The following is a 57,671-nucleotide window of genomic DNA, read 5'->3' as shown; positions in this document are numbered from 1 at the left end:
GACCATTGATCAATTAAAATAACAATAATTGCGATAAAATAATAAATCACCAATGCTCCTCCGATCTTCCTATGCCAAAAATTTATTTCTGTAAAATTGTAGCATAGTCGCTGGCAAATTAACAATATAGAGGCTGTTCAACTAGATATGGAAATTGTGTCATTGCCTCTGCTTCACGAAGTGTTCTAACTGTTGGAACAACCTTTAACAGTTCTGTTGGTATCCTTTCACCGGTTTCCTCGCAAACCCCATATAGTCCTAGATCCATTTTGAGCAATGTTCGTTTCACATCCTGTAGTTCGGCTTGAATATGGTGATCTACTTGGTTTAACTTTTCCCGATTATAATACGAAGTTCGATTTAATCCTTCTTCCAGTTCCGTTCTAGTTAATTCAAGCTCTGCTTTAACTTGTGCATAAAGATCGTTCATAATCAAGCTGCCTCCTTGGAAACTTTGAGTTATGTGATTAAATTGTAAGCTTATTGTTGCCAGAACGAATATATTTAGACAGGCAACATTTACAAGCCGAAAAGCGATAGCACCCATTTAGCGAAATCTACTAGTCGCAGGGTGCTGGAGCTAGACATTGAAAAGGCGCACTGCAAATGTGCGCCTTCCGCTTTTCTATTTATTTCACATAATGCTCTTGAACGGTTGTTCCACAGTCTTTACATAATGTTGGATGTTCAGCTACTGCTCCTACTGTTGGTGTAACAACCCAGCAGCGTTCACAAGTCTCGCCCTCAGCCGGTTTAACGACGATTGACAAAGTATCAAAGCTTTGTGCCTCACTTGGAGCATTGCCTTGATCTCCAGCCATTTCTAAATGTGAGACAATGAATAGTTTTTGTAAATCTTCAATATTTTGTAGAAGCTCCTTATATTTAGCATTTGGATATAATGTGATGCTTGCTGTTAATGACTTGCCGATTACTTTTTCATTACGAGCATTTTCTAGAGCTTTTAAAACATCATCACGAATTTCCATAAAGGTATCCCATTTTTCTTCAATAGCTGCTGCGTTCGCAATTTCTGTCACTTGAGGCATATCTACAAGCTGAACGCTTTCTTCTGTAACACCTGGAATGTACTCCCATACTTCTTCTGCAGTATGCGGCAGGATTGGGGTTACTAATTTAGTTAAAGCAAGCAATGTTTCGTAAAGAACTGTCTGGATTGAACGACGGTTTTTACTATTTGCAGCCTCGATGTAAATAACATCCTTTGCCACATCCAAGTAAAAAGAGCTCAATTCAATCGTACAGAAATTATTTACGGCATGATAAATTCCGGCAAAATCATAGTTTTCATATGATGTCAGAACTTTATCAATGACCTTGTTCAGTTTCACTAAAATATAAACATCAACTTCGCGCAGGTCATTTAGGGAAACCTTATCAACAGCAGGATCAAAATCACTTAAGTTTCCAAGTAAGAATCTGAACGTATTTCTAATTTTCCGATATACTTCAGCCACCTGCTTTAAGATCGCGTCGGATACGCGAACATCAGCCTGATAATCAACAGAGGCAACCCATAGGCGTAAAATATCGGCACCTAATTGATCCATGACTTTATTAGGAATGATAGTATTTCCTAGAGATTTACTCATTTTCCGACCTTCACCATCTAATGCAAAGCCATGGCTTAAAATGCCTTTATATGGAGCTTTTCCAGTTACAGCAACACCAGTTGATAAAGATGAATTAAACCAGCCGCGATATTGGTCAGAACCTTCTAAATACAAGTCGGCCGGACGCTGCAATTCTTCCCGTTCTACTAACACCGCTTGGTGGGAAGAACCGGAATCAAACCAAACATCCATAATATCCGTTTCTTTAGTAAACTTGCCATTTGGACTATGTGGTGATGTGAACCCTTCCGGTAATAAATCCTTTGCTTCTCTTTCAAACCATACGTTTGAACCATGTTCTCTGAATAAATTAGAGACATGTGCAATTGTTTCATCCGTAATGATCGGTTCACCATCTTCACCGTAAAATACTGGGATCGGAACACCCCAGGCACGTTGACGGGAAATACACCAATCTTCACGGTCTTTAATCATATTGAATAATCTAGTTTCACCCCAAGCAGGAACCCATTTCACTTCTTTAATAGCCTGCAGCAATTGTTCTCTGAAATCCTTAATCGATGCAAACCATTGTGCTGTCGCCCGGAAAATAACCGGTTTCTTCGTTCTCCAGTCATGCGGATAGGAGTGTGTAATAAAAGTAAGCTTTAATAATGCGCCAACTTCCTGTAATTTCTCTGATACAACCTTATTCGCATCATCATAGAATAAGCCTTCAAAGCCAGGTGCTTGACTTGTAAAATATCCTTTATCATCAACAGGATTTAATACATCTAATCCATACTTTTTACCAACTAAGAAGTCATCTTCACCATGTCCAGGAGCAGTGTGTACACAACCTGTACCTGCATCTGTCGTGACATGCTCTCCAAGCATGACTAATGAATCACGCTCATAGAACGGATGACGGGCTACTACATTTTCAAGCTCTGCACCTTTTACAGTTTTAACAACCTTTACATTTTCCCATTCAATTGTTTTTGAAACTGATTCCAACAATGCAGATGCTAGAACATATTTTTCGCCATCCACTTCAACTACGCTGTATTCCAACTCAGGATGTACACAAATACCGAGGTTCGCCGGAATAGTCCAAGGTGTTGTTGTCCAGATGATGATTTTTTCATCCCCTGCTAGGACACCATTGCCATCTTTTACTTGAAAAGCAACATAAATCGAAGCAGAACGCTTATCTTGATATTCGATTTCTGCTTCAGCTAAAGCTGATTCGGATGATGGTGACCAATAAACTGGCTTTAACCCTTTATAAATATAACCCTTTTTTGCCATTTCCCCGAAAACTTTAATTTGTTGCGCTTCATAACCCTTTGTTAAAGTGATATAAGGATTTTCCCAATCCCCTCTAACACCAAGTCGTTTAAATTGTTCGCGTTGGCAGTCGACCTGCTCATAAGCATATTCTTCACAAAGTTTCCTGAATTCAGCGACACTCATTTTTTTGCGATCTACTTTTTTGTTTTTAGTCAACGCTGTTTCGATCGGCAAACCATGTGTATCCCAGCCTGGTACATACGGAGCATGATAGCCGCTCATTGATTTAAAGCGAACGATCATATCCTTAAGAATTTTATTAAGGGCATGACCCATATGAATATCACCATTTGCATAGGGAGGTCCATCGTGCAGGACAAACAATGGGCGTCCTTCCGTTCTTTTTTGGACCATTTTATAGATATTTTGTTCTTCCCATTTTGCTTGGATTTCAGGTTCGCGTTTTGGCAAATTGCCTCTCATCGGAAACTCTGTTTTCGGCATAAGCAATGTATCTTTATATTCCATTATAAAATCCTCCTATTTTTAATGCATAAGCTATTTTTTTACAATAAAAAAACCTTCTCAATCCCAAGAAAGGGACGAGAAGGTATTCCCGCGGTACCACCCAAATTAGCAAATAAAAGTATAATATTCCATATACTTGTATAATTAAGCTCGCTTTACTATTCGTAACGTGAATAAAACGCCCAAGCTTACTGGCTAACCTCATTTCAGCTTAAGAACTCAAGGGTGATCTTCTTCTTTACTTCTTCCATCGAGCTTGCACTATCCTCGATTCGCTGGCGGTGATCTGTAAAGACTACTGTCCCTGTCATCGTTTAAAAAATAGAATATACAAATTATATTCAAACATTTTGCTTCCGTCAAGTTTTCTTTAAGATTCCGTTAATTCTTCCGGCTCTTCCTCGTTATATTGCATTAAATGCTCCCAATCATCGCTTTCAATCATTTCTAATTGGGCTTTGATTAGCATGCGGAAACGATTGCGGAATACTTTCGATTGCTTTTTCAATTCATCAATTTCAATCGCAATTCTGCGAGATTTACTTAATGCCTCATTTATAATCCTGTCAGCGTTTTTCTCAGCTTCCTTAATGATCAATTTTGATTCTGTTTGCGCGTTTCTTCTAACTTCTTCAGCAGCTTCCTGCGCTACTATTATCGATTTATTTAAAGTTTCTTCAATATTAGAAAAATAGGTTAATCTCTCTGTTAAATCTTTCACTTTTTCTTCAAGGTCTTTTTTCTCACGAATGATGATCTCGTAATCTTTAATAACTTGGTCTAAAAATTCATTAACTTCATCCTCATCATACCCACGAAAACCACGGCTAAATTCCTTATTATGAATATCTAATGGTGTTAATGGCATAGGTGACACCTCCAACATTTAGTAAAAAACCCAAAGTTATGATTTATATATTTTTCGACACATTCACTCTAATTCCTGCAACATTTTCAATAATTATTTTGCCTTTGCCACAACAATACGCCATTTTTCTTTCTTCGTTTGCCCTTCAATCCTTTTTATCTTGCATCGTCCAAACGTCCGCATTGATAATGTATCACCTTGGTGACAAAGAAATGAGGGGTCATCAGTAACCCTCCAATTTACCTTTACCATTTGATTTTGAATGTATGGCCATACTTTTGATCTCGAAAGATTAAACACTTCAGCCAAAATAACATCAAGCCGCATTGAGGATACCGTACACGTATGCTCATGCCATTCATCATTCACGGGTATGATCTTCTCACATCCAATTTGTTCAAGTGTCACATTTGTTTTGCCAACTTGATTGAAATGAAGTCTGACATATTCTGCGACTTGACCTGCTACGAGGATTTGCGCCATGTCGTTATCAATTATGATATCACCAAATTTTGACCTTTTTAACCCCAACCCCATTGTTGAACCGAGAACTTTTCGATGGTCTAGTGATACAAATTTAGAAGGGAATTTTATTGAAAAAGCAACAATATCAAAATCATCATTCTGAACTTCATAGTATTCCGGGTAAAGGATTGCTCTTTTCCGTTCCGCCTGGTCATATCCACCCCAAAAAGCACATTTTACGTCTTCTTTTGAACCTATTATACTTTGAACAATGTCGATCTCCCGAGGGTCATGAAAATCAAGGAGTTTGTATGTATATTCATCGGTAACCTGTTCCCGCCATTCGATAATTTGATCAATAAAAGCACGTTCTTCTTTACGAAAATGTTGATAAATAGACATTGAAATCACCTTTAATCCTAATTTGGTAGATAAATGTAAAAAACAGGGATCCTTTTATAGACCCCTGCTTATGAATTATAGCCCCAAAAAGTGAAATAAGTTTACTGCACCCGCTTGTGCAAATTTTAACACAAAAATGGCTGCAATTGGCGAAATATCAATCATCCCTAAAGGAGGAATAATTCGTCGAAACGGTTCTAAAAATGGTTCTACAATTCTTCCTAGAAATTGTCCTATTGATGATTCTCTAGCACCAGGAAACCATGACATAAAAATATAAATAATGATTGCCCAGCTATAAATTCCAATTAGTTGTGAAATTATACTTCCGATTACTCCCACTTCATCACCACCTGTTCTCTATTGGCTCTATTTCCTCTGCCATATCAGAAATAGAACCAGCTATATCAACATTTTCCGGTGTGCAAATAAATGTATTTGCACCAAGTTTATTAATATCTCCACCTATAGCATAAACGGTACCGCTCAAAAAGTCGACTATTCGCATTCCTTGGTCGGTTGTTACTCTTTGCAAATTAATAACTACAGTCTTTCGACTCTTTAAATGGTCAGCAATCTCTTGAACTTCATCATAGATGCGGGGCTCGCATAAAATAACCTTTGATGATTGCTGAATGCTTTGTAGACTGACAACATTTTGCTTTGATGACCTTGTTACACGTTTTGGGACTTCATACTCCTCTTCCATTAGAGGTTGCTCTTCGATATATTCTTCTTCATCATCAAGGGCGAAAAAGGTTCGAAATTTCGACTTTATGCTCATTACTCATTACACCCCCTAAAATTCCTTTCCGACTAAAGAGGTGCCGATTCTTATCATCGTCGCTCCTTCTTCAATCGCTATTTTATAATCGTTGGACATTCCCATTGATAACTCTTCACACGGTGCGTAGGGAAGGTTTAAAGCTTGTACATCTTTTTGCAGCTTCTTAACTTTAGAGAACGTTTCCCGAAGAACTCCTTCATCCTCTATAAAAGGGGCCATTGTCATAAGACCTACAACCTTAATAAGGGGGAAATCCTTCAGGTTTTCAATAAATGGAACAACCTCATCTACTGATAATCCTTGTTTAGATTCCTCATTAGCGGCATTAACTTGAACAAAGCATTTAATGATATTTTCAGCTCGTTTATTAATTTCTTCAGCCAAGCTTAAGCGGTCTAATGAATGAATATAATCGACTTTATCGATAATATTTTTCACCTTTCTCGTTTGCAGTGTCCCAATAAAATGCCATACGGCATGTTCACCAATGATCTCCCACTTTTGATTTAAGCCGTTATCACGGTTTTCACCGATATGCTCGATTCCTGCAGCAATTGCACTTTGTGCAGTTTCGGTTGATACATATTTTGTTACGGCAATAATTTTGATTTCACTTGGGTCACGGTTTGTTTTTCTGCAAACTTCAGCGATATTTTCTTGAATTAGTTGTAAATTCTCTTTAACTGACAAAACCTGAACCTCCGTCCTTCATACCAATAAAGCTTAGCATTCTTCCTGTTTTACCTTGACTCTTCCGGTGTGAAAAAAACAAATCCGAAGAACAGCTAGTACAGTAGTTGGATATTTCAATATGTTCAGATAGGACGCCTGATTTTCTAATCATTTCATAATTAGCTGCTTTTAAATCAAGACGGTATTGTCCATCTGACACTTTTTCATATATTTTATTTGTTAACGCTCCCTCTAGGTTTTTAGCCATTTGTTCCATTACATAATCATCGACAACATAACAGCATTTCCCAATGGAAGGACCGATACCGACAACTATATCCTCTACAGCGATATTTTCATCACTAATCCACTTCTCTATCATTTTACCACCTATATTGGCTGCCGTTCCACGCCAACCGGCATGGGCTACTCCTATTATATCTTCAGCGGATATAGCAAAAAAATACAATGGAACACAATCAGCATAGGCAGAAAATAGAAAGGTGTTTTGATCTCTAGTATATAACCCATCAACACCCTTTATCGCTGTTTCCATTTGTGTTGAACCTTTCCCCTTATCTTCTTTAGAAACTTTAGCAATTTTATCACCATGAATTTGTTCTGCGCAAATCCATGTATGTAAAGGGGCCCCAATCATTTCGGAAAGCTTCTCTCTGTTCCGAATAACATCTTCCCGCGTATCATTGACATGTAAACCGAGATTCATGGAATCAAAAGGCTTTTTGCTAAATCCACCATTACGTGTAGAAAAGCCTGCTACAATTTTTCGATTTAGAGAGTTCCATCGTTCAATAAACATTACCGATTCCTGAAGTTTAAATGGTTCCTTTATCACGAAGAGCCCCTTTCTCATAAATAATTTTATTTCATTCATATTTTACCACAACATCAATATAAATTAAGAGAAATATATTGAATCAAATATGCCTTGGCATATTTGCGCCTGGATTTTTTCGAGTTTGCTCGAAAAACTACCTCTGAAAATCCATGGCATCCGCCGGAGGCTTTAACATTATTCAGTCTGCTGAATAATGTTAATAGAAAGTTTTTGGTGCTTTTACTTCAGCTTCAATTTCATCATCGTCATGATAATTGGTCCGAAAATAGCGAACAAGAATAACATCGGTACCAATTTTTACGATATTACTCCATGGGACTACAACCTCATCATTTTTTCCGAAAAACCCCATCATTTTTGAACCAGTTTGAATAATGATCGCATCGATTTTACCTGTTACTAAATTTATATCTAAATCCGTAATGTTCCCTAATTTTTTTCCATCAGCAACATTAACAACATCTTTAATTTGGAAATCAGTTATCGTAAGCATATTCATTCCACCTCTTTCCCTACAAATATATGAAATGAAAGGCTTGGACTATGATTGAAGTGAACCAAAAAAAAGACTTGCATTCATGCAAGTCCAATCATTGTATATTTTTATTCATTTGTTTAATTGCTGCTTTCTCTAAGCGCGACACTTGCGCTTGAGAAATTCCAATCTCTTCGGCAACTTCCATTTGTGTTTTTCCTTGGAAAAACCTTTTTGTTAAAATAAGTTTTTCCCTTTCATTCAGGCGTCTCATCCCTTCTTTAAGCGCAATTTCTTCGATCCACTGAAGATCTTTGCTCTTTTCATCACTTAATTGATCCATTACATAGATTGGATCCCCGCCATCGTTATAGATTGGTTCAAATAGTGAAACCGGATCTTGAATGGCATCTAATGCAAAGACAATTTCTTCATGGGGAACGTCTAATTCCTTCGCAATATCTTCGGCTGTCGGCTCTCTTGATGTCATACCCATTAATCTTTCTCTTACTTGTAATGCCTTATAAGCGATATCCCTTAAAGACCTTGAAACACGAATAGGATTATTATCACGCAAATAACGGCGTATTTCTCCAATTATCATTGGTACAGCATATGTTGAAAATTTCACGTTTTGACTTAAATCGAAGTTATCAATAGATTTCATCAAGCCAATACAGCCAACCTGGAATAGATCATCTACATATTCCCCTCTGTTGTTGAACCGCTGAATTACACTAAGTACGAGACGTAAGTTGCCATTAACAAGTTTCTCTCTTGCACTAATGTCCCCACTTTGCATTTCACGGAACAATTTGCGCATTTCTTCATTCTTCAATACTGGAAGCTTTGATGTGTCTACACCACAAATTTCTACTTTATTTCGCGTCATTCTTTCCCTCCTAATTTAGAGGTTGCTGTACAAGTAAAGTATCTCCGGAAGAGGGAAATTTATGCACTTCGTTTAAAGTGAAATGTAGACCAAATTTTCAGACCATTTTATTGAATTCTTTCCGTAAACGTTTAATAATTCGTTTTTCAAGGCGCGAAATGTAGGACTGGGATATACCAAGCATATCAGCTACATCCTTCTGTGTTTTTTCCTCCCCGCCCATTAAGCCAAACCTTAACTCCATAATTTGTTTTTCTCGATCATTTAATTGCTCCAATGATTTTAATAGTAAATTTCGGTCAATGCTTGCATCCAAATCCTTTGTAATAATGTCTTCCTCTGTCCCTAACACGTCAGATAGCAATAATTCATTTCCATCCCAATCAATATTGAGTGGCTCATCGAAGGATACTTCTGAACGAATTTTATTATTTCTCCGTAAATACATAAGAATCTCATTCTCAATACATCTTGACGCATATGTAGCAAGCTTTATTTTTTTCTCAGGATTAAATGTATTTACAGCTTTAATTAAGCCAATCGTGCCAATACTGATTAAATCCTCAATATTGATACCAGTATTTTCGAATTTTCTCGCTATATAAACGACTAATCGCAGGTTTCTTTCAATCAATATGGACTTGGCAGCCTTATCCCCCGTCGGTAATTTTTCCAATAAATGCTCTTCCTCTTCTTTTGATAAGGGTGGTGGCAATGCCTCTTTACCGCCAATATAATATATTTCATCTGCTTTTAATCCAAATTTCATTAATAGTTTGTACCACATAAGTGTAAGTTTGATCTTAATTGTTCTCAATTTCCTTCCCCCCAGTATGTTGTTATGCAGAAATATTTGTCTTTGTAAGCATCTTCGGATGGATGATGCATTCGTAATCCCCGTTAGAAGACAGAATCGTATGGCTTAACCCAATTAATACTTTTTTCACTGTAATTTCTTTTTCATTGATCATAATCACTACTTGATCTGGTCTAATTGCAAGTAAAAATTGATGTTCCTGGCCCACAGCCCGGTATGGAACAATCCGAATACGATTGGCCCAACTTGGATCGATTGTACTAAAATCGAGCATTTCGGGATTTTGGGATTGCTGAATGAGCGCTGCCGGAAAACATGATGCGCACCTTTGTATTTCTAGAATCATAACAGGAGTTTGTGTGATTGGATCATATAGTTGATTACCACTATCAATAAGTCCCTTTAAACCCATGGAATCCTCACCAATTTTAACTTGAACCCTGACCAGTTGTTCAAAGTTAATCTTAGTCATCTCAATTTCTTCTATGTTGTACTTTGAAAAATACCAAACCAGCGGAAAACCAATTAATACCGTTAACCAGCTCACCGGGTCACCAAATCCACTTGATTGTGTCATGAGTGCGCCATTTATGAATGCGATATCTGTTTGAAAAAAATAGTGTAACCCGAGCATTCCTCCTCCGACCATAAATGTAATAAAATAAAAAGTTAGGAGATTTTTAATAAAGTAACGAAATTTCAGGAATCCAAATACCGAATATACAATAAGTATAGAATAGAGCAGTTTCATAACAGGATGTGATGTAATTGCCACATACGGCGTAAAATAAAAAAGAATGATCGATGACCCTATTAATGCTCCTAAAAATATGCGCCACTTCTTTACCTTTCGTTTTAAAATTATAGCAGTTAAAAATAATAAGAATGAATCAAAGAAAAAGTTTAATAACCATATAACGTCCAGATAAATGGTCAATAATTTTCCCCTTTCAAATTGTAAGTACTATGAAACTAGTATATAGCACATCCTCTTTGGAAGTCTGTCATACTTTGACGTCTCTAACATAGAGTTTTTGACATGTTTTTTAGATTATTGTCGAGATAGGAGGTGGAAGCGCCCGTTCAGCGAAGTTTACGAGTCGCTGGGTGCTGGAGCTAGACTGCGGAATGCATATAAAAAAAGCACATACCTTTTAGGTACATGCTTTTCTTTGGTCAATTTTAATGTTAGCGATGACGGTTGCGGTTTCGTAAAAATGTAGGAATATCTAAAGTATCCTCTGCACTAAATTGACCAGCATTATTTAGATGTGGCTGCTCTGGTTGAACAGGCTCCTCTTTTCTTGCCATATTACGATTTGGAACGACACTTGGACGATTTCCAATCATACTTGGGCGGCTTGCTTGAATAGGTTTATTACCTACAGTTTCTTTAAAGCCTGTAGCAATAACAGTTACAACAATTTCATCCTTTAAGTTCTCATTAATGACAGAACCGAAAATCATATTGACTTCTTCATCGGATGCAGTCGCAACAATATCAGCAGCTTCTTGAACTTCATACAAGCTTAGATTCATACCACCGGTTATGTTCATTAGAACACCTTGTGCACCATCGATAGATGTTTCCAGAAGTGGGCTTGAAATCGCTTTTTTAGCTGCCTCAGCAGCACGGTTTTCTCCAGTAGCAATACCGATACCCATAAGTGCAGACCCTTGATTTGACATAATTGTTTTAACATCTGCAAAGTCAAGGTTAATTAGGCCTGGTACAGCAATTAAATCAGAAATACCTTGTACACCTTGACGAAGTACATTATCGGCTTCACGGAAGGCTTCCAGCATTGGTGTGTTTTTATCCACAATTTCTAACAATCTATCATTAGGGATTACAATTAAAGTATCAACATTTTCCTTAAATGATGCAATTCCACTTGCAGCTTGGGTCGAACGCTTACGTCCTTCAAAAGTAAACGGGCGGGTTACAACCCCTACTGTTAATGCTCCTAATTCCTTGGAAATTTGAGCTATAACTGGTGCTGCACCTGTACCTGTACCACCACCCATACCGGCAGTAACAAACACCATATCTGCACCCTTAAGTGCTTCCTCAATTTGCTCGCGGCTTTCTTCAGCTGCTTTTTTTCCAACTTCAGGATTAGCCCCAGCGCCAAGACCTCTAGTTAGCTTCGTGCCAATTTGTAGTTTAATTTCTGCTTTGGAAAGATTTAAAGCTTGTGCATCCGTATTAACCGCAATAAATTCTACTCCTTGCACCCCATGTTCAATCATACGGTTAACAGCGTTGCTGCCGCCGCCGCCGACACCGATTACTTTTATAGAGGCTAGACTATCCATATGTGTATCAAATTGCAACATCATAAAATCCTCCTAAATATCCAAATTGCCATTCAAAGATCCTCATTCAAAAAAGGATTTAAATAATTCTTTCGCTTTCTTTACCACATCAGTATTATTCTTTTTCGGTTTCTTTACAACATGTTGTGTTCTTTTTTGTGGTCGATCAGATTCTTGATTTGAAACTGCAGCGGCAACTTCAGCACCTTGAAGTCTTGCATTTCGATATGCGAATTGGATCAATCCAACACTAGTTGTATATATAGGATCCCGAACGCCGATATAATCAGGTTTAGCAATTCGCAGATTATGTTGTAGAACAAGCTGTGCCAGCTCCAACAGACCTGGTAAATTTGCAACTCCGCCTGTAAATACATAGCCTCCTGGTAAATCCCTATACCCTAATTTTTTTATGGTATCTTGTACCATGAGAAGGATTTCTTCTAATCTAGCTTCGATTATATCAGAAAGGTCAAGTTGGCTATATTGTTCCTGCTTATCGCTGCCGATAACAGGCAATGAGAAAACTTCATCTTCTGATGCGTGATCGTAAAAAGCATATCCGTGCTTTATTTTGATTCTCTCAGCTTCTTCTGTTGAAGTTCTAAGACCGATGGAAATATCATTTGTCATATGATCCCCACCAATAGGAAGTACGGTTGTCACCTGCAAATGTCCATGTTCAAATATAGAAACAGTAGTTTGTCCACCACCAATATCAACAAGAGCCACTCCGATATTTTTTTCATCTCTTGAAAGCGCGATTGCACCTGTTGCCAAAGGCTGCAAACAAATATCAGTAATTTTAAGACCTGCTTTTTCCACACACCTTAATAAGTTATGTAATACCGTTCTTGATCCTGTAACAATTGTTCCCTCGACTTCTAATCGTACACCGATCATGCCACGTGGGTCATTAATGCCATCTAACCCATCAACGATAAACTGGTGTGGGACCACACCGATGATTTCCCTTTCAGGTGGTATTGAAATGACTTGAGCAGCATCAATTACACGGGCAATATCCTCGTTGCCAATTTCCCTGTTCTCACTTGAGACTGCCACAACCCCATGACATGGTATCAGCTGTACATGATTACCGGCAACTCCTACTACTACATGATTAATATCCATTCCCACCATACGTTCTGCTTGTTCGACAGCCTTCTTAATGGATTGTACGGTTTCATCTATATCAACAATAGATCCTTTTTTTATGCCTACAGATTTTACATTACCCACACCTATAATGTTTAAAGAATCACTAGAAACTTCTGCAATGATTACCTTAACATTGGATGTACCGATGTCTAGACTTACAATAATTTCACTGTTGTTCATACTTTGGCACCTCCTTTAAGTTACTCCTATTCATTTAGTATTGTTGTTTTTTAAGTTTTGTTTGATTGATCTGTTAAAAAATTGCTCAACATTAAAATTATTCAACACGAACGACTATTTCCCTTTAATAATATAGGAATTTTTTCTATTTTTCTCGTGATGTTGACCATTTCGACAAAAGTAGTCTTCTGATCACCGCAATGTTTTGGAATAAGCGAACCCCAAAAGCGAAGACAGCGGCTAAGTATAAGTCTACACCAAGATGAACACCTAGAAAAGACAAACTTGCAGCAAGTAAAATATTGGAGAAAAAACCACTAACAAACACTTTATCATCATAAGTATTTTGCAAATGTGCCCGTATTCCACCAAACAAAGTGTCTAGTGCCGCTAATACTGCAATCGAGAGATAGTTTGAGTATTCATCAGGTATGCGTATATCAGTTAGTAAACCTAAAAAAATACCAAGCAACAAACCTAATACCGGTAACCACATTTAACTGTTCCCCTTTTCTAAATTAACAGGTTCAACAGGTTGCATATACTTATTTCTTAAAACCTCATCATAAGCAGGTAATGTAACCTCTTGTTGTAATGTTGATGTTAATTCCAAATTTTCTAATGCAAAAAATTCATCGACAATTTGCGAAACCTGCATTTGATTATGCAGTTTTTCTGCATTCTCGGCAATGACCTTAATTTCAATTGGCAAAGGGCCAAGTGGAGTGTTATTTATATAAGTTTTACCATTTACATCACGGATTGGGGATGTAACAATAATTCTTTCATCGTCAACCGAAACAGCCAATGCTTTATATCGGTATAGTTCATTGATTAGTCGAATGAGCAGATCAGGCGGCACAGTTTGATATGGTTCTCCGATCATGGATTGGTTAAATGATGGACTAATTTTGATTAAAATTCCAGAGCCTTTTTGCTCAGTTAGTCCAATTTTCTTCTTCAATTCTTCCAGTTGTTCCGTTATTCCCTCATATTTACTGTTATAGGGGGCTTCTTCATATTTCCTTAATGTGTCTTCCTTTGTTCTGATCTCTTTATACAGCTCCGTAATCAGCCGCTGCTCATGCTCAATATCTTCACGAATTTCCCATATATCTCTTGTATCCCGGACAACTGGTTCTTTAATTGTTTGAAATTGAATGGCCATCATAAAACCTAATATAGTTGTTATTAAAGCTAGTGTTACTTTACTCTTGCTCCTCATTCTTTTCTATCACCCTTCATTACACAGCAACCTGACAATCCTTTAAAATTAACTTTCTTTCGCTTCAAAATATGGATCAAAAATTAGTTCACCTTTTTTTTCTATTTTCACTTCAATATTATCCATGACAAGCTGATCCCGAACCCCATGTAGAATAACTAAGGAGCTATATAACACTTCCGGGTCACCAATGGCAGAAATAACAAAAGGAGCGTTATATTCATTGCCATCAACGCTTATTACAGGCCCAATACAGGCTATATAACTATTTTGGACGAGCCTTTGCCCATTTATGGCAATTGCTTTTGCGCCTGCGGTCCGGAGCTCGTTGATTACTTTATGAACATGTCCTTCATGAACAATATAATTATTGGCGTTGTCCTCTAACTTAACATAAGAGGCATCCGTTAAGGTTACAGTTACTCCGGGCCCCTTTACTTGAACTTCTCCAGCAAACATACGCAGCTTTTCAATGTCTTCAACCAACGTTTTAAAAGACTTTTCCTGCTGCGCAAAGTTGGCCTCAATTTCACGCACACTTTGTTGTTTTTCCGTTAATTCCTGTTGCAGCCTTTTTGTTGTTTCTTCTAATCTTATTAATTTTTCGCGATACTCAAATTCTCTTTGCCATTGCTTCCCTTCAGCCACTGTGCCGGTGTGACTGTTCGTAAATTGATAGGAGAACGAAATTAAAAAACCTAAAACGATAGCCACAAAAGAAAGAACGACATGTTTACCGTTCACCTTCAATATTTTCATCCCCCTCATTTTTATATGCCTTAAAATAAGAACCGACTTCAAGGTGGATGACTCCAAATTGCTCATCAGTCAATTGTTCTTTGATCATCGGATAATTTTTAATTTTTTCTGAAAAGCCACGAATTGTAGCACTGACCTCTTGTCCATCATTCATAAACAATGTAATGTGAAGCGGGTCGCTATCCTCCGGAGTAAGATGGATTTCGGAAACCCGATTGAGTATGCTGTCCGGCACATGACGAAGCTGTGCTGCCATTTCCTGAAGCTCCTCACTCTGTGCCCAATTTATTAATAACGGTGCATCCGCAGGAATATTTTCCAACTTATCCTTTTCAAGGATTTTCCCTGTTTCTAAAATTGGATAATAGGATGTACCATCAATTAAGTAAGCTACTCTAGTATTTTCCCTCACAACTATCTGTATTTGATTAGGCAATTTCCGTGTGACCTCAACCTTCGATATTTCATCATGCTCATTAATCTTTTTAGCAATTGCAGAAGGGTCAATTTTCCAAAAGCTTGTCCCTTTTTCAATACCACTAGCGTTAATGATCGCCTCATCTGATACATGGATATTTCCTAATACATGGATAGTCTGAATTTTACTTAAAGGGGATTGAAAATAAAGTATGAAGATAACTAGTACAAAGAATAAAGATATATATGTTATAAACCTTTTGTTTGCTTTTTGTTTTCGCTGCTCTTTTAATTTCGGTATACGGTCTTCGATATCAATAACTTTATTATTTTTCATCCAAAAATCCCCCATACTGCTCTAATACCATAGACAATACAATCAAATGCGCCTCAGCGTATTTGCGAAGGCGCATTTGATTTGGTTCTATTATAACAAAAGTTAACATGTTTTTGTTATTATTTCTGCTTAGTTTTTGCCAATTATTTCAACCTCAGTTTTCATTTCTACACCAAACTTTTCCATAATCACGTTCTGGATGTGTTTGATTAAAGCTAATACATCACTAGCTGTAGCACTTCCCGTGTTAACGATAAAGTTACCATGCAATTCAGATACTTTTGCGCCGCCAATTTGATAACCTTTTAAACCTGCTTTTTCTACTAGCTGACCAGCATAATTCGGTAACGGATTGCGAAAAATACTTCCGGCACAAGGATAATTATAAGGCTGAGTTTCACGACGATAATCTTTATTTTTTTGCATTTCATGAACGATTGTAGCCTTATCCCCTTCCTTTAGTTGAAAAACGGCTTCTACTACGATTCCCGGTCTTATCTTTTGTAACACCGAGGTACGATAAGAATAGTTCATTTCCTCATTTGAAAGCCATTCACAGCTCCCATCTTGAAAAACAATAAGCGCCTTAGCGAGGATTTTGGAAATATCGGACCCGTGTGCACCGGCATTCATATAAACTGCGCCGCCAACGGATCCGGGAATACCTCCTGCAAATTCAAAGCCAGATAGTCCCTTTTTACTGATTGTGGTAGCTAATGAAACAAGTGAGTAACCACCGCCCACACGAACCTCGGTTCCAGTTACCTCTAGGTGATTCAATCCTTCTCCTAGTTTTAAGACGACTCCACGTATCCCTTCATCAAGTACAAGTAAATTAGATCCACGCCCAATTGGTGTAATGGGAATTCCCTCTTCATGAATGATTTTTATAGCATTAATTACGCTTTCTACATTCTTAGGTTCTACAAAGAGATCGGCAGGGCCTCCAATTTTCATTGTTGTGTGATTTTTTAATGGTTCATTTAATAAAACCTTGCCAACATTAGCTTCTTCCAGCTTCTTTTTCAGTTTTTCCATATTGCCCCTCCTTTCAGTTGTATTAGTTTATGATACGTAGGCTTGACACGTACGAAGCAAGTCATTTGATTAATTGTTCCATTACGGCATACAGTTTATTAGCAGCCGTTGGGATCCCCAATCGGGCAGAGGATTGTTTCATTTGCATCAACGTTTCTTCGTTTAAAAGGACATGATCTATATCCCGTAATAGAGTGATGCCATTCATTTCTTTTTCCAATCTTACAATAGCTGCCCCGTTATCACCAAGTGCACGTGCATTTTTTTCTTGATGATTATTCGTAACATAGGGGCTTGGGATCAAAATGCTTGGGATTCCAAGTGCAGTAATTTCTGCTAAAGTTGTTGCACCAGCCCTTGCCACAATTAAATCAACCCCAGCTAGAACCTCGGGCATGTTATGTAGAAAAGGCTTAATGATAACATTGTCCGGGTTTCCTACTTTGTTAACTTCCTTTAATACATTTTCGTAATGAACGTCGCCGGTCACATATAATACTTGATAACTTTTTTCGCGAACTTTTGGCAATACTTCAATAAAGGCGTCGTTTATTGGCTTCGCCCCCCTACTGCCACCTACAATTAAGACGACTTTTTTCGTTGGATCAAGACCAACTGATCTTTTTCCTATATTCCCATCATTACCGATAACCTCGGATGCCCTTGGATTTCCGGTTAATATCGTTTTTTCTTTAGGAAAATATTGACCAGCCTCTTCGAAACAAAGAGCTACTTTATCAACATATTTGCTCAAAAATTTATTTGTTAAACCTGGAACACTGTTTTGTTCATGAATGATCGTAGGTATGTTAAGCTTTGCTGCGGCATAGACTACTGGTCCGCATACATAGCCGCCAGTTCCTAGCACTATATCAGGCTTAAATTCCTTGATATACTTTTTACTTAAAGATGTTCCTTTTAGAAATCGCATGATCGTTTTAATATTTTCGAACGACAATTTCCTTTTAAACCCGGTAATTTCAATTGATTTAAACGGAATATTTTCCCGTTCTACAATTGATTTCTCTAAACCTTTTTCCGTTCCGATATATAAAAATTCAGCGTCCGGTTGATGTTTTTTAATCTCTTTAATAAATGCAATTGCCGGATATATATGACCACCTGTACCTCCGCCACTCACTAAAATTCTCATGGTCATCCCCCTTATTAGAAAAGCACAAGCGCCTTGCTCATCGCCGTACAAACTGGAGGGCACAACGACAGCGATAAAGGAAACTTGAATTGCGTTAGCAATTCTTAGTTGACTTATCGTAGGGAGAAGACCTGAAGTTTGCGAGGCGATAGGCGCTGGAGCTAGACAATGTTTTAAAAAAAGATAACCCTGTTTTCACAGGGTTTTAGCTTCTTATATTACATCTAAAAATGAATAGAATGTCAATCATTATAAAGTCACAAATACGATGAATAAAGTTAGTACCTGGCGTACCGGCTAATGTTTAAGAGCACGCCAACCGCCATTAACATTAACGTTAATGATGACCCACCATAGCTTAAAAATGGAAGTGTGATACCTGTTACCGGCATTAGCCCAGTTACAACCCCAATATTAATGCTCACTTGAATAGCAATCATCGCAATAATGCCTATTCCCAAAAAACTTCCAAATAAATCCGGGGCCCCAAGCGCAATTCTAACACCACGCCATAATAGTAAACTAAAAAGCAAGATTACAAAGGTACCTCCGATAAACCCCAGTTCCTCCGCCAATATCGAAAAAATAAAGTCGGTTTGTGGTTCAGGTAAATAATAATGCTTTTGCCTGCTCTGACCGAGTCCAATTCCAAGCAGTCCGCCGGGACCGATCGCGTACAAGGATTGGATAATTTGAAACCCGCTTCCTAAAGGATCCTGCCATGGGTCAAGGAAAGCGGTAATCCGTTTAATTCGATATGGTGCTGAAGCAATCAAGGCTACAAAACCGAGAACTCCTAGTAACCCTAAGCCCATAAAATGACTAATCTTTGCTCCAGCTACATAAATCATGACAACACAGGTTCCAACCATCACAACGCCTGTACCTAAATCAGGCTGCAACATAATTAGACCAAATGCTAAAAAAACTAATGATAAAGAAGGAACTAAGCCTTTACGAAAAGATGTGATAAGCTTTTGATTTTCCGATAAGAATTTCGCTAAAAATGCGATCATCGCTATCTTCATAAACTCTGAAGGTTGGATCGAAAAAGCTCCTATTCCCAGCCAGCTGCGTGCTCCTCCACGAACAAGCCCAACCCCGGGAATCAAGACAACAATTAGTAACAAGAAACATATGAGTAAGATAACTTTAGACCACGTTCGCCATGTCCAATAATCAACATTCATAATGGCAAACATTGCAATAACCCCGACTCCTGCAAATAATAGCTGTCTTTTTGCAAAAAAGAAGGAATCATCAAACTTGAAATTGGCCCAAACAGCACTTGCACTATAAACCATAATCATCCCTACAGCTAAAAGGGACAAAGTAGCAAGAATAAGAATAAAATCAGGCGGGGATTTTTTATTCTGCAACTTTCCGACACCTCAATCGCTTTTTTCTATGCAGTAAATTCTAATCAAATGCGCCTTGGCGTATTTGCGCCCAGCGGATATTTTCGAGCTGTCATGCTCGAAAAACTACCTCTGAAAATCTGAGGCATCCGCCGGAGGCTTTACCTTTATTCATCTGAATGAAGGTAATGGACTAGTCTACTTTAAGTTTATGCACAGATTCTACAAACATGTCTCCCCGCTGTTCAAATGTTTTGAACTGATCCCAGCTGGCACATGCAGGTGATAATAATATGACGTCACCTTCACTAGACATATCATAGGCTGCTATTACTGCCTTTTCCACATTATCGACACGTTTTAAGAGATTAATCCCCGCTTCTCTTGCCGCATCCAAAATTTTATCAGCTGTTTGTCCAAAAGCAATGACGCCCTTTACTTTCTTTAAACTTGGAATTAATTCATCAAAGCTATTCCCACGGTCCAAACCGCCTGCAAGTAATAGGATTGGTTCAGAGAAAGCTGCAATAGCCGTTTGGGTTGCTAATATATTTGTCGCTTTTGAATCATTAAAAATTTTCCGCCCATTTATCGTTTCTATATATTGTAAACGATGCTTAACACCAGTAAAAGTTTGCAAAACCCTTCTAATCGCCTCATTTGAAACTCCGTAAAGCTTGACTGCAGCAATAGTCGCTAAAATATTTTCTAAATTATGTCGGCCGGGTAATACGATGTCGACAATATCGATAATTGGCTCATTTTTAAAAATGATTTGTCCGTTTTTAATATAGGCACCATTTTCGCTTTTCCTTGTCAAAGAAAACGGGACAATCGTTGCATTGGCATCATTCGCCAACTCCATCACAAACGGATCATCGGCATTCACAACCGCATAATCTTGTTTGGTTTGGTTTTTAAAAATATTCGCTTTTGCTTTTCCGTATTCTTCTTTTGTACCGTGATAGTCTAAATGAGCGTTAAAGATGTTTAATAAAACTGAAATTCTAGGTTTGAAGTATCTCGTGCCCATCAACTGAAAAGATGAAAGCTCCATCACAAGCACTTCGGCCTTAGTTGTTTTTGCGGCTACTTCACAGGCAACGGTTCCGATATTCCCTGAAATAAGCGGATATTTTTGACCTTCCTTTAATATTTCATAGATTAATGTTGTCGTCGTCGTCTTTCCATTAGAACCGGTTATTCCGATAATTTCCGCTTCGGAAATATGATAAGCGATTTCCACTTCAGTAATAATCGGAATAGATTTTTCCTGTGCTTTTTGTAGAACTGGATTACTATATGGAATTCCAGGATTCTTTACAACTAAATCAAAAGGGCGTTCCAGTATATCGGGCGGATGACCACCTCCAATTACTTCAATATTTAAGTTGTGAAGTTCTTGAATTTCAGGACTGTCGTCTATCGGCTTTTGGTCATTTACTGTAACTTTCGCACCTAATTGTGTTAAAATCCTTGCTGCTGCAAAACCGCTTTTTGCTAAACCTAATACTAATATGCTTTTATCTTTATACTCTATTGTTGTTTTCAATTAAATCCACACCTCTAAATAAATTCCGATACATGCAAACAAAAGCCCGATAAACCAAAAAGTTGTAACAACACGCCATTCTGACCAACCAACTAGCTCGTAATGATGATGTAAAGGGCTCATTTTGAATACCCGTTTTCCTGTTGTTTTAAATGATATTACTTGTATAATAACCGATAATGTTTCAATTACAAAAACACCGCCAATCATGACAAGCAGTACTTCCAATTTTAAGAGGATTGCAACCGCAGCGATCGCTCCCCCGAGTGCCAAGGACCCGGTATCTCCCATAAATACCTTGGCCGGATGGGCATTAAACACTAAGAAACCTAGTACGGATCCTACGACCGCAACTGAAAAAATAGCGACTTCATATTGGGATGCATTCCAAGCCAAAATAGCAAATGCTCCGAAGGAAATAGCAGCTGTTCCAGCTAATAATCCATCAAGACCGTCTGTTAAATTTACCGCATTAGATGCACCTACAAGCATAAAAATAAGCAGAATGATATAAGTCCATCCAATATCAATCGAAAATTCTGTTCCAGGAATCTTAATATATGTAGAAAATCCCATTTTGTTTAAAAAATAAAAGAAAATAATAGCAACCACTAGCTGCCCCAACAGCTTTTGTTTGGAGGTTAATCCAAGATTTCTTTTCATCACAACTTTAATAAAATCATCGAGAAAACCGATAACCCCATATCCCAACGTTACAAACAGGAGTAAATAAGTTTCCATTGTAGGAGTTGAAAACTTACCTGTCATCACTAAAGTTGTAACCATAATTGAAACTAAAATCATCACACCGCCCATTGTCGGTGTTCCAGATTTTTTCTGATGAGATTTCGGCCCTTCTTTACGAATACTTTGCCCGAATTTCAAGCGACGTAAAAATGGTATCATAATTGGCGATAATAGAGCAGCAATTAGAAAAGCCATTATAATCGTCATCAACATACTTCGTTCAAGCATCCCAAAGCCCCCTTTCTTCTGTTAGAAAAAATTCTTTATAGGGTGTCAGACTCCTTCCGAAGGGTCTGACACCTATTGTTGTTTTAACTCGTTAATTAAGGATTCAAGCTTAGCACCTCTAGATGCTTTAAATAAAAGGACAGCTTCCGGAGACAATATTTCTGTTATAAAAGGCAATGCTTCCTCTTTTCTCAGGAAACTATAAACATGTACAGGAATTTCACGATTACGTATTTCATCTGCAATCCATTTCCCTTTTTCACCAATCGCAATCACATCTGTAATCGGCTTATTAATAACATCAGCAACACTGCGATGCAGTTCTTCTTCATTTGGACCGAGTTCGTACATATCTCCTAATACCAAGACTTTTCGATCATATTGATGATAATCCTTCACTGTATCAATAGCGGCCTTCATTGATGTAGGACTGGAATTATAAGCATCATTAATGATCAAAGCACCATTTTTCCCAATCATACGCTCAAGCCGCATCCCAGTTACCTCAATTTTTTCAAGCCCTTCCTTAATGTCTTCCATCGGTACTGCTAATTCTATGGCTAGAGCAATCGCATAGCTTGCATTCTTTACATTATGCCTGCCAAGTAGGGAAAGTTCAAACTGATTCTCGTTAACAAGAAAACAATGATGATCATCCTCGAATTTCACATTGCTTATTAAAAGATCATTACCAGTATTAAATCCACATCGAATGACTGAAAGACCTTTTTCTATGGAAGAAAGTAATGGTTCATCTCCATCTACGATGATCTTACCGTTCGGCTTCATACCACCCGTAATTTCAAGCTTTGCCTTAGCAATACCAGCACGGCTTCCCAAAAACTCAATATGTGATTCTCCAATATTTGTAATAATCGCATAATCAGGATTAGAAAGCTCACTCAAGAGTGAAATTTCCCCAAAATTACTCATACCCATTTCTAAAATAATGACTTCTGTATTTTCTGGGCTAGAAAGTATCGTTAACGGCAAACCAATATGATTATTAAAGTTCCCTTGAGTCTTATGTGTTTTATATTTCTTTTGCAAGACGGAATAAACTAAATCCTTTGTTGTTGTTTTCCCATTAGATCCGGTAATTCCAATAACAACCGGTTTAATTTTCTGCAAATAAAATTTAGCCAGCTTCTGTAGCCCTTCGATTGTATCTTTTACAAAAAATAATGGAAAATCATTAGGAATAAAGTTTGGAACTTCTTTATGTTCCTGCCAAAGCCCAGCAATCGCCCCATTATTGATGGCATCTCGAATGAAATCATGACCATCAAATTGATCGCCAACAATCGGAACAAATAATCCTTTATTAACCTTTTTCCGGCTATCAGTTGTAATTTCATGAATAAAAATATTGGCATCTTTAGTTCCAACATTCGATGGAAAATTTTTCGAAATCTCACTTAACGAGAGTTTCATTTACCTCTCCCCTTTTATCGCCTCTCGTGCAATTTTACGGTCATCAAAATCAAGTATCTGTTTTCCGACAATCTGGTAGGTTTCATGCCCTTTACCAGCTATTAAAATAATATCATCTTTCTCAGCGATGCCAACCGCATAATAAATAGCTTCTTTCCGATCAACGAAAACTTGATATTGTTCACCTTGAACACCAGCTTCCATATCCTTTAGTATTTGGACTGGATCTTCTGTTCTAGGATTGTCAGAGGTAAAAATTGCCACATCGCTATTTTTCACAGCAATTTGTGCCATGATCGGACGTTTTGTTTTATCACGGTCTCCACCACAGCCAACGATTACATACACTTTACCTTTTGCAAACTGTTTGACAGTTGTTAAAGCATTTTCTAAACTGTCCGGTGTATGGGAATAGTCAACAATCACGGTGTAGTCTTGATTTTCATTCACTAGTTCAAAACGACCGGCTACACCTTGCAGGTTTTCAACCGTATCAATAATTACTCGGAATGGAACTTTTGCAGCTATTGCAGTACTTACAGCCGCTAATACATTATAAACACTAAATTTCCCGACAAGCTTCATCGAAATCTCGGCTTCTCCTACAGGTGTTGTTAAAGAAAACGACGTGCCTTGCCCACTCATATTAATATTAGTTGCCCTCACATCACTTTCAGAATCAATTCCATAGGTTAAGATTTGGGCTCCGGCCGTTAGCTTCTTATACAACTCTGAAACTGAGTCATCATTGTTTAAAATCGCAAACTTAGGCTTCTCATAGTTAATAGAGCTACCAAGCTGGGCAAATAAAATTCCCTTCGCACGGGCATAGTTCTCCATTGTTTTATGATAATCTAAATGATCTTGAGTTAAATTGGTGAGTACAGCAATATCATAATCACAGCCCCGAACACGCCCCATATCAAGAGCATGAGAAGAAACCTCCATTGTTGCTGTTGTAACCTTGTGTTCAACCATATCCTTAAATGTTTTTTGTAATACTAACGATTCAGGTGTTGTATTTTTGACATCGATTGTTTGATTGCCAATTTTAATATACATCGTTCCAATTAGACCAGTCTGTTCACCATTTGCTTTAAAAATTTCGTCAATAATATGGGTTGTTGTCGTCTTTCCATTAGTCCCCGTCACACCAATTAATCGTAGTTTTTTAGTGGGTTGATTATAGAAGTAATCGGCCAACTGCGCCAATGCCCTTTTTGTATCACCAACAACAATATAAGGAATCTTTATATCCCTATTATTTAATTCACGCTCGGCTAGAATTGCACTTGCCCCATTACTAATAGCCTGTTCAACAAAATCATGGCCATCAACTGTAAATCCATTAATGCAAACAAATAAGCTGCCTGCCCGAACTTGTCTTGAATCCATTTCAATGGATGAAATTGGAGGATTTCCACTTTGTAGTTGTTTATAATGCGATAAACATGAAAGTAAAGATTTTAGCTCCATTCTGGATTTCCTTTCTGTATAAAAAATAAAATAGAAAATAAAAATTCACTTCACCCATTATATCAAAAGTAGGCTTGGATAATATATCTTTTTAACTTTATTCAGTAGAAGAGCACTACTGAATAAAGTTAAAGCCTCCGGCGGATGCCTCAGATTTTCAAAGGTAGTTTTTCGAGCAAGCTCGAAAAAATCTGGGCGCAAATACGCCAAGGCGCATTTGATTTTAGCATTCATTTCTCTTTGAAAGTGCAAACGCCTAGCTTTATTTTGGGCTAGGCGCTTCAAGGAAAGAGTTATTCTCCACCTAATAATATGCGAATTGTTGCACCGGATTCAACCTTTTCGCCAGGTTCTGGTGTTTGATCGATGACAATTGAACCTACACCACTCTTTTCTAATCTTAGATCAATTAGGTATTTCTGCAATTCATTCGTTTTTAAACCAACAATGTTTGGAACTTCAACCATTCTTGGATCAGGATATGTGTATTCCTTCTCAATCTGCCCGCTTCTCTTTTTAACATCAAGAGCCCTGAGACTGTCTTCCAATATATTTCCGACAATTGGAGCAGCAACAACTCCTCCGAATTGAACTGTCCCCTTTGGGTTATCGATTGCTGTATAGACAACAACTTGCGGGTCATCTGCTGGAGCAAAACCAATGAATGAAACAATATGGTTATTTTCCATATATCGTCCATCTTTTACTTTTTGGGCTGTACCGGTTTTGCCGCCGACACGATACCCATCGACAAATGCCCCTTTTCCTGTACCTTGAGCTACAACACTTTCTAGCGCATATCTTACCTGCTTCGATGTTTCCTCAGAAATGACCCTTTTTTTCATAATAGGGGTATTGCGGCTGATGACCTTACCGGTTATCGGATCGACCCATTCCTTGGCGATATAGGGCTGATACAAAAAGCCACCATTAACAGCAGCAGCAACAGCTGTTACCTGCTGAATCGGAGTAACAGACACCCCTTGACCAAAAGCAGTTGTAGCTAACTCTACAGGACCGACACGATCCATTTTAAAAAGGATTCCAGTTCCTTCACCCTGCAGGTCAATCCCTGTTTTTTGACCAAATCCAAAATTCTTAATATATTGAAATAAACGGTCTTTACCCAATTTCTGCCCTAAAGTTACAAAGCCGGGGTTACATGAGTTTTGGACAACCTCTAGGAATGTTTGTGATCCATGTCCGCCCCGTCTCCAACAGCGTAACGTTGCACCTTCAACTCTAATCGCACCTGGATCATTAAAATGATCTTTTTCCAGATCTACTAACTTTTCCTCTAGTGCAGCCGCTAACGTAATAATTTTAAAAGTAGATCCTGGCTCATATGTACTCCACACCGGGAGGTTCCGATTATATACTTCTTGAGGTACAGTTTGATATTTTTCCGGATCAAAATCAGGTCTTGATGACATTCCTAAAATTTCGCCAGTTTTTGGATCCATTGCAAGCGCAATCGCACCATCTGGGTTGTAGGTTGCTTCAGCAATATCTAATTCCCTTTCGATAATGGTTTGAACACGGGAATCAATTGTTAACTTCATATTCAGACCATCAATTGGCGGTGTATATTCGTCAGTGGAATTGGGCATTTTTCTACCTTTTGCATCGGCAATATACGATATATGCCCCCTTTTTCCACTCAACTTTTCATCGTAGTAAAGCTCAAGTCCCATTAGACCTTGATTATCAATCCCAGTAAATCCTAAGACATGTGATAGATAGCTCCCAAACGGATAATGCCGTTTTGAATCTTCAGCGATATAGACCCCCTTCAAATTAAGAGCTCGTACTTCATTGGCTTTTTCATTCGACAGTTTTCTTCCTTCCGTAATGCGCTCATTTAAAGAGTTCTTCGTCATCGATTTATATACTTTTTCCTCCGAAGCATTCAAAACAGCAGCTAATTTCTTGGCTGCGTCAGCTGGGTCTTCTATTTGTCTTGGTATTACATAAACAGTCGGAGCACTTACATTTGTTGCTAGTGGAACCCCGTTTCGATCGAGAATTTCTCCTCGTTCCGGCTCAAAAGGAATATCTCTTCCCCAGGAATCCATAGCCTTATCACTCAACCAATTTCCCATTACTAACTGTACATACCCTAGCCTTACATCTATTACCAAAAATAGTAATAATCCAATTAATAATACTGTAACTAAACGTTTCCGCACCGTAACATTTGAAACTCTCAAAGATCGTCTTACCTCCTTGACTTAGCTTGTTTCATCTTATGCTTGTACAGTGCGGAATAGAACATGGAATAGCCCAAGAAGCATTAGCAGAAGCTCTTTAATTTAATCTTGGACGCTATTCAATAGTTCGAATATTTGTTGATCTTCTTTCCCCTTTAAATTCACCTCATCTTCAAGCTTTACTAAGGGCTCTTTTTCCTCAAACGGTGGATTTAATTCCACCACTAAATAATCTCCATCTTTAAATTCAGAATTTGCCTGGATGCTTTGCTTCGTTACATAGCCTTTTCCAATTACGTTTAGCTTTAAGTCGGCAATATCAGCTATTTTGGTCACATCTCTAAAAGCCCATCCGGTCATATCAGGCATTTTCATCTTGCCATTTGCCTTGATAATAATTTTCTCCTTTTCTAGCACCTTCGAATCCGGCAAAGGAATTTGCTTTGTTACACTACCGGTCTGACCTAGCTTAATGACAGTAAGACCTGCTTGTGAGAGTTCTTTCGCCCCTTCATCTAACCCTTTTCCAATAACTTTTGGAGTCTCGATACCTTCTTTCACAACCGGTTTTTCAATATTTGTAGCCTCTGTTGGTGCAATATTCAAGTAGTTTAGACTATTTTTCATGACTGTTTTAAAAACATAAGATACTGGAGCGGAACCAAGCTCAGTAGGCTCAAGTTTTGGTCTTTTCGCAGATACATAGACAATTAGTTTCGGATCATCCTTTGGTGCAAAGCCTAAAAACGAAAAGATATTATTTCCATGACCTGTCATATATTTTCCGGTTTTTGGATCAGGAATTTGAGCAGTACCCGTTTTTCCGGCAACTTGATAACCTTCAATGGCATATGATTTACCAGTACCTGCTTCAGATGAGATGACGGTCTCTAAAATATCAAGAACTTCTTTAGCAGTTTCCTTTTTAATAGGCTCTCCAACAACTGTTGGCTCTTGTTGTTTAATAACTTCCCCTGTCTTTGGGTCAACAATTTTTTTGATAATATATGGCTTCATCATTTTGCCGCCATTTGAAATAGCGGTAGCCGCTTGAATTTGCTGAATTGGAGTTACGGTTGTTCCCTGTCCGTAAGAGGTCGTAATTTTTTCAATTGGATATCGAAATAAGATATTACCTGGTACTTCATTCGGTAAATCAATTCCTGTTGTTTTGTCAAAATGGAATTTTCGTAAATATTCAAGAAATTTATCACCGCCAAGCTTTTCGTTTACAAGCTTGGCCATAGCAACGTTGGAGGATCGTTGAACCCCCTCCAAATACGTGATTGTTCCCCAACCAGCACGGTTATGGTCTCTAATGGCCTTGTCTTTCTTCGAGATCCTGTAAGATCCTGATTGATAAGTTTCATTTGCACGAAATACACCTGCATCAATTGCTGCAGCTATCGTAAATATTTTCATTGTTGAACCTGGCTCAAAGCTCGATGATATTACTTCATTCATATAATTGGAAATTTCACGAGTATTCGGATCAAAGCTTGGTCTAGTACCCATAGCCAATATTTCACCCGTTTTCGCATCAGCGACAATTCCAATCAAGTTCTCGGGTTCATACTCCTTCTCAGCATAGCTTAATGCATTTTCTAAAAATGTTTGGATTTTTTGATCCAATGTTAAATAAACATTCTTCCCGTTTTCAGGAGCCTGAATCATTTCTTTTGGATCGGGCAACTTGAAGCCACTCCGGTCACTTTGAAATGTTACACGACCATCTTTCCCTTGCAAGAGATCATCAAAAGTTTTTTCAACACCCATTTTACCAACCAATTTACCTTTTTCATCAGGCTGTGCAAACCCGATTACGTGGGAAGCAAAAATACCATTCGGATATAATCTCTTTTTCTCCCGGGTAAAATAAACGCCCGGAAGGTTCAGTGCCTTAATTTCCTCCATTAATTGATGATTAATATTTCTGCCTTTCGGTCCCAATTCTACTTGAACAGCATTTGGATTAGCAGGGTTTAACCGTCTCTCAATCTCTGAAGCTTGCATATTCAATAATGGAGCTAATTTTTCTGCCGTTTCATGCTTATCAATAACATAAAGGGGGACAGGAGAATTTTTTGAATATTTATCACTAATAACCACATACAACGAATAAGTAGGTACATCCTTTGCAATTGCTTGTCCGTTACGATCAAGTATTTGTCCACGTGAAGCTTCAATAGTTCGTTCCTTTCCCCACTTTTCATCGGCTAAAACGGTTAAATCATGTCCATCAACTTCTTTTACGGTCTGTATATAAATAAAACGACCTGTTAAAATAAAAAAGAGCAGGACAAATATTAATGATAATATCCTCGCTCCAACTCTAATATGTACTGTTGTTTTTTTACTCATTTTCTCACCACACTAAAAACTAATTACTGAAATTAATTACCGATTACTTGGACATTATTATCAGTGATTGTTAATCCTTGTTCACTAGCAATTTTTAATATCCGCTGTGGTCTTGACAATTCAGTTATTTCCTCTGCTAAACCACTATTGACCTTTTGCTGTTCGGTAATTTTGGATTCCAAAACTTGAATATCATTATTGAGTTGAAAAATAGCTGCTTGCTTAGAAATGATCATCGTACAACCTATTGTACTAAAAATGAGCAAAAGTGAAAGCAGTAATTTTTCTCCAGTTGTGATAATACCTTTCTTTTTCACCTTTACTCGAGGCTTCAAGTTTGGTTTATTCTGCTGCTGTTTTTTGGGTTGAACCTGGTAGGCAAGATTACTCAAAACTAAAACCTCCTGCTAGAATGTGTTATTGTCTCTCGGCCACTCTTAATTTTGCAGACCGCGCTCGTTTGTTTTGCTCCATTTCTTCTTCTGAAGGTAATATTGGCTTCCTAGTTATTAGCTTTAGCTTAGCTTTATATTCTTCCGGAATGATCGGAAGTCCATGAGGTAATTCGGGACCTTTACTCCATTTACTAAATGTTGTCTTACAAATTCTGTCCTCTAATGAATGAAACGTAATAACCGCTATTCTCCCACCTGGTTTGGTGATCGAAATCGCATCCTCAATCGCCTCTTCGAATACTTTAAGTTCATCATTTACAGCGATCCGAATAGCTTGAAAAACCCGTTTAGCCGGATGTCCTCCAGCTCGTCTTGCCGGTGCAGGAATGCCTTCTTTTATTAACTCTACAAGCTCCCCTGTCGTTTCAATTGGTTTAACACTACGAAAAGCTTCAATTTTCCTTGCAATTTGTTTCGAAAATTTCTCCTCTCCATATCGGAAAAATATTCCAACAAGATCATTATAGCTCCAGTGATTAACGACATCATAAGCCGATATTGGCGCCGTTTGATCCATTCTCATGTCCAGCGGTGCATCTTGATGGTAGCTGAATCCTCTTTCAGCAATGTCAAGTTGTGGTGATGATACGCCAAGATCAAAAAGGACTCCATCTACTCCCTCTACGCCCCGCTCTTGCAACTCTTCTTTCAGATAGCGGAAGTTGCTTTTTATTAAGACGACTTGATCTTTATATGCCGCTAATTTTTCAGCAGCATGCGCTATCGCCATTTCATCCTGGTCAAAAGCATATAATCTGCCAGACTTGGAAAGCTTCGATAAAATGAGTTCGCTATGTCCCGCACCACCTAAAGTACAATCAACATAGATTCCATCCGGCTTTATATTTAACCCTTCAACAGCTTCTTCTCTTAAAACAGTTATGTGTTCAAACATTTATACATCTACTCCACCCTAGTCTTTTTCCTGTTGCTTCATAATGCTATTTTGCATCTAAATATCGAAATCAACCATACTTTCTGCAATTTCAGCAAATGATTCTGCAGACTCCGTAACGTATGTATCCCAAATTGATTTGCTCCAAATCTCAAAACGATTGGAAACACCTACAATGACGCAGTCTTTATCGAGTTTGGCATAATCTCTTAGTGGAGGAGCAATATTTACTCTTCCTTGCTTGTCCACTTCACATTCAGTTGCACCAGAGAAGAAAAAACGTGTAAACGCTCGAGCATCTTTCTTAGTAAAAGGAAGGGTTTTTAATTTATTTTCTAAGGTTTGCCATTCATCGTAGGAATAACCAAACAAGCATTGATCTAAACCCCTTGTTAGTACAAAGCCTTCTCCAAGGAGTTCCCTAAATTTAGCCGGAATAATCATACGGCCTTTTTGATCAATGGTATGATGATATTCCCCCATGAACATACATTACGCCCCACTTTCTGACCATAGAATACCACAAATCACCACTTTCCACCACTTACTTTATGAATTATTCGTGAAAAAAAATAAAAAAACCTGCATACATCACAGGTTTTTGCTCGACAAATTCGGAACTTAAATTGTTATAATACGTCATTTTTTATAGTTTATAGCATTTAAATAGTAATAACCTTATGTTGGTTATTCCATTGATAATTTAGATCTAACATTTCATCGATAATTTGGTAACCATAAAGGTTAATATAGTAAAAAATATTCCATATTCTCTCCTACGGTGCATTCAAAGGCTTGATAAAATGATTGATATGGTCAAATTTCTCCAACTCAACTTTATGTTGAAAACGGATTGACTTTTCCATTTTCTGCTTTAAGTAATATATTTGTGATTGAATAAGCTCTGCATTTTTTTCTGCCAAATCCTTAAGATGAGGATCAACTTGGATGGCCAGCTCTTTAAAAGGTCTATGTGCATTCAAAATCTGTGTTATCGTTTCCTCTGTCATTTGCTCGATCGGAAACGGCTGTTGTTTTTTAAGCCAATCTTCTCTCTCGTTTTGACATCCACGGTTCACAACCTTCGCTATATCCAGGCCCAGCTCTTTCACGTATTTTTCAGTCTTCCTGTCTAAGATGGAAATCATTAATCTCGGAATCACAGGAGGCACTTTAAAGCCAAACAAATGAAATGCTTTCTTTAATGCTGCCCAGTAGGCAATTTCACCAGGGCCTGAAATAAAAGCCAATGTCGGGAATACATACTCCTGCATAAGCGGTCTTGTCGCTACATTGTTACTAAATAATTCCGGTTGATTATGATTTAACTCTAATAACGCTGTATGTTCAAAATGGCATTCCTTATTCTTTCCAACAAATTGTGTTTTGGATCTTTCTAACAGAATCCTTTCCCCATCATGAATAAGAAAAAGATGGGCATTATGTTCATTCATTTCAATCGGTTGCCCATAGCCCAATTCCTTAAGGGTCAATTGGCCACATAGCACCTTTTCCCCTAATTTCGAATTGTTACGGATGATCGTTTCCATAAAAGGTGATCCAATTTTTCTAAAGCCAGCATCACCCGAATCAACAATAATAAGTCCATGATCTTTAAATAATCTAAAAACAATATTGATGAAAAAATCAACATAGGTAGAAGACTTTCTTAAATCATCATAAAGATGATTTAAAATATCATTTGTATAAATCGTTTCACCGAATGTACCGATAATCTCCTTAATCCAATCTTCAGCCTTGTTTTGATCAATGATCACTTTAGATGCAGGGCTTTTTTTGAAATGCTTTTGTTTTATGGCACGTTTTTCAACCCTTCCATTGTGCAGCACGTAAGTATGATTAATCTCAGCAAAGTCATGATCCTCCCCCGCAACCCAAAACACAGGAAGAACCGGAACATTTAATAATTGCTCTTGTTCTTTTGCAAACTTAATGATGGAAATAATTTTATGTATCGAATAAAGTGGACCCGTTAGCAATCCTGCTTGTTGGCCGCCAATGACAACGACACTTTTGGGATCCAACATTCTTTTAATATTTGAGATCGTTTTATCAGAAGCATCGAAGTTTTTATGAAACTCTAATAAATAGTCAACCAATTCTTGTCGTGGAAATTGCCGATTACTCAACTCTTCTAATCGCTTCTTGTATGTCTCTTCATTTTGAATTTTGGGATAGTCAAAAAAAGAGGCTGCCTCGTCCTCCCCGCTTATATAAGAAGAGGCAATTTTATTCGCTAACGCCTGGGAGACGTCCTGTATTTCCATGCAGATACTTCCTTTCTTCTATACATAACACAACATTTTATAAGAGTATAACAAATAATGATGAACACCCCCAAAAATAATGCTTATAAATTATTTAGCCTTTGAACTAATCCAAAAATAATGAGTGAAAAATAGCTAAACGAAAATAACAGAAAATTAAACCGCCAAAATCCTTTCCATACCTTTTTGAAAATAATCTCATTGTTGATTTTCCATTGTAGAAAAACAAAAATCGAAGCAATAAATATTAATAAAAGAAGGATGATCCACAGCACTGATTTTTCCCAAATAACCATAATAGAGAAATGAACGGCAATGATAAAAAAGAGAGTCGAAATGTCCACTGATAAATGTAGCGATTTTTTTTTGTTCTTTGTGACGATGCGACTGATCCAGTACACGATAAAAATTACAAGGATCGGCACTGTGACTATAGTTGCTACGAATGTTGAAAATAAATTAATCATTCCTCTCTTCCTTCCCTTTGGCTTCCATACCTTTAATACTATTATACAAAAACATAAGTCTAGGCATTGGCACCATTCTTTTTTCACCTTCTTCTAGTATATAACCTATAATAGACTGGATTTCTGTTTTTCGGCCTTGTTCAATATCCTTATACATCGATGAATAGTTGCTTCCTGTATTTTGGCAAATGGAGATTACATCATTCCACAAGTTGTCGATGTTTGTTAAAGCAAGCGCTTGTATCACTTCAAGGAAAACAGATCTCATATTTAAAAAATAAAAATCATTTTCCAGTAACCCCCCATTCCGAATGCCATAAAGGGTTGTAAGTGGGTTGATAACCGCATTGACAACGAGTTTCCCCGCAAGTATTTCATACCAATTTTCCTCAATGATAATAGGAAAACCAATCGAATTTAATGCATCTGATATAGCTATGATTTTTCCCGGCTCTCCACTATAGTTTGCAATTTTAAGGCGTCCTTCACCAGTATGAATAACGCAATTGTCCGATTGTTTAAGAACCCCGTGCTCAACAATGCCCAAATAAATCGATTCCGAGTATAAATCGGATATCATGAGAGTATGACTCATTCCATTTTGCAAAAAAACAATAGGTATTTTGATTTTGTTTTTCTTTAAATAATCAAGTATCGGATCTAAATCATATTGTTTAACCGTAATAAAAATGAAATCTGCATCTTCCAAAAGGCCCTCCGAAAAAGGGAGCGCCATGACTTTGCTTGTTGTTGTCATCCCGTTCTTTATAAGTTCTAAGCCTTTTTCATGCAAAAACTGGGCTTGTTCTCTTCTTCTAGTATAAATGACTGAATTGATATTTGCTTTATTAAAATAAGCGGCAACAAGCATTCCGACGGCACCACCGCCAATAATTGCGACCTTCACCCGAAAACCTCCATAAGTCTTAATTATAGTATCATTTTAACAAAAAATAGGGAATATTGGCGTCAATAATTACCCTCAAGTTTTTTGAATTATTGAACTTTTTTAAAAAAGTATATATTAGAAGAAATTTTCTGTTAAATGTATTATAATGCAAATATAACAGTATGAAAAAGGAGGTTTACCTTCATGGAAATCATGCCAATTGAAAAGTTATCAATCAATTTTAAGACGTTAGAGGATTTTAAGAGTTTTAAAGAATACGGCAATCAGGAGCTACAAATGCTTGATGACTTAAAAGGGAGCATTGTTGAAAACGATTGCAAACATTCGCCATTCTATGGTATTTATTATGGCAATAAGCTTGTTGCACGCATGAGCTTATATCATACTGATAAAAAATTTGATTATTTATTCGACGAAAAACGAGATTATCTCTTCTTGTCAAAACTTGAAGTACTTCCACAATATCGTGAAAGAGGTTTTGGAAAGAACTTAATTGAGTTCGCTAAAAGCTTTAACCTTCCAATTATTACAAGCCCTAGAATTAACTCTGAGGGATTCTGGAACAGAATGGGCTTTATGCCTTTCACACCGATCACAGCGGATGTGCCTGAAAAACTATTAGTCTGGTATCCTGATCATTTAACAGAAAACAAAATAAATTAATGATGTTGTTTAATTAATAAAAGCTGACATTTGGTCAGCTTTTATTTTTTCACTCTCTCAAGGTTTCCGTTTTTGTCCATTTGGAACTTAAAGCGGGAGCCTTCTTCTTCCTGTAAGACAATCATCTTGCGTGCTCTTTCCATTATTTCAATAAGAGCTTTATAATCTTCTTCAATTAAGTGGTAATTTTCCGTTAGTTTTTCAACTTTAATAAGCAGCTCGTTTCTTTCTTTCTGTAATTCACTGATTTCATTTTTAAGCGCTTCATTTTCTTCGCTAAGGTTTTCAGTATTCTTAACGGTTGACTCCACTGATGACAAAAATTCAATAATAGAATCGAAGGACACTAATGATTTTGACTCATTTGGCTGCTCTGATTGATCAACTTTCTCTACCTTGCTTTTAAATTTTTTCTCCACAGCTTCAAGTACTGGTTTTGGTGGTTCTACGGCTTTTTCACCTTTTCTTTGTTTTTTGGCAATTTCAATTGCTGACTTATATTGTTTTCTGACAGCTGAATTCCACCTAAAACCACACGCTGCTGCTGTTCTTGATAGTTTTTGACCAACTTCCTCAAAAGCAGCCAATTGTGTACTTCCATCTCTAATATGTCTTAGCACAACCTCGGCAAGCAATAAATCTTCATCTTGCGTCCATGCATCCTGTCTTAATGTCGTCATATATCTATCTCTCCTATTGTTTTTATTTTTATTTCTATGCAACAAATAGAAAAGATAGAATCTAAAATCTAGTTAAAAACACTGTATTGTTTGTACTTCCATGTTATTTAGCATCTAAAAATGATTGCACCGCTTCATGATGCTCATCCGATTCCCAAAGAATGCTGCACTGATTAATTTCTGCAAACATCCTGTCTCTTAAATTGGCAATTTCCCATTTTTTAACCGCAGCTTGTTTATAGGCTGCTAGTACACCAGAACTCTGTTCAACATAAGCTTGAATCCAATCCTCGCACTCCACTTTAAGGTTTTGTTCTGAAAATATCTTATGAATAAAACCAAGCCCTTGACCCTCCTGTGCTGAAAATCGGTTTGCCGTCATAAGTAATGTCATCGCCTTGTCATAGGGCAGCTTTTCTAGAAGCATAGATGCTCCTCCCCAGCCTGTTGTAATGCCTAACTTGCCTTGAACAAATCCAAACTTGGCATTTTCACTTGCAACCCGAAAGTCACAGGCAGAGGCAATTTCACAACCGCCACCGATCGCTGCACCATTTAAAAGAGCAACTGTTGGTTTTGTTAACGTTGCTAATGAATACAATATTTCTCCCATTTTGGCGAGCATCTGATAGGCTTCCTCTTTTGTATGAAGATCATGAAATACTGATAAGTCACCGCCCGAACAAAATGCTTTATTCCCAGCCCCTGTTATTACTAACACTTTATCACTTTTGTTACCTTCAACCTCGTCTATAACTCTTTTAAAGCTGTCCATCACGTCAAAATCTATCGCATTCCTTTTTTCTACGCGATTAATCGTCAGCCATACAACCCCATTTTCAGTTCTTTCTAGCAAAACTTTTCCCATTCCCTTACCCTTCTTCCTTTTTTGTAAAAATAACCATTTATTAAATATTTGCTTTCTTATCATAAATTCCTGCTTTAATTATATAAAAAAGCGCAGAGAATTAAATTCTCTGCGCTTTTTTCATTGTCTAGCTCCAGTTTATACGTCGCTAAACAGGCGCTTCCGCTTTTCTTATTAGTCGTTTACTACTTCTTTACCTTTGTAAGTACCACATTCTTTACAAACGCGGTGAGCAAGCTTCATTTCTCCGCAGTTAGGGCATGTTACCATACCAGGCACTTGTAATTTATAGTGTGTACGACGCTTTCTTTTTGCAGTTTTAGATGTTCTTCTAAAAGGTACAGCCATTATTCCCACCTCCTTAAAAGGTTAACTATTCATTGTTTTTGTCTTCATTAAAGAAATCTTTCAGGGCTGCCAATCTAGGATCGATCTTATCTTTCTTATCATGCTCCGTGATCACTTCCCAGTCTTGTCCCGATTGTGGTGCTCCTCCTTCTCCAGAAGGGTCATCACAAAAGATTTGAATAGGTATCTCCAAGAGGATATTTTCCTTGATCATCGGCAATAAGTCAAGAACTTCTCCTTCAACCTGATGAAGATTTTCTTCATCCGGATGGCCAAAGCCTTCCGGTGATAATAAATAGGTTTCGCTTGTTTCAATCTTAAATGAATGCGTAGCATCCTTTAATGTCCGAGAGCAGGGAAGAATCATTGTCCCTTCAATTGTTAGTGTAAATGTAACTTTATTAGACCCAAAATCGCCATGCCCTTTAACATGGACAGGCGGAATTCTTCTAATTTCAGATATATCAATAAGTTCATTTACATCAACCATTTCATCAACAATAATCCCTTTATTTCGGAGTTGATTTAATTGATTCATATACCATTTCATTCATTTCACCTCAAGGCAACAAAGGTAATTATAGCTTTCACCAACATATTTGTCAATATTTTTTCTTTACAGTAGAATATATAAAAAAGTGAAAAAAGAAAGGAATTTATGTATGAGAGCTGTTGGTGTCGTAGTGGAATATAATCCCTTTCATAACGGTCATTACTATCATATCCAAGAATCACGAAAAGTAACAGAGGCAGATTTAGTTGTTGCAGTCATGAGCGGTAATTTTCTACAGCGTGGTGAACCTGCATTAGTATCAAAATGGGCACGGACAAAAATGGCGCTTGAAGGTGGAGCAGATATAGTGATCGAACTGCCTTATGTATTTGCTACCCAAAAGGCTGAGGTGTTTGCATTTGGTGCGGTAAGTTTATTGCATGCCTTGGAGGTTGATAGTATTTGCTTTGGCAGTGAAAACGGTGATATTTACTCTTTTCAAAACACACTAAAAGAAATGAAAGCAAGGAAAGGCTCCTTTGATCAATTCATTAAAAAAGCATTAGAAGAAGGAAAAAGCTATCCAAGAGCAACCTCAGATGCATTTCATGCTTTACAATTTGTAGATTCGGCGGTTGATCTTTCACAACCAAATAATATTTTAGGTTTCCATTATGTAGAAGCCGTTGATAAACTGGGCAGTAGGATACAACCATTTACGATACAACGTACAAAGGCCGGGTATCATGATCAACATATCGCAGACCAACATATTGCAAGTGCAACTAGCATCCGTTCGAGCCTTTTTTCAGAAAGAACAAATTTGGAAGAAATACAAAATGTTATTCCAGATACTACCTACTCGCATCTTTTGTCCTACAAGAAAAGCTTTGGAATGTTCCATCATTGGGAAAATTACTACGCTTATTTTAAATACAAGCTTCTTACCTCAACACCTGAAGAACTCAGACAAATCTATGAAGTAGAAGAAGGACTAGAAAATCGCCTATTGCAAAATATAACGTCTGCTGCGACATTTAAGGAGTTTATGGAAAAGATAAAAACAAAGCGATATACATGGACAAGATTACAGCGGCTTTGTGTACATATATTGACAAATACTTCGAAATCCCTAATGAGAGAAAACAGTGAGTATCCGACCTATATTCGTTTATTAGGTACTTCACTTGCTGGTCAGGAGTATTTAAACTCCATCAAAAAGAAAGTAGCTATTCCGTTTGTTTCACGTCTTGCATCCTTTTCTAATGAGCAAGTCATGCTTGATATAAAGGCTTCGAATGTTTATGCATCTTGTTTAAATGAGCCTTATCGTTCAAATATGATAAAGAGTGAATTTTCGAATCCACCGATACGGTATGATCAAAACAATAAACAATTTTTGTAAAAAAAAAAAGCGAAAGAGGCTAAAATTTTGTAACCCAACAGCCTCTTCCGCTTTTTTATTTTTTCGGTGGTAATTTTTCTAGATAGGCAATTGCTTCGTCAAATGTATTGACTGGGATGATCTTCATGTCAGATTTTATATCCTTCGCCGTTTCCAGTGCTTCCTGGTAATTTGTTAGTATTTTTTCTCCATTTTTATCAATACGGGTTTTACCATACTCATTTGGTGCAAAGAAAATTTCAACATTAGATTTATCCGCCGCAACAATTTTTTGATGGATGCCGCCAATACGCCCGACTACTCCCTCATAACTAATTGTGCCGGTGCCGGCAATTTTATAGCCCTTTGTCAAATCCTCATCAATTAATTGATTGTAAATCTCAAGTGAAAACATTAATCCGGCAGACGGTCCACCAATTTTTTCTGTATTGATTGTCACAGGGGGATTCACTTCTACTTTACGATCCGTTACAAGAAGGATTCCTAAGCCTACCTTATCTTTTTGTTCACCAGTTTGTTCTTTAGGAAAAACAGCTAATGGTACTTTCACTTCCATCGTTTTTCCCTTTCTTTCCAATTTTAGCTTTACTGTGTCTCCACTATTCTTCGTTGAAACATATTTAATGAACTCTTCTGACGACTTCATAACATGACCATCAACTGAAAATAAGCGGTCACCTACTTTTAAAACCTTCTCCGCCGGCATTCCCGGTATAACACTCATAACAAAAACACCGTTATATTTGATATCAATGTCTTTTTTGGCCTTTGTGTAAGCGACAACGGTAGCTTGTTCCTTTGAATTTTCCATCATATGAAGCTGGCGGTTGGAATACTCATCCTCTGTTTCACCATCCGGGCGTATGTAGTCCTCAGGATAAATTTCATAATAATCATTTACCTTTGCCCACGCATATTGAACTACGTTCGCCTTACCAATCCGAACGGTTGTTAAAGAAAAGCTTCCCCTTTCCTTACTTCCACCTTCTACTTTTACAATTGGAGCCAGCTCTGTCGCCATTCCTGGTGATGAGATATAATAGGGGAGCTGAACGAAGGTTAGTAAAAGGGTTATGACAAGAATGATGATCCAGCTTTTTGACATACTTTTCAGCTTATTCATGTTGCGACTCCTTCCACTTCTGTATAACATCTACTATTAACGGAATTTGCTTTAGTGCTTCCTCTTCACCGATACGGATGATATCTTCAGTATTTGTAAAGGCCTTAGCACTATATTGCTCCACACGCGGTTTAATCATTACATCTGCATCAAATTGTTTTAATCTGGCTAATTCATCCTGCATGATGTCAATACTCTGTATAATCACGTCAAATATCGATGTAATCTCTACATCACCTTTCACATGTGAAACATCGACAGCTATTACGATATCCGCTCCCATTTCTTTCACAACAGAGACCGGAACTCTATCGACAACTCCCCCATCCACAAGAAGACGCCCGTTTATTTTTTCCGGAATAAAGATACCTGGTATCGAAATACTTGCCCTAATAGCATTTGCTAAAGGACCGTCCTTAAAAATAACCTTTTCACCCGTTTTAATATCGGTAGCCACGATCCAAAGAGTGGGGGATAATTGCTCTATTGTTCTCCCCATCGTAAAAATGCGGATAAATTCCTTTATTTTTTGGCCACTTATAAAGCCCATTTTAGGGACGGTGAAGTCAAGGTAATATTTCCTTCTAAATGCAGCCGCCAACTTATATAAACGCTCAAGATCGTGACCCGACCCGTATAATCCACCAACCAATGCCCCCATACTGCTTCCTGCAATACAATCAATTGGTATGTTGGCTTCGTGTAAAGCTTTAATTACACCTAGATGAGCAAACCCCCTAGCTCCACCTGAACCTAGTGCTAAGCCTATTTTTGGTTTTCTCAAAAGTTTCCCTCCATTGTCCTTTTCCTTAAATTAGGTCTATTCTAATTTGAAATTCGTATATTTATAGTAGGACGAGATTGATTTGACCTTATTTTACCATTCTATATTCAGCAAGTATAGAATTAAGAACTCAAGAATTCGCTGGGGGGCTATACGTGACACGTTCTAAACTAAAAACAATCCTACTCGCCATTTCAATTTCACTTGTGGCATTCGGATTGATTTTTTTCCCAAAAGAATCATTAGAAGCATCAAGGCGCGGCTTGGTGATGTGGTGGGAGGTCGTTTTTCCATCCTTACTACCATTTTTCATCGTCTCTGAACTATTAATTGGATATGGTGTAGTAAAGTTCATTGGAATCCTCCTCGAACCCCTTATGCGTCCTTTATTCAAAGTTCCAGGTGTAGGAGGAGTTGTTTGGGCGATGGGCATGGCGTCAGGCTTTCCAGCTGGTGCAAAGCTTTCCGCTCGGCTAAGACAAGAACAACAATTAACAGCGATCGAAGCGGAACGATTGGCCTCCTTTACAAACTCCTCTAATCCATTATTTATTTTTGGAGCTGTTTCAGTTGGTTTTTTTAATAATGCCAATGTCGGCATTTTATTAGCGGCTGCCCATTATTTGGGGAACTTTTGTGTTGGCCTTATGATGAGATTTCACGGGAGACATAATGTTGAAAGTGAAGTTCCATATAAAAAAGTTTATTTTTCTGTTAAGGAGGCTTTTCATTCGCTCCATGAAACGAGAATAAGTAATAGTAGACCGATCGGCAAAATGTTGGGAGATGCGGTTACTTCATCGATCCACACACTTTTAATGATTGGTGGATTTATTATTTTGTTTTCTGTATTTAATCGCTTGCTCTACATAGTGAATATCACCGAGGTTGTAGCTGTTTTTGTCGGCTTTATACTTTCGCTATTTCATATTTCAACCGAACTCGCTTTGCCGCTTATCTCAGGGCTGTTTGAAATAACACTGGGGAGTCAACTTACTAGTCAAACGGAAGAGGTCGATCTGTTCTTTAAAGTGATCATAACTAGCTTTATTCTCGCATTTAGTGGGTTTTCTGTTCAGGCACAGGTAGCAAGTATTTTAGCCGAAACAGATATTCGCTTTCAGCCGTTTTTTATCGCTAGAATTATGCAAGGCATCTTTTCATCAATTTTTGCATTTTTATTGTGGAAGCCGCTTTATGTCAATCTCTATACAATGAACGATAAACAAGAAGTGATTCCCGCTTTAGCCAATGATCAAGGTCTTTCCTGGCTTTATATGTATTGGGATTTTTTATTGCAATACGGTGCACTAATTACGCTCGCTTCTTTATGCTTGTACATTATTGTTTATACAAAAGCCAATTTTCACTAGATCAAAGGCTGACCAAGTTCTGGTCAGCCTCTATATTTTTCTCTTAATGCTGATTCCACTGCCTTAGGAACAAGACTTGAAATATTCCCGTGATATTTTGCAGCCTCTTTAACAATACTGGAACTTAAAAATGAGTATTGATTATTTGTCATCATAAAAAAGGTTTCAATTTCCTCACCCAATGTTCTGTTCATTGATGTTATTTGCATTTCATATTCAAAGTCCGATACCGCCCTTAATCCCCTTAAAATCGCGGTTGCACTTTTTCTCCGAGCATATTCAATTAACAATCCGTCAAATGATTCAACAACTACATTCGGAATTTCTTTTGTAACCTCTTTTATGAGTTCAATTCTTTCGTCAACAGAAAAAAGCGGATTTTTTGAAGAATTGTTCAATACACAAACATAAAGTGTTCCAAATACCTTTGCCCCTCGTTTAATGATATCTAAATGCCCATAAGTAATCGGATCAAAACTTCCTGGACAAACAGCAATACTTGCCATACACTCTCCCCTTCCCCTACTGAGTAAAGTTAGCTGATTGAATTTTCAGTAATTTATTTATAATTCAAAATAGAAACAGCTGTTGTACTTCCATAAACTTCCCTTCTTTGTAGGCGAAGACCGCCGATTGTATCCGGAAGCATCAGCTCGATACCATGCTCTGCAATAATCAGCCCACTTTCGGATAAAAGCTGCGCCTTATCAATATCGGCTATTATTGCTTCCAATTCCTTGAGCTTATAAGGTGGATCTAAAAATATATGCGAAAATTTGAATCCCCTTTTCATGATTGCCTTAAGGGCCCGGTTGGCATCATTGCAAAACACTTCCGCTTGATCTTCAAACCCGCAAAACTTAATATTTTGCTTAATAACATCTACTGCTTTTCGGTCTCGATCAACAAAGATCACTTTATCAAGTCCGCGGCTTAATCCCTCTAAACCAAGCCCGCCGCTGCCCCCGAATAAATCTAAGCCTTCTCCACCATCAAAATAAGGACCAATAATATTAAAAATTGATTCTTTAATCTTATCAGTTGTAGGTCTTGTATTTATTCCTGGGACTGCTTTAAGTGGTCGACCTTTACATTTTCCAGCAATAACTCTCATATCAATCACCTATATACCCTATGCATAATTCCAACTTCTACAATTTTACTTTTCCATCCTACCATAAATATACAACCATCAACAATAGTGAAGACAAAATAAGATGTATATAGAAAAAAGTTTTGGTCATAATGGATAGTAACAACATCATTTTCTGATGTTGTTGCCAACCGCGGAGAAGACTTACGTTTCCCCATAAGTTCTTCCTCCGGTTTCTCCTCTCCCTTTGCCTTCTTGAAATGGAAGTCAACATAGGCTTTCAGGAAAAATAGAAGGACCCTGCGAAAGCAGGGGTTTTTTTATTTTTTGCCTTATCGTAAATAAATTCCTTCATTTCGTTTAATAACTTCTGTCTTTAGAAATTCTTCAAGCCCGTTTTCCGATATATACAAATCCTCCCCTATTAACTCTAACGGATTCGGATTTGCTCCATCCTCCAATGAGAAGATCCACCGGTTTTCAGCCTTTATTATTTCGTATTTATTCTGATCTGTAATAAGATTTACTTCAAATCCTGTGTTTTCCAGCGTTTCTCGGAAAGGAAAAAGGAGATTATTGTTTTTTATCACAGCATTCCCTTTTAAACTCACTTCTTTATCCCCGTAAAAAACATTTCTCTTATCAATATAATATAACGGAACGAATGAATTAGTCTGACTTTCATTTTTTTCAAAAAATAATGTTTTTAAGCTGCATAATTCTGATAGCTGTTTATCAAGCTCAGCTAACGTTATTTCCGTCATATCCTGATTTTGCTTGAGAAGCCACGACGCAAAGGCATCTTTAATCTCTGGCCGAAGATTTCCAAGCAGCTCTTTAGACATTTCTATTTCTTTTCCTTCACCTGTCGGACGGTCAAGAATAAAGGAAGGCAGAACGTTCCAGACCCATTCGTAATCGTGAGATTTTGGCCTTTTATAATTTTGCAAATATGCCTGAATGGCTAGTTCCTCTAATTTTTTGGCGTTATAATCTTTTGGAATAACGACTAATAATGGTGCTGTATATACTTGTCTATGATTAGATTGCACGATAGTAAGTCCGTTATTAGACGGTAATTGTTTATGCCAATTATTATTAAAATCAATATCTTCATCAGTTGTATTTAATGAAAAAAAGGAAAGGTGAGGCTCGAACTTTTCAAGTTTATTTAATTGGACCTTTGACATATACAAAGGGAACAACGTTGTATCCTTTTTCGTCCATGCAAAATACGAAATATGTTCTTTATCAACACGTACCTCACTTAATGCACCTGAAAACCACCGATTTGATTTATTAACATCCTCTAATATGGTTACGGTGAAATTTTCTAAAAGCGGTGTTTCGTCATTTGAAAAAAGTTGAACAAAACCATTTTCTAGCCAATAGTCATTTTTAGCTTCATCAAATGGAACTGTATATTTAAATGTTATAAGTGATTCGCTCCCAACCTCGATACGATTATAATTTGATTCCTTCCTCGTTTCACAGTTCTCACCATTTGCAAATAGACATTCGAAATCTTTTGCTCCACTAGGAATTTTAATCAGGAAGCTGTCCTGACCTAGTTTTGAAACAGTTTGAGTGAACGAAAGTTGTCCATTTTTATGTACTATTTCAGCTTCAATCTCTAAATTTTCTATTTGCACTCTTTCAGTCGTTTTTTCAAGTTTGTCATACATTAGCCATTGATATCCTGTTAATCCCGCTATAATAATTATTAAGAATATCAAAATGATTATAATTTTCTTTACCATACATACCCCCGGACCGTAACTTGTAACCATATATTACGATACCAAAAATAAGAAGCGTTTAACATATGAAATTGAAAAAAAATTTTGACGTTTTTTCAATCAATTGGTAAAGTGAAACTTGATTTGTATTGAAAGGAGCATGAATTATGATACAGCGATTTATCGAACTCGGACAAGGATATTCTGACCTATATGAACTTCTAGAAATTGCCAGAACAAATAAACATAGAGTTGTTCATTTCATGGCATTTCATACGAAAATGAATGAAAAAGATGTTACTTCTTTGGCTGTTGTCTTAAATCCAACAACAACAGGGGATTTTCAGCCGATTTACATCTGTAGAGAAGGCGTCCCAAATCCTGAAAAAAAGCCAAATAAGCGCTTTGGTTTATTTAAGCAATTAGCCGAGGAACTGGGAAAAGAAATTATTTCATTTGAGGTTAAGCCTTCTACGATTTTTGCCGAGACAGATCTTTATTATCAGCATTTAGTAGGCATTCTTAGAATGAACCGTTTTATCCCGCCTATGCAGTAAAATAAAGGGGCTGACTCTTTGAGTCAGCCCCTTTATTTTTAAGTTAAATTCCAATTTTATAATCATACTCTTTTGCCTTATCCGGCTTAGAGTTTTCAAATTCAGTTTTCAAAAATGGTTTATATGAAAGATCCACTTTTTTTACAAACGACAAGGATTTAATCTTATCAACAGCATCTTCCACTAGCTCCATATCCATATAGATCACGATATATTTAAGTTTTTTTGAAACATAATGGATATTTCCAAAACGTTTTAATTGCTTAACTTGCTTTAAGGAATGAACCCAAACTATAATTCCCTGTCGATTACCAAAATTCATAATTAAATCTCCCTTATAAAAACAATCACATTGTCAGAATAGCACGAAAATCTATTCTTTTGCAAGAATAACGTATTTACCCACAGCTATGGCCTCCACTGCCACAACCACTACATCCTGACGACGATTCGAAAAATGGATCCCCTGTCGGTACTTTTATTTGCCGAGACACGGAATGACCGATTAAAACACTAATTTCATCCAAGAGGTTTTGCAATGCATTTTCGGCCTTTTTAAATTCATATACAGACTCTAATAGGTCCATATCTCTTTTTAATTCCCTCGTTTCTTTAATCACCTTTAAATAATCAGGGTGGTATTTTCCAATTCGATGGACTTCTTCATATATTTCCTTTTGCTTTGTAAAGGCTTGGATTAAGTTCCTTGCCTTTTCGTCTTGTCTTAATTTATATAAACTCTGATAATAATGATCCACTACATCAGATTTAAGAATCATTTCAGACAACTCATCTGTAATATTGAGTATGTTCATCCTTTCTTCTGTTGCTAACACCTTTTTTAACACCTCCCACATAATCATACCATGAAAGCTATATAGTTACATCAAATTCCTTCTGTATATTATAGGGGGTCCCATCATTATGGACGAGCTCCAGTTTGATTTGATGCTTTCCTGCTGGCAAGCCTTTTACAATAAAAGCGGCTGTATAAATATTATCGATTTTTTGATTATTTAAATAAAGTTGCATGTAACCGAATCCATTTTGATTAATTTTTTTATGGTCTTTTTTTGAAAATGTAAAATTGGAAATTACGCATTCCACATAAATATCCTTACCCTTTACTTGGTGCTTAACAGACATAGGGTTTATATTTGAAGCCATTGCCGGATTGACCATCATAAAGAAAATCAGAGAGGTGATGACAAGTATCATTTTTTTCACAGCATATCCCACCTTTAAATGTTTATTTCTTTGTCTTATTGTTGTCTTCCATGGCAAAAATTAATCTTAAACGGACAAATAAAAAAAGGGCCAATGGCCCAATTTATGTTTTAATTATTATCGCCCATCACATTCATCATACCAAGGAGCATGTTGGCAAATTGGATACCTTCATTTAGCCGATCCATTCTTTGCGGGAAAGTTCTGCCATAAAAAATTTTTGCTTCCTGTTCAATTTCAAATACCTTTTCAGGGCTTCTTGACAACTTACGATACCATCCTGGATTTTCACGGACAAACATGAGCATATCAGGTCTACCTTGCAAATAAGATTGGATTTCGCGGCGCATTTTTCAAACAACTCCAAACGGATTTAATCCTTATTATATTGAAAAGGCTGACGAGGGTTTCTTGGACCGTTCATTCGTGGATTATTATTTGTGTTGTTTTGTTTAAAACCTTGGAATTGTTCAATGATTTGTTGGACGTTCGCAATGGCCCCACTTACATTACTAATATGCTTTTGCATTTCATTCATATCGATATTTTTAACAATTGACAAAATCTGGCTCATGAAGTCAGAATCCTTTTTTGGGTTGTCCTTTTTAGTTGCTATTTCGCTTACATTTTCAAAACCAGATCTATACTTTTCCCACATGGAATCCTCTTCTCCAAACATATACCAATCTTCAAAAAGTTCCTGCCAGCTTTTCTCTTTTGAACGGACTTCTTTTACTATTCCAGGATGACGTTCTACAAACTTTTTAAATTCAGCAACCTTCGGATGTAGCTTCCCCATAATATTCACCTCAATGGTATCAGATACGCCTTAGCATAAATTACATATTTGGCCTACTATAGGTTACTAACATCTGCGCTCAAATGTCCGCCCATTTTACCATGCCTTTATAAAATTTTGAGTATAATACTTCTCATACACCCCAACCCCTAAGTGGGTAAATTCTTTATTTAAAAGGGTTGTACGATGCCCTTCACTATTCAGCCATCCCTCTACAGCTGAGATGGCATCAACATAACGTGCAGCTATATTTTCACCTGCCACCCTAAAATCAACACCTCCGTTAACTAAGCGGTCGGATAAATCTCCCTGAGTTGGTGAACTATGTGAAAAATACTCCTCTTCAAACATTTCCCTTGAGTGGCTATAGGCAACAACAGCCGTTGATTCATCCCAATTTACATGACTTAACCCATTACGTTCTCTTACTACATTCGTCATATCTAATATTTGCAAAGCCTTCCCCTTTTCAATTTCATACCACATTTTAGAGTCAATTTCCTTCGCAGAAATTAAATTACCTCGATATACAAGCTCGTACGGCCTAATTTTAACCAACGTTTCTGCATCAAGAAACCTTATACTAGAAACCGTTCTACTAAATTTATCAATATAGACTTGGGCCCATATATTTTTATATTGGATGAGCGGTACAGTTTCCACCTCTTCGTTCGTTAATTCAAATTGGTATAAATTTTTATCAACTTCCAATGCAATTTTATCTGAAAGATTAACTATCGTTTCCAGGGTATTACGGGTTTGACCAATTTGAAAGGGGGCAATCTCATTGTTTTCGCCCATCACATACACGGTGACTACTTTGTCATTTTCTATTCCTATTTGGCAATAGTTGGCGAGAGATTCATTATAGATCCACCAATCATAATCATATTCTGACGCATCTATTCTTCGTGGTTGTCCTAGTAATTCAATTACATCTTCCCTGTCTTTTCCAATTAACTCGTACAGCTTCCTTGTTTCCTTCGGAAAAGGTAACTCTATTTCTTTCTCTCCCATGCCTAGATTCATCGGTTTAGTAGAGGTTGTCTGTACTGTTTCACTAGGTAATCTTACGAAGATAATAGCTAATACGAGCACCGAAGTTAATAGTATAAAAAAAGAAAGGATGTTTTTTCTCATAAAATGCCCCCCTGCTTGTCCTTACTTTCTATACCATTATATAGGCGGGATTTAATTTTATTCCTTAGAAAAACAAGATATTTGTCCACAATGGCAAATATCAATGTACCTAAAGGCCCTCTTTTCTTATACTATAATCCTTAAAAATTAAACTTATAGTATAAAAAAATAGAGGTGCCTTCCTAAGAAGGCACCTCCGCTTAAGTATATTACATCTGTGGCGGTTCGGATATTTCACTTAGAGCATATCCTGCTTTTTGGTCAGAATCATTTTCAACAGCGAGATCACCCAGTGACACAATTCCTACTAACTGGCCATTTTCGACAACAGGAAGACGACGGATTTGTTTTTCCGCCATGATTTGTGCTGCTTCATGAACGGACGAAGTAGGGGAGACTGTTATTAATTCTTGGCTCATAAGGTTGGTTACGGCATTGGAGCCTGAACGTTTTTCCGCAATTCCCCTGACTACTAAATCCCGATCCGTAATCATCCCTAATAAATTTCCATTTTCTACAATCGGGATAGCTCCTACATTTAAATCCTTCATTTTTGTCGCTACTTCAAAAGCATTATCCACTGGTGTACAGTACTCAACATTAGTTGACATTACATCACGAACACTTTTCATAAGGGATTCCTCCAAATACTATTTTTTAATAAACATTTGTGTCCAATAGTGCTGGTATGACCCACCCTTAGCATAACCAACCCCAATGTGGGTCATTCTTGAATCTAAAATATTTTGTCGATGTCCTGGGCTATTCATCCAAGAGTTTACAGCTTCTTGTGGTGAGGTTTGACCCGCTGCAATATTTTCTGCTGCAGCTGTATATCGAATACCAAAGTTTTTCATCATCGTGAATGGTGATCCGTAAGTTGGCGACGTATGGCTAAAATAATTCTTATCCCTCATATCAACGGATTTATAACGTGCCACTCTTGATAGTTCCCAGTCGGTAGCTAAAGCTGGGAGCCCATATTTAGCTCTTTGTTGGTTTGTTAATTGAATAACCTGTGTTTCAATGCTTTTTTCTCCATTCATGGTTGGGATATTCAATTTTTGTTTTGGATAAATCAATGCCGGATTTTTAATTTGTGGGTTTGCCTGGATCAATTCACTTAAACCAATTTGATACCTTACAGCAATTTTCCACATCGTATCACCCGGTTGAACGGTATAAGTTTGCGTTTGTGCATTCCCTATTGCGGCCCCTGCTCCGAGCATTAATAAAAATAAAACGGATACAATAAACTTTTTCAGGCAAAAAACTCCTTTCATGAAATTGTTATTTTGACTTTTATATTGTGACCAAAATATTAAAAATTTCTCATACAAAATTTTTTCAAAAGGAACTTTTTTCGAGTCTTTATTGCATCTTAAACTCTTTCATACTATTATAGATTTTAGAGTGTTTTTGAATTTAGGAGGGATACATAGTGAGATTTGAAGGAACGGGGCTAGATGACAAAGTATATGATATTTCACTGCTTCGCAAAGTACTAGGTGAATATCAATTATTATCTAGAGAACAATGGGATTATGAGCGTATTTCATTTGACCGCAAATTTGAACAATTAGATACGAAAGAAGTATTTTATTTACGTGTTCAAGGCTATGCAGTAGAAGGTAATGTTGATTCTAATCATGCTAAAATTAAACTTTTAACACCAATCCTTGGTAAACATTATTACCCACATGGTGTTGAATATGGTGATGATGAAGTAATACCAAATAATGTAGTAGAAAAATCAAAATCAATTCTCGAAGCTGTAAGCAAACAATTAGCAGAAGCTGTAAAATAAGAAAAGCGGAAGCGCCCGATTAGTGAAGTCCACTAGTCGCTAGGTGCTGGGGCTAGACATAAACGACAGCACAAAGACGCATGAGGGAAAGCCCCATGCGTCTTTGTTATTTTTCTTCTTTCATACGAATTGAATCGATCATTACATTTACACCGCTGACCTCGATACCGGTCATTATTTTAATTTCATCAATAATTCTTTTTTGAAGTTCAATGCATAAATCGCAAATATTTTCTTCCAGATAGACAGAGACTTTGATGTCAATTAATAGTTCCTCTTCGTTTTGATTAATGCTGATTCCTCGTTGGTTCCCCTTTTTATTTACAACCCGGATAAAATCATCTTTAAAATCGGAAACAGTACTGGCTATTCCCTCCATTTCGTCTATAACGATGGATGAAATAATCGCAAAAACGTCCTCTGAAATATTTAAAGTTCCCCTTTCCAGCATTTTCTTAATCATTTTCATTCCTCCATTAATTGATTCAATGTAACTCCCATTTTAAAAATGGCGCTTCCTTCGCTATACGGCGCATCCCAAGCTTCTCAAGAATTCTGATTGATGCCATGTTTGTTTGCTCGCATTCTGCCGTTATTTTCATCGCATTTCCGCTTTTAAATAACCAATCTGCAACAGCCTGAACAGCTTCATAACCAAATCCTTGATTACGATAAGAAGCAATGATTTCGTACCCAAGATCGATCGTTTTAGCATCATTTGGAAAACATTTAAGCCTTATGGAACCAATTAATTTTCTTTCGTAGGCATCAATGATCAACCAGATTTGCAGATTATCCGTCCGAGGCGCCTTTTCAAGCATTTCGATATAATATGGTAAAATACTTTTCAACTGGATGGACGGCCAATCTGAGGGTATGAAAATGGGCGATCGTTCCTCCAATTCCTTACGGTTCAAAATGATTGATTTTGCCAAATCCAACGGACACTTCATCAAAAGCAGCCGGTCTGTAAAAATTTGAGCCAAAATCAACATCTCCTTTGTCCCAGTCTTCTTTTATTTTAATGGTTGTGGAGAAGGATAGATAGCCGTTTGTTGCTGTTCTTTTCGTTTTTCTTCGCGAACCCATTGATAGAATACAGCCCCAAGGGTATATCCATAAGAAATCTCTTGCATAATTTTCATAATAACCCCACCAAGCTGTTGATCGTCGTATGGTGACAGCCAGGAAAACATTTGTACACTGTTTATATCAATATTTGCAAGCATACTTGCTGGAACACATAATTCCAATGCCTTTGCCCAAGCAGCGGGATTGGTGTAGGTTTCGTATATTGGTACGCCTGAAAAGATTATTAACGCACATGCTGGAGTTAACAGCATTCCATCGGCAAAAATATAGGCTAACTTTTGCAGGCCACTTAATTTTCGATACTCAGGTAGTGGACATACTAATGGCCACCACATAATGATAGCTGTAATAAAAATGAAAATAGTTACACTTGCGTGAAGGATTGTATTTGTTTTAATACCATCAAAAATAACCGGATAATGATAAATGGAAAATACACCGTTAAATAAAAGAACGGCAAATAATGGTTTGGTTAAAAATAAAAACGGACGGCTAACCGCCTTAATGGACAATAACTTACGATAGTACCCGCTCGGAATAGAGAGCAAAAATAACGGCGGTAGGATTAAATATAGGACAGACATTTGGATCATGTGAATACTAAAATTCAAATGTCCAAGTAAATCAACAGGGCTTCCTTTAACAATATATAGCGAGACAAGTGAAGTTATGAACAATATTCTTTGTTTCTTTGTAGGATTTTTAATAAACATAAAGTACAGTACTGCAATAGCAACTAAACAAAGGAAAAACCAAGGACTCCACAAGGCTCTAAATCCAAACATAGACAGATTCTCAAGCACAATATTCACCTCATTATACTTCAAAAGGGACCCTACTAAAGCTTGGGTCCCATTTTTTAAATTTTTACCACCAAACAACTGTCATCAAAGCTAGGATACTAACAGCTGCTACTAGAACACCTGAGAAAATAAACAGAATAGGTGCCGCGTGACCTTTATGTTTCATATGCATAAAGTAAAACAACTGAAAAATTACTTGAATAACCGCTAAAACAAAAATGAACGGTGCAACAAACCACATACTAACTGTATCCGTAAAAACAACGGCTGCGAAGGCAAGAATCGTTAATAAAATTGTTAAAGCAAAGACAATAAATTGTTGATTCATTTCCTCCTTATTGGCAGCCTTTCGAAGTTCCCATTTTGTATCAGTAGTTGAATTTGAATTCATATCCATTTAGCTTAGCCCACCTTTCCCATTAAATAAACGACTGAAAAGATGAATACCCAAACAACGTCAATAAAGTGCCAGTATAAACTAGCTACATAAAACTTTGGTGCAGTGTAAAGACTAAGAGGACGTCTTGCATTACGAACCAAAAGAGTGATAATCCAGCAAAGACCAAATGCAACGTGAGCTCCATGGAATCCTGTTAGTGTATAGAAAGCTGAAGCAAAAGCATTTGTTGTATAGGTTAAGCCCTCATGAACGTAATGGTTAAATTCATAAATTTCTAATCCAAGGAAACAAGCACCAAGGATAACTGTAACCCACATCCAAGTTAACATGCCTTTGTAATTATTATTTTTCATTTGATACATAGCGTATACACTTGTTAAACTACTAAATAATAAAAACATTGTTGCCAAAAACACTAGTGGCACTGAGAAAAGCTCTTGTGATGTCGGCCCGTTCATTGTTGAATTGCGAAGTGCTAAGAATGTACCGAACAATGATGCAAACATGACTGTTTCTCCACCAAGAAACAACCAAAAACCAATAAATTTATTTCTTCCTTCCATCGTCGCCTTTTCCGGCTCTGCTGGGAAGTTTTCTTTAGTTAAAACTTGTTCCGCTGCCATTACGCATTTAAACCTCCTTCACGTTCAAGGTCTTCTTTATGGATATGGTAACCGTGATCATCTTTAACAGATCGAGTAAACATAGCCCCAAACATAATTACCAATCCAATGATCCCAACGGCTAAGGCTAGCTTATTAGTTCCAAGATCATGGTACATAAAGCCAAATCCTGCGATAAACAAACCTACAGAAATGATAAACGGATTAATTGATCCATTTGGCATATGAATATCACCAAGCGGCTCGGCCGGAATTAGTTCCTTATTTCCGTTCATTTTCTCATAGAAAACCGGGTCTAAGCTGCGTACAAGCGGCAATTGTTTAAAGTTATACTCTGGTGGTGGAGAAGCAATCGCCCACTCAAGTGAACGTCCATCACCCCATGGATCGTTAGGAAGCTTTTCTTTATTAAAGAATGACATAACCATATTTATAACGAGTATTAAAACACCGACGCCCATTAAAATAGCACCGACAGAACTTACAAAGTTTGCAGTATCCCAGCCTTGGTTTGGCAAGTACGTGAATACGCGGCGTGGCATACCCCAAAGTCCTAAGAAATGCTGGATAAAGAATGTTAAATGGAAACCAATATAAAATACCCAGAATGTAATTTTACCTAATGTTTCATTTAGCATTTTACCGAACATTTTTGGCCACCAGAAATGGATACCGGCAAATAAACCTAATACGATACCACCAACAATAATGTAGTGGAAGTGTGCAACAACGAAATAAGTATCATGGTAAATGTAATCTTGTGCTGCTGACGCAAGCATAACACCTGTTACCCCACCCATTACGAATGTTGGAACAAACCATACCCCATACAACATTGGTACCGTATAACGAATATTACCGCCCCACATCGTAAAGAGCCAGTTAAACACTTTAATACCAGTAGGTACACCGATTGTCATTGTTGCTACCGCAAAGATTGAGTTAGCTACAGCACCCATACCTGTTGTAAACATGTGGTGCGCCCATACCATGAACCCGAGGAATCCAATTAATACTGTAGCGAATACCATTGATGTATATCCGAATATTCTTTTTCTTGAGAATGTAGAGATAACATCTGAGAAAATTCCAAACGCTGGTAATACTAAGATGTAAACCTCTGGATGTCCAAAGATCCAGAATAAATGCTCCCAAAGAATCGTGTTTCCACCAAGGGCAATATCAAAGAATTTAGCACCAAATAAACGGTCAAACATCATTAAGAAAATCCCTACTGTTAACGGTGGGAACGCAAATAAAATTAATGAAGATGAAACGAAAATCGTCCATGTGAACATCGGCATACGCATAAACGTCATACCAGCTGTACGCATTGTAATAATAGTTGCTAAAAAGTTAATGGCAGAGATTAATGTACCAAAACCAGAAATCTGTAGTCCGATTAAGTAAAAGTCTACACCATGGGTTGGGTCAGCCATCGCAAGTGATGCATAATTTGTCCAACCTGCAGCTGGCATTCCACCTAAAAACCAACCAAAGTTAAAAAATAAAGCTCCGAAAAAATATAACCAAAAACCAAGTGAATTCAAAAATGGAAACGCCACATCACGGGCCCCAATTTGAATTGGTACAACCGCATTCGCCAATGCAAAGATAATTGGCATGGCAACAAAGAATAACATTGTTGTTCCATGAGCTGTAAGTGCTTCATTAAATGAATTCCCTACTAAAAAATTCATCTCTGGATACATTAATTGAATACGCATTAATAATGCTTCAATTCCGCCAATGACAAAATGTAATAAACCTGCAAAAAGATACAAGTGGGCAATTTTCTTATGGTCTACTGTTGTTAAGTAATCCCAGATAACTGCACCGACACCCCTTTTTTGTGCCAACGTACTCACCATCTAAACCTCCCTAACCCTATTTAGCTTCTTTTGAAAGCGTAAGCAAGTATTGCGTTACTGCTTCAATTTCATCTGGGTTTAATTTATAAGTGTTGCTCATTTTATTTCCTGGTTTCATCGCTTCAGGATCTGCAATCCAAGCGTGAACATTTTCAGGAGTCAATTCTTTAATACCAGCAACCCGCTCACGATCTGCAAAGTTTGATAAATTAGGTGCAAGTCTTGCTGGCGCAGGTCGAGGATCATTTGAATCTACCGCATGACAGCCAATACAGCTCTTCGCAAAAACTTCTTGACCAGCTTTAGCAGTAGCATCCACAGGAACTTCCGTTGGCTTCTGCATATCAGCTAACCATTTATTGTAATCCTCTTTAGATAATACCTTGACTTTGAAGTCCATTAACGCATGTGAAGGACCACAAAGTTCTGTACATTTACCGTAATAAACACCTTCATTGTAAGCATGAATCCACATCTCGTTTTCATTGTCTGTATTTACATCAATCTTACCTGCTAATGCTGGTACCCAGAATGAATGCTTAACATCGCCAGCTATTAATGATAAGTAAACTCTTTCACCAGCTGGGATTACTAAATCTTGAGAAGTAATAATCTTTTCATCTGGATATTCAAATTCCCACCAATAAAGCTTACCAGTTACATTAACATGGATTGCATCCTCTGGAATGTCAATTTGCTTAGGATCCAATTTGAATGTAGCTGATACTGTCGGTACAGCAATAATTAGTAAGATAATAATAGGAATAACAGTCCAAGTAATCTCGAGTTTGTGACTACCTTCTACTTGTTTTGGAATCATATTTTCTTTCTGTTTTGTTCTACGAAACTTTGTTGCAACATAAATAAAAATTAAAACTACTACAAGAGTAACAATTGTCATGAGCACAGTTGTTAACATCATTAAGTCATACAACATCTCACCATTTTCCCCTTGTGGTGTGAGAGCCGATAAATATGGTTTCCCACTACAGCCGGCCAACACTAGCAAAAGCATCGAAACAACCACAAACAAACGGCCTTTCCTTCCTACATGATTCATTACATCCTAACCCCTCTTTCTTTAAATAAATCTATTTATTTTAAATACCTCTCAACAGTATTAACAAATTGATAGGTATTTTATAACACGCTTATAATAGAAAGCTTGTCATCCTATTGTATGTATTTTCTTTGTCGTATTTTGTAGACTTTTGAGACTTATAATATTAAGTAAATATAAATATATAAAAAATATGTCGAAAAACTGCTAGTGAGATCATTCTCACTAGCATCCTATTAGATTGTTACAATGACCATTAATACAAAAATGATTGTTAAATAATTCAGTGAATAAATAAACATCCATTTCGCCCATTTTAAATCGTCTTTTATGAAATACCCATAAACCCCGACCACTAGCCAGCCTACACTTAGTAGCAATGAAACAATTAAAAACACTGGTCCTAATGATGTTAAGAAAAATGGCAATGGAATTAAGCAAGCAACAAAAGCAATAATATGCTTTTTAGTCTCAGCAAACCCGCGCACTACAGGCAGCATTGGTACTCCTGCTTTTCGGTATTCTTCACATTTTTTCATTGCTAACGCGTAAAAATGCGGCGGCTGCCAAATAAACATAATAAGAAATAATATCCACGCTTCTATTGACAGATTGGGATCAATCGCTGCCCATCCAATTAATGGAGGGGCGGCACCAGAAATACTCCCTACAATTGTATTTATAGGATGGCGGCGCTTCGTCCAAAGAGTATATAGTACAACATACGTAAATAAGCCAATAAAGCCATATATTGCCGCTGGAATGGACGCCATTAATAATAACAGTAAACCAATTAATGAAAAAGAAAGGCCAAGTATTAGAACCTTCGTTCTGCCAATTGTTCCTGTCACGGTTGGTCTAGTTTTTGTTCGTTCCATTACATGATCAATATCACTATCAATATAATTGTTTAAAACACATCCACCAGCAATTACTAATGCGTTTCCAAACATTCCAAGTAAGACTTTGTCTATTGATTCAATAAAAGTTTGGTTAGTGAAATAAAGTGCAAGCCAAATCCCAGTAAAGGCTGTGATTAAATTGGAATTTACAATTCCAATCTTAACAAGTGATAGAAAGTCATTCCATAATGAAGTCGTTTGAATATCACTCTCTCTATG

At 37.3% G+C, this 57,671-nt stretch carries 64 protein-coding genes, 1 pseudogene and 1 other annotated feature (2 of these 66 only partly in view); of the genes and pseudogenes, 5 read left to right on the top strand and 60 right to left on the bottom strand.

Going from position 1 to position 57,671, the window contains the following annotated elements:
- The 34 genes and pseudogenes from lspA to P9E47_RS12185 form a co-directional block, all read right to left on the bottom strand.
- Positions 1-65 carry the start of a signal peptidase II gene (gene lspA, locus P9E47_RS12350; RefSeq protein WP_275450121.1) on the bottom strand. The gene continues 436 nt to the left of window position 1, outside the view, so 65 of the gene's 501 nt are visible here — the first part of the coding sequence; its start codon is at positions 63-65; the stop codon falls past the left edge of the window.
- 53 nt (positions 66-118) lie between these two features.
- Complete coding sequence (locus P9E47_RS12345; protein WP_326163570.1) at positions 119-430, bottom strand: TraR/DksA C4-type zinc finger protein; 312 nt, start codon at positions 428-430, stop codon at positions 119-121.
- Positions 431-629: 199 nt separating this feature from the next.
- Positions 630-3,395: an isoleucine--tRNA ligase gene (gene ileS / locus P9E47_RS12340; protein WP_326163568.1), complete on the bottom strand. Its 2,766-nt coding sequence runs from the start codon at positions 3,393-3,395 to the stop codon at positions 630-632.
- Positions 3,396-3,462: 67 nt separating this feature from the next.
- Positions 3,463-3,715 (bottom strand) — a binding site (T-box leader).
- Between the two features lie 50 nt (positions 3,716-3,765).
- The gene (locus P9E47_RS12335) at positions 3,766-4,263 is read right to left on the bottom strand and encodes a DivIVA domain-containing protein (RefSeq protein WP_326163567.1); all 498 of its coding nucleotides are present in this window, start codon (positions 4,261-4,263) and stop codon (positions 3,766-3,768) included.
- Between the two features lie 93 nt (positions 4,264-4,356).
- Positions 4,357-5,130, bottom strand: a complete 774-nt coding sequence (locus tag P9E47_RS12330) for a YlmH family RNA-binding protein (RefSeq protein WP_326163565.1) — start codon at positions 5,128-5,130, stop codon at positions 4,357-4,359.
- Between the two features lie 75 nt (positions 5,131-5,205).
- Positions 5,206-5,472, bottom strand: coding sequence for a YggT family protein (locus P9E47_RS12325; protein ID WP_326163563.1), 267 nt, complete (start codon positions 5,470-5,472; stop codon positions 5,206-5,208).
- A 4-nt stretch (positions 5,473-5,476) separates the two neighbouring features.
- Positions 5,477-5,914 (bottom strand): cell division protein SepF, encoded by a 438-nt coding sequence (locus P9E47_RS12320; protein ID WP_326163562.1) that lies wholly within the window; start codon positions 5,912-5,914, stop codon positions 5,477-5,479.
- 15 nt (positions 5,915-5,929) lie between these two features.
- The gene (locus P9E47_RS12315) at positions 5,930-6,607 is read right to left on the bottom strand and encodes a YggS family pyridoxal phosphate-dependent enzyme (protein WP_326163561.1); all 678 of its coding nucleotides are present in this window, start codon (positions 6,605-6,607) and stop codon (positions 5,930-5,932) included.
- Positions 6,597-7,445 carry a peptidoglycan editing factor PgeF gene (gene pgeF / locus P9E47_RS12310; RefSeq protein ID WP_326163560.1) on the bottom strand — a complete coding sequence of 283 codons (849 nt, stop codon included), beginning with the start codon at positions 7,443-7,445 and terminating at the stop codon, positions 6,597-6,599. Before pgeF ends, P9E47_RS12315 begins: the two co-directional genes overlap by 11 nt.
- 199 nt (positions 7,446-7,644) lie before the next feature.
- Positions 7,645-7,941: a YlmC/YmxH family sporulation protein gene (locus P9E47_RS12305; protein ID WP_003329724.1), complete on the bottom strand. Its 297-nt coding sequence runs from the start codon at positions 7,939-7,941 to the stop codon at positions 7,645-7,647.
- A 97-nt stretch (positions 7,942-8,038) separates the two neighbouring features.
- Positions 8,039-8,815: an RNA polymerase sporulation sigma factor SigG gene (sigG, locus tag P9E47_RS12300; RefSeq protein WP_003333417.1), complete on the bottom strand. Its 777-nt coding sequence runs from the start codon at positions 8,813-8,815 to the stop codon at positions 8,039-8,041.
- Between the two features lie 97 nt (positions 8,816-8,912).
- Positions 8,913-9,632, bottom strand: a complete 720-nt coding sequence (sigE, locus tag P9E47_RS12295; RefSeq protein ID WP_035195641.1) for an RNA polymerase sporulation sigma factor SigE — start codon at positions 9,630-9,632, stop codon at positions 8,913-8,915.
- Between the two features lie 22 nt (positions 9,633-9,654).
- Complete coding sequence (spoIIGA, locus tag P9E47_RS12290; protein WP_326163558.1) at positions 9,655-10,569, bottom strand: sigma-E processing peptidase SpoIIGA; 915 nt, start codon at positions 10,567-10,569, stop codon at positions 9,655-9,657.
- A 251-nt stretch (positions 10,570-10,820) separates the two neighbouring features.
- Entirely contained in the window at positions 10,821-11,972 is a 1,152-nt protein-coding gene (gene ftsZ / locus P9E47_RS12285) for a cell division protein FtsZ (RefSeq protein WP_003333420.1), read from the bottom strand.
- Positions 11,973-12,014: 42 nt separating this feature from the next.
- A complete protein-coding gene (gene ftsA / locus P9E47_RS12280; protein ID WP_003333422.1) occupies positions 12,015-13,292 on the bottom strand; it encodes a cell division protein FtsA in 1,278 nt (425 codons plus the stop codon).
- A 145-nt stretch (positions 13,293-13,437) separates the two neighbouring features.
- A complete protein-coding gene (locus P9E47_RS12275; protein WP_003333423.1) occupies positions 13,438-13,788 on the bottom strand; it encodes a small basic family protein in 351 nt (116 codons plus the stop codon).
- The gene (locus tag P9E47_RS12270) at positions 13,789-14,517 is read right to left on the bottom strand and encodes a DUF881 domain-containing protein (RefSeq protein WP_003333424.1); all 729 of its coding nucleotides are present in this window, start codon (positions 14,515-14,517) and stop codon (positions 13,789-13,791) included.
- 48 nt (positions 14,518-14,565) lie between these two features.
- Positions 14,566-15,267: a DUF881 domain-containing protein gene (locus tag P9E47_RS12265; protein WP_003333425.1), complete on the bottom strand. Its 702-nt coding sequence runs from the start codon at positions 15,265-15,267 to the stop codon at positions 14,566-14,568.
- On the bottom strand, positions 15,251-16,030 hold the full coding sequence (locus P9E47_RS12260) for a cell division protein FtsQ/DivIB (RefSeq protein ID WP_003333426.1): 780 nt from the start codon (positions 16,028-16,030) through the stop codon (positions 15,251-15,253). Before P9E47_RS12260 ends, P9E47_RS12265 begins: the two co-directional genes overlap by 17 nt.
- 129 nt (positions 16,031-16,159) lie before the next feature.
- Complete coding sequence (murB, locus tag P9E47_RS12255; RefSeq protein ID WP_326151923.1) at positions 16,160-17,068, bottom strand: UDP-N-acetylmuramate dehydrogenase; 909 nt, start codon at positions 17,066-17,068, stop codon at positions 16,160-16,162.
- A 61-nt stretch (positions 17,069-17,129) separates the two neighbouring features.
- On the bottom strand, positions 17,130-18,221 hold the full coding sequence (gene murG / locus P9E47_RS12250; protein WP_003333428.1) for an undecaprenyldiphospho-muramoylpentapeptide beta-N-acetylglucosaminyltransferase: 1,092 nt from the start codon (positions 18,219-18,221) through the stop codon (positions 17,130-17,132).
- 278 nt (positions 18,222-18,499) lie between these two features.
- On the bottom strand, positions 18,500-19,600 hold the full coding sequence (gene spoVE / locus P9E47_RS12245) for a stage V sporulation protein E (protein ID WP_003332736.1): 1,101 nt from the start codon (positions 19,598-19,600) through the stop codon (positions 18,500-18,502).
- A gap of 172 nt (positions 19,601-19,772) precedes the next feature.
- A complete protein-coding gene (gene murD / locus P9E47_RS12240; protein WP_326163557.1) occupies positions 19,773-21,131 on the bottom strand; it encodes a UDP-N-acetylmuramoyl-L-alanine--D-glutamate ligase in 1,359 nt (452 codons plus the stop codon).
- Positions 21,132-22,106, bottom strand: coding sequence for a phospho-N-acetylmuramoyl-pentapeptide-transferase (gene mraY, locus P9E47_RS12235; protein ID WP_003332734.1), 975 nt, complete (start codon positions 22,104-22,106; stop codon positions 21,132-21,134).
- Positions 22,107-22,178: 72 nt separating this feature from the next.
- On the bottom strand, positions 22,179-23,540 hold the full coding sequence (locus P9E47_RS12230; RefSeq protein ID WP_326163555.1) for a UDP-N-acetylmuramoyl-tripeptide--D-alanyl-D-alanine ligase: 1,362 nt from the start codon (positions 23,538-23,540) through the stop codon (positions 22,179-22,181).
- Positions 23,541-25,016 carry a UDP-N-acetylmuramoyl-L-alanyl-D-glutamate--2,6-diaminopimelate ligase gene (locus P9E47_RS12225; RefSeq protein ID WP_003332732.1) on the bottom strand — a complete coding sequence of 492 codons (1,476 nt, stop codon included), beginning with the start codon at positions 25,014-25,016 and terminating at the stop codon, positions 23,541-23,543.
- Between the two features lie 293 nt (positions 25,017-25,309).
- Complete coding sequence (locus P9E47_RS12220) at positions 25,310-27,226, bottom strand: stage V sporulation protein D (protein WP_003329950.1); 1,917 nt, start codon at positions 27,224-27,226, stop codon at positions 25,310-25,312.
- A gap of 102 nt (positions 27,227-27,328) precedes the next feature.
- Complete coding sequence (locus P9E47_RS12215; protein ID WP_003329951.1) at positions 27,329-29,587, bottom strand: penicillin-binding protein; 2,259 nt, start codon at positions 29,585-29,587, stop codon at positions 27,329-27,331.
- Between the two features lie 32 nt (positions 29,588-29,619).
- The gene (gene ftsL, locus P9E47_RS12210) at positions 29,620-29,979 is read right to left on the bottom strand and encodes a cell division protein FtsL (RefSeq protein WP_003329952.1); all 360 of its coding nucleotides are present in this window, start codon (positions 29,977-29,979) and stop codon (positions 29,620-29,622) included.
- Between the two features lie 25 nt (positions 29,980-30,004).
- On the bottom strand, positions 30,005-30,937 hold the full coding sequence (gene rsmH, locus P9E47_RS12205; RefSeq protein ID WP_003329953.1) for a 16S rRNA (cytosine(1402)-N(4))-methyltransferase RsmH: 933 nt from the start codon (positions 30,935-30,937) through the stop codon (positions 30,005-30,007).
- A gap of 57 nt (positions 30,938-30,994) precedes the next feature.
- Positions 30,995-31,426: a division/cell wall cluster transcriptional repressor MraZ gene (mraZ, locus tag P9E47_RS12200; protein ID WP_003329954.1), complete on the bottom strand. Its 432-nt coding sequence runs from the start codon at positions 31,424-31,426 to the stop codon at positions 30,995-30,997.
- 173 nt (positions 31,427-31,599) lie between these two features.
- Positions 31,600-33,225: pseudogene (bshC, locus tag P9E47_RS12195) on the bottom strand (bacillithiol biosynthesis cysteine-adding enzyme BshC).
- 83 nt (positions 33,226-33,308) lie between these two features.
- Positions 33,309-33,692, bottom strand: a complete 384-nt coding sequence (locus P9E47_RS12190) for a DUF3397 domain-containing protein (protein ID WP_003329956.1) — start codon at positions 33,690-33,692, stop codon at positions 33,309-33,311.
- The gene (locus P9E47_RS12185; RefSeq protein ID WP_326163552.1) at positions 33,685-34,599 is read right to left on the bottom strand and encodes a 2-dehydropantoate 2-reductase; all 915 of its coding nucleotides are present in this window, start codon (positions 34,597-34,599) and stop codon (positions 33,685-33,687) included. Before P9E47_RS12185 ends, P9E47_RS12190 begins: the two co-directional genes overlap by 8 nt.
- A 186-nt stretch (positions 34,600-34,785) precedes the next feature.
- Here P9E47_RS12185 and P9E47_RS12180 point away from each other — a divergent pair, with 186 nt between their 5' ends.
- Positions 34,786-35,265: an N-acetyltransferase gene (locus tag P9E47_RS12180; RefSeq protein ID WP_003329958.1), complete on the top strand. Its 480-nt coding sequence runs from the start codon at positions 34,786-34,788 to the stop codon at positions 35,263-35,265.
- A 41-nt stretch (positions 35,266-35,306) separates the two neighbouring features.
- On the opposite strand, the gene P9E47_RS12175 is transcribed toward P9E47_RS12180, so the two are convergent.
- The 4 genes from P9E47_RS12175 to P9E47_RS12160 form a co-directional block, all read right to left on the bottom strand.
- Positions 35,307-35,945: an RsfA family transcriptional regulator gene (locus P9E47_RS12175; RefSeq protein ID WP_003329960.1), complete on the bottom strand. Its 639-nt coding sequence runs from the start codon at positions 35,943-35,945 to the stop codon at positions 35,307-35,309.
- A 103-nt stretch (positions 35,946-36,048) separates the two neighbouring features.
- Entirely contained in the window at positions 36,049-36,813 is a 765-nt protein-coding gene (locus tag P9E47_RS12170) for an enoyl-CoA hydratase/isomerase family protein (RefSeq protein ID WP_003329961.1), read from the bottom strand.
- 174 nt (positions 36,814-36,987) lie between these two features.
- Complete coding sequence (gene rpmF, locus P9E47_RS12165) at positions 36,988-37,161, bottom strand: 50S ribosomal protein L32 (RefSeq protein ID WP_003329962.1); 174 nt, start codon at positions 37,159-37,161, stop codon at positions 36,988-36,990.
- Positions 37,162-37,186: 25 nt separating this feature from the next.
- Positions 37,187-37,711 carry a YceD family protein gene (locus P9E47_RS12160; protein ID WP_003329963.1) on the bottom strand — a complete coding sequence of 175 codons (525 nt, stop codon included), beginning with the start codon at positions 37,709-37,711 and terminating at the stop codon, positions 37,187-37,189.
- Between the two features lie 112 nt (positions 37,712-37,823).
- Between P9E47_RS12160 and P9E47_RS12155 the strand changes: the two genes are divergently transcribed.
- Complete coding sequence (locus P9E47_RS12155; RefSeq protein ID WP_326163551.1) at positions 37,824-39,059, top strand: nucleotidyltransferase; 1,236 nt, start codon at positions 37,824-37,826, stop codon at positions 39,057-39,059.
- 55 nt (positions 39,060-39,114) lie between these two features.
- On the opposite strand, the gene P9E47_RS12150 is transcribed toward P9E47_RS12155, so the two are convergent.
- The gene (locus tag P9E47_RS12150; RefSeq protein ID WP_003329965.1) at positions 39,115-40,182 is read right to left on the bottom strand and encodes a SepM family pheromone-processing serine protease; all 1,068 of its coding nucleotides are present in this window, start codon (positions 40,180-40,182) and stop codon (positions 39,115-39,117) included.
- Positions 40,175-40,966 (bottom strand): patatin-like phospholipase family protein, encoded by a 792-nt coding sequence (locus P9E47_RS12145; protein WP_003329966.1) that lies wholly within the window; start codon positions 40,964-40,966, stop codon positions 40,175-40,177. The genes P9E47_RS12150 and P9E47_RS12145 overlap by 8 nt, the downstream gene beginning before the upstream one ends.
- Positions 40,967-41,121: 155 nt before the next feature.
- Here P9E47_RS12145 and ylbJ point away from each other — a divergent pair, with 155 nt between their 5' ends.
- A complete protein-coding gene (ylbJ, locus tag P9E47_RS12140) occupies positions 41,122-42,339 on the top strand; it encodes a sporulation integral membrane protein YlbJ (protein WP_003329967.1) in 1,218 nt (405 codons plus the stop codon).
- A 23-nt stretch (positions 42,340-42,362) separates the two neighbouring features.
- Here ylbJ and coaD read toward each other — a convergent pair whose 3' ends face one another.
- The 4 genes from coaD to P9E47_RS12120 form a co-directional block, all read right to left on the bottom strand.
- Positions 42,363-42,845, bottom strand: coding sequence for a pantetheine-phosphate adenylyltransferase (coaD, locus tag P9E47_RS12135; RefSeq protein ID WP_003329968.1), 483 nt, complete (start codon positions 42,843-42,845; stop codon positions 42,363-42,365).
- Positions 42,846-42,898: 53 nt separating this feature from the next.
- Positions 42,899-43,453: a 16S rRNA (guanine(966)-N(2))-methyltransferase RsmD gene (gene rsmD, locus P9E47_RS12130; protein WP_003329970.1), complete on the bottom strand. Its 555-nt coding sequence runs from the start codon at positions 43,451-43,453 to the stop codon at positions 42,899-42,901.
- Between the two features lie 5 nt (positions 43,454-43,458).
- Complete coding sequence (locus P9E47_RS12125) at positions 43,459-43,650, bottom strand: hypothetical protein (RefSeq protein WP_003329971.1); 192 nt, start codon at positions 43,648-43,650, stop codon at positions 43,459-43,461.
- A 114-nt stretch (positions 43,651-43,764) separates the two neighbouring features.
- Positions 43,765-45,192 (bottom strand): hypothetical protein, encoded by a 1,428-nt coding sequence (locus tag P9E47_RS12120; RefSeq protein WP_003329972.1) that lies wholly within the window; start codon positions 45,190-45,192, stop codon positions 43,765-43,767.
- Between the two features lie 146 nt (positions 45,193-45,338).
- On the opposite strand from P9E47_RS12120, the gene P9E47_RS12115 reads away from it, so the two are divergent.
- Positions 45,339-45,728 (top strand): DUF7147 family protein, encoded by a 390-nt coding sequence (locus P9E47_RS12115; protein WP_003329973.1) that lies wholly within the window; start codon positions 45,339-45,341, stop codon positions 45,726-45,728.
- A gap of 43 nt (positions 45,729-45,771) precedes the next feature.
- Here P9E47_RS12115 and P9E47_RS12110 read toward each other — a convergent pair whose 3' ends face one another.
- The 8 genes from P9E47_RS12110 to safA form a co-directional block, all read right to left on the bottom strand.
- Positions 45,772-46,050 carry a YlbG family protein gene (locus tag P9E47_RS12110; protein WP_035195605.1) on the bottom strand — a complete coding sequence of 93 codons (279 nt, stop codon included), beginning with the start codon at positions 46,048-46,050 and terminating at the stop codon, positions 45,772-45,774.
- 76 nt (positions 46,051-46,126) lie between these two features.
- Positions 46,127-46,564 (bottom strand): YlbF family regulator, encoded by a 438-nt coding sequence (locus P9E47_RS12105; RefSeq protein WP_003329975.1) that lies wholly within the window; start codon positions 46,562-46,564, stop codon positions 46,127-46,129.
- Between the two features lie 37 nt (positions 46,565-46,601).
- On the bottom strand, positions 46,602-46,946 hold the full coding sequence (locus P9E47_RS12100; RefSeq protein WP_039956993.1) for a methylenetetrahydromethanopterin dehydrogenase: 345 nt from the start codon (positions 46,944-46,946) through the stop codon (positions 46,602-46,604).
- Positions 46,947-47,065: 119 nt separating this feature from the next.
- Positions 47,066-47,305, bottom strand: coding sequence for a YlbE-like family protein (locus P9E47_RS12095; RefSeq protein WP_003329977.1), 240 nt, complete (start codon positions 47,303-47,305; stop codon positions 47,066-47,068).
- A gap of 23 nt (positions 47,306-47,328) precedes the next feature.
- Positions 47,329-47,754 carry a YlbD family protein gene (gene ylbD, locus P9E47_RS12090; protein ID WP_003329978.1) on the bottom strand — a complete coding sequence of 142 codons (426 nt, stop codon included), beginning with the start codon at positions 47,752-47,754 and terminating at the stop codon, positions 47,329-47,331.
- Positions 47,755-47,850: 96 nt separating this feature from the next.
- Entirely contained in the window at positions 47,851-48,894 is a 1,044-nt protein-coding gene (locus P9E47_RS12085) for a CAP domain-containing protein (protein ID WP_003329979.1), read from the bottom strand.
- Positions 48,895-49,103: 209 nt separating this feature from the next.
- A complete protein-coding gene (locus tag P9E47_RS12080; RefSeq protein ID WP_003329981.1) occupies positions 49,104-49,526 on the bottom strand; it encodes a CBS domain-containing protein in 423 nt (140 codons plus the stop codon).
- Positions 49,527-49,544: 18 nt separating this feature from the next.
- Entirely contained in the window at positions 49,545-50,177 is a 633-nt protein-coding gene (gene safA, locus P9E47_RS12075; protein WP_326163550.1) for a SafA/ExsA family spore coat assembly protein, read from the bottom strand.
- A 158-nt stretch (positions 50,178-50,335) separates the two neighbouring features.
- Here safA and P9E47_RS12070 point away from each other — a divergent pair, with 158 nt between their 5' ends.
- A complete protein-coding gene (locus P9E47_RS12070; RefSeq protein ID WP_035198951.1) occupies positions 50,336-50,701 on the top strand; it encodes a YugN family protein in 366 nt (121 codons plus the stop codon).
- Between the two features lie 106 nt (positions 50,702-50,807).
- Here the strand turns inward: P9E47_RS12070 and P9E47_RS12065 are convergent, their stop codons facing one another.
- The 8 genes from P9E47_RS12065 to cyoE form a co-directional block, all read right to left on the bottom strand.
- Positions 50,808-51,164, bottom strand: coding sequence for an Asp23/Gls24 family envelope stress response protein (locus P9E47_RS12065; protein ID WP_003329984.1), 357 nt, complete (start codon positions 51,162-51,164; stop codon positions 50,808-50,810).
- A 22-nt stretch (positions 51,165-51,186) separates the two neighbouring features.
- Positions 51,187-51,687 carry a GNAT family N-acetyltransferase gene (locus tag P9E47_RS12060; RefSeq protein ID WP_003329985.1) on the bottom strand — a complete coding sequence of 167 codons (501 nt, stop codon included), beginning with the start codon at positions 51,685-51,687 and terminating at the stop codon, positions 51,187-51,189.
- Between the two features lie 30 nt (positions 51,688-51,717).
- A complete protein-coding gene (ctaG, locus tag P9E47_RS12055; RefSeq protein WP_039956994.1) occupies positions 51,718-52,596 on the bottom strand; it encodes a cytochrome c oxidase assembly factor CtaG in 879 nt (292 codons plus the stop codon).
- 64 nt (positions 52,597-52,660) lie between these two features.
- Positions 52,661-52,993 carry a cytochrome c oxidase subunit IVB gene (gene ctaF, locus P9E47_RS12050; protein ID WP_003329987.1) on the bottom strand — a complete coding sequence of 111 codons (333 nt, stop codon included), beginning with the start codon at positions 52,991-52,993 and terminating at the stop codon, positions 52,661-52,663.
- Positions 52,994-52,998: 5 nt separating this feature from the next.
- Entirely contained in the window at positions 52,999-53,619 is a 621-nt protein-coding gene (locus P9E47_RS12045; RefSeq protein WP_003329988.1) for a cytochrome (ubi)quinol oxidase subunit III, read from the bottom strand.
- Positions 53,619-55,487 carry a cytochrome c oxidase subunit I gene (locus P9E47_RS12040; protein WP_003329990.1) on the bottom strand — a complete coding sequence of 623 codons (1,869 nt, stop codon included), beginning with the start codon at positions 55,485-55,487 and terminating at the stop codon, positions 53,619-53,621. Before P9E47_RS12040 ends, P9E47_RS12045 begins: the two co-directional genes overlap by 1 nt.
- Positions 55,488-55,506: 19 nt before the next feature.
- On the bottom strand, positions 55,507-56,550 hold the full coding sequence (gene coxB / locus P9E47_RS12035) for a cytochrome c oxidase subunit II (protein WP_003329991.1): 1,044 nt from the start codon (positions 56,548-56,550) through the stop codon (positions 55,507-55,509).
- 236 nt (positions 56,551-56,786) lie between these two features.
- On the bottom strand, positions 56,787-57,671 hold the 3' portion of the coding sequence (gene cyoE, locus P9E47_RS12030; protein WP_003329992.1) for a heme o synthase. Its footprint extends 57 nt past the window's final position; only the last 885 of its 942 coding nucleotides appear in the window; its start codon lies beyond the right edge, outside the window — the gene reads right to left on this strand; it ends in the stop codon at positions 56,787-56,789.

The organism is Schinkia azotoformans, from assembly GCF_035811335.1.
In the GTDB taxonomy this organism is placed as follows: Bacteria; Bacillota; Bacilli; order Bacillales; family Bacillaceae_J; genus Schinkia; species Schinkia azotoformans.
The sequence above is the reverse complement of the archived record's forward strand: the minus strand, read 5'-3'. Positions and strand labels throughout refer to the sequence as shown.

Coding starts and splice junctions, on each gene's coding strand:
- P9E47_RS12065 (WP_003329984.1), bottom strand. CDS start 51,164: ATGATTAAGAAAATGCTGGAAAGGGGAACTTTAAATATTTCAGAGGAC.
- P9E47_RS12345 (WP_326163570.1), bottom strand. CDS start 430: ATGAACGATCTTTATGCACAAGTTAAAGCAGAGCTTGAATTAACTAGA.
- P9E47_RS12175 (WP_003329960.1), bottom strand. CDS start 35,945: ATGACGACATTAAGACAGGATGCATGGACGCAAGATGAAGATTTATTG.
- ftsZ (WP_003333420.1), bottom strand. CDS start 11,972: ATGTTGCAATTTGATACACATATGGATAGTCTAGCCTCTATAAAAGTA.
- P9E47_RS12095 (WP_003329977.1), bottom strand. CDS start 47,305: ATGCGCCGCGAAATCCAATCTTATTTGCAAGGTAGACCTGATATGCTC.
- P9E47_RS12180 (WP_003329958.1), top strand. CDS start 34,786: ATGGAAATCATGCCAATTGAAAAGTTATCAATCAATTTTAAGACGTTA.
- P9E47_RS12230 (WP_326163555.1), bottom strand. CDS start 23,540: ATGAAACTCTCGTTAAGTGAGATTTCGAAAAATTTTCCATCGAATGTT.
- ctaF (WP_003329987.1), bottom strand. CDS start 52,993: ATGGATATGAATTCAAATTCAACTACTGATACAAAATGGGAACTTCGA.
- P9E47_RS12080 (WP_003329981.1), bottom strand. CDS start 49,526: ATGAAAAGTGTTCGTGATGTAATGTCAACTAATGTTGAGTACTGTACA.
- mraY (WP_003332734.1), bottom strand. CDS start 22,106: ATGCTTGAACGAAGTATGTTGATGACGATTATAATGGCTTTTCTAATT.
- P9E47_RS12150 (WP_003329965.1), bottom strand. CDS start 40,182: ATGAATAAGCTGAAAAGTATGTCAAAAAGCTGGATCATCATTCTTGTC.
- P9E47_RS12225 (WP_003332732.1), bottom strand. CDS start 25,016: ATGGAGCTAAAATCTTTACTTTCATGTTTATCGCATTATAAACAACTA.
- P9E47_RS12270 (WP_003333424.1), bottom strand. CDS start 14,517: ATGAGGAGCAAGAGTAAAGTAACACTAGCTTTAATAACAACTATATTA.
- safA (WP_326163550.1), bottom strand. CDS start 50,177: ATGAAAGGAGTTTTTTGCCTGAAAAAGTTTATTGTATCCGTTTTATTT.
- P9E47_RS12085 (WP_003329979.1), bottom strand. CDS start 48,894: ATGAGAAAAAACATCCTTTCTTTTTTTATACTATTAACTTCGGTGCTC.
- rsmH (WP_003329953.1), bottom strand. CDS start 30,937: ATGTTTGAACACATAACTGTTTTAAGAGAAGAAGCTGTTGAAGGGTTA.
- P9E47_RS12330 (WP_326163565.1), bottom strand. CDS start 5,130: ATGTCTATTTATCAACATTTTCGTAAAGAAGAACGTGCTTTTATTGAT.
- sigG (WP_003333417.1), bottom strand. CDS start 8,815: ATGACGCGAAATAAAGTAGAAATTTGTGGTGTAGACACATCAAAGCTT.
- murG (WP_003333428.1), bottom strand. CDS start 18,221: ATGAGAATTTTAGTGAGTGGCGGAGGTACAGGTGGTCATATATATCCG.
- murB (WP_326151923.1), bottom strand. CDS start 17,068: ATGGAAAAACTGAAAAAGAAGCTGGAAGAAGCTAATGTTGGCAAGGTT.
- rsmD (WP_003329970.1), bottom strand. CDS start 43,453: ATGAGAGTTATTGCTGGAAAATGTAAAGGTCGACCACTTAAAGCAGTC.
- P9E47_RS12100 (WP_039956993.1), bottom strand. CDS start 46,946: ATGATACTTGTCATCACCTCTCTGATTTTCTTTATGATGGTCAATCCG.
- P9E47_RS12045 (WP_003329988.1), bottom strand. CDS start 53,619: ATGGCAGCGGAACAAGTTTTAACTAAAGAAAACTTCCCAGCAGAGCCG.
- coxB (WP_003329991.1), bottom strand. CDS start 56,550: ATGAATCATGTAGGAAGGAAAGGCCGTTTGTTTGTGGTTGTTTCGATG.
- rpmF (WP_003329962.1), bottom strand. CDS start 37,161: ATGGCTGTACCTTTTAGAAGAACATCTAAAACTGCAAAAAGAAAGCGT.
- ftsA (WP_003333422.1), bottom strand. CDS start 13,292: ATGAACAACAGTGAAATTATTGTAAGTCTAGACATCGGTACATCCAAT.
- P9E47_RS12275 (WP_003333423.1), bottom strand. CDS start 13,788: ATGTGGTTACCGGTATTAGGTTTGTTGCTTGGTATTTTTTTAGGTTTA.
- P9E47_RS12190 (WP_003329956.1), bottom strand. CDS start 33,692: ATGATTAATTTATTTTCAACATTCGTAGCAACTATAGTCACAGTGCCG.
- P9E47_RS12320 (WP_326163562.1), bottom strand. CDS start 5,914: ATGAGCATAAAGTCGAAATTTCGAACCTTTTTCGCCCTTGATGATGAA.
- P9E47_RS12120 (WP_003329972.1), bottom strand. CDS start 45,192: ATGGTAAAGAAAATTATAATCATTTTGATATTCTTAATAATTATTATA.
- P9E47_RS12170 (WP_003329961.1), bottom strand. CDS start 36,813: ATGGGAAAAGTTTTGCTAGAAAGAACTGAAAATGGGGTTGTATGGCTG.
- P9E47_RS12215 (WP_003329951.1), bottom strand. CDS start 29,587: ATGAGTAAAAAAACAACAGTACATATTAGAGTTGGAGCGAGGATATTA.
- coaD (WP_003329968.1), bottom strand. CDS start 42,845: ATGGCAAGTATTGCTGTTTGTCCAGGAAGTTTTGATCCGATTACTTAT.
- P9E47_RS12155 (WP_326163551.1), top strand. CDS start 37,824: ATGAGAGCTGTTGGTGTCGTAGTGGAATATAATCCCTTTCATAACGGT.
- P9E47_RS12305 (WP_003329724.1), bottom strand. CDS start 7,941: ATGCTTACGATAACTGATTTCCAAATTAAAGATGTTGTTAATGTTGCT.
- P9E47_RS12110 (WP_035195605.1), bottom strand. CDS start 46,050: ATGAATTTTGGTAATCGACAGGGAATTATAGTTTGGGTTCATTCCTTA.
- P9E47_RS12260 (WP_003333426.1), bottom strand. CDS start 16,030: ATGAAAAATAATAAAGTTATTGATATCGAAGACCGTATACCGAAATTA.
- P9E47_RS12335 (WP_326163567.1), bottom strand. CDS start 4,263: ATGCCATTAACACCATTAGATATTCATAATAAGGAATTTAGCCGTGGT.
- P9E47_RS12115 (WP_003329973.1), top strand. CDS start 45,339: ATGATACAGCGATTTATCGAACTCGGACAAGGATATTCTGACCTATAT.
- P9E47_RS12125 (WP_003329971.1), bottom strand. CDS start 43,650: ATGGGGAAACGTAAGTCTTCTCCGCGGTTGGCAACAACATCAGAAAAT.
- P9E47_RS12160 (WP_003329963.1), bottom strand. CDS start 37,711: ATGAAATGGTATATGAATCAATTAAATCAACTCCGAAATAAAGGGATT.
- ileS (WP_326163568.1), bottom strand. CDS start 3,395: ATGGAATATAAAGATACATTGCTTATGCCGAAAACAGAGTTTCCGATG.
- ylbD (WP_003329978.1), bottom strand. CDS start 47,754: ATGGGGAAGCTACATCCGAAGGTTGCTGAATTTAAAAAGTTTGTAGAA.
- mraZ (WP_003329954.1), bottom strand. CDS start 31,426: ATGTTCATGGGGGAATATCATCATACCATTGATCAAAAAGGCCGTATG.